40 protein-coding genes and 6 pseudogenes (1 of these 46 cut by a window edge) are annotated in these 57,671 nt (G+C 62.2%); 10 read left to right on the top strand and 36 right to left on the bottom strand.

Features of this window, described 5'->3' with window-relative positions; all coding sequences use genetic code 11:
* The 18 genes and pseudogenes from glmS to CUJ91_RS33655 all read right to left on the bottom strand — a co-directional run.
* Positions 1-1,355, bottom strand: partial view of a glutamine--fructose-6-phosphate transaminase (isomerizing) gene (gene glmS, locus CUJ91_RS33745; protein ID WP_114158459.1) — the 5' portion only. 463 nt of this gene lie to the left of the window's left edge; only the first 1,355 of its 1,818 coding nucleotides appear in the window; the start codon lies at positions 1,353-1,355; its stop codon lies beyond the left edge, outside the window.
* Between the two features lie 66 nt (positions 1,356-1,421).
* Positions 1,422-2,444: a UDP-glucose 4-epimerase GalE gene (galE, locus tag CUJ91_RS33740; protein ID WP_114158458.1), complete on the bottom strand. Its 1,023-nt coding sequence runs from the start codon at positions 2,442-2,444 to the stop codon at positions 1,422-1,424.
* 47 nt (positions 2,445-2,491) lie between these two features.
* Complete coding sequence (locus tag CUJ91_RS33735) at positions 2,492-3,391, bottom strand: endo alpha-1,4 polygalactosaminidase (RefSeq protein WP_341868943.1); 900 nt, start codon at positions 3,389-3,391, stop codon at positions 2,492-2,494.
* A 40-nt stretch (positions 3,392-3,431) separates the two neighbouring features.
* Complete coding sequence (pelG, locus tag CUJ91_RS33730; RefSeq protein WP_114158457.1) at positions 3,432-4,805, bottom strand: exopolysaccharide Pel transporter PelG; 1,374 nt, start codon at positions 4,803-4,805, stop codon at positions 3,432-3,434.
* On the bottom strand, positions 4,805-6,436 hold the full coding sequence (gene pelF, locus CUJ91_RS33725) for a GT4 family glycosyltransferase PelF (RefSeq protein WP_114158456.1): 1,632 nt from the start codon (positions 6,434-6,436) through the stop codon (positions 4,805-4,807). Before pelF ends, pelG begins: the two co-directional genes overlap by 1 nt.
* Positions 6,433-7,479, bottom strand: a complete 1,047-nt coding sequence (locus CUJ91_RS33720; RefSeq protein WP_114158455.1) for a hypothetical protein — start codon at positions 7,477-7,479, stop codon at positions 6,433-6,435. Before CUJ91_RS33720 ends, pelF begins: the two co-directional genes overlap by 4 nt.
* A 4-nt stretch (positions 7,480-7,483) precedes the next feature.
* Positions 7,484-8,899 carry a PelD GGDEF domain-containing protein gene (locus tag CUJ91_RS33715; protein WP_114158454.1) on the bottom strand — a complete coding sequence of 472 codons (1,416 nt, stop codon included), beginning with the start codon at positions 8,897-8,899 and terminating at the stop codon, positions 7,484-7,486.
* 64 nt (positions 8,900-8,963) lie between these two features.
* On the bottom strand, positions 8,964-9,515 hold the full coding sequence (locus CUJ91_RS33710; RefSeq protein ID WP_114158453.1) for a penicillin-binding protein activator LpoB: 552 nt from the start codon (positions 9,513-9,515) through the stop codon (positions 8,964-8,966).
* A 73-nt stretch (positions 9,516-9,588) separates the two neighbouring features.
* The gene (locus tag CUJ91_RS33705) at positions 9,589-13,563 is read right to left on the bottom strand and encodes a tetratricopeptide repeat protein (RefSeq protein WP_114158452.1); all 3,975 of its coding nucleotides are present in this window, start codon (positions 13,561-13,563) and stop codon (positions 9,589-9,591) included.
* Positions 13,553-16,441 carry a bifunctional glycoside hydrolase/polysaccharide deacetylase family protein gene (locus CUJ91_RS33700; protein ID WP_114158451.1) on the bottom strand — a complete coding sequence of 963 codons (2,889 nt, stop codon included), beginning with the start codon at positions 16,439-16,441 and terminating at the stop codon, positions 13,553-13,555. The genes CUJ91_RS33705 and CUJ91_RS33700 overlap by 11 nt, the downstream gene beginning before the upstream one ends.
* Positions 16,442-17,268: 827 nt before the next feature.
* A pseudogene (locus CUJ91_RS35060) lies at positions 17,269-17,400 on the bottom strand (muconolactone Delta-isomerase family protein); the annotation flags it as partial.
* Between the two features lie 151 nt (positions 17,401-17,551).
* Complete coding sequence (locus tag CUJ91_RS33690; RefSeq protein ID WP_114158450.1) at positions 17,552-18,586, bottom strand: response regulator; 1,035 nt, start codon at positions 18,584-18,586, stop codon at positions 17,552-17,554.
* Positions 18,587-18,769: 183 nt separating this feature from the next.
* Positions 18,770-19,174, bottom strand: a complete 405-nt coding sequence (locus CUJ91_RS33685; RefSeq protein ID WP_114158449.1) for a response regulator — start codon at positions 19,172-19,174, stop codon at positions 18,770-18,772.
* Between the two features lie 7 nt (positions 19,175-19,181).
* Positions 19,182-20,519, bottom strand: coding sequence for a sensor histidine kinase (locus CUJ91_RS33680; protein WP_114158448.1), 1,338 nt, complete (start codon positions 20,517-20,519; stop codon positions 19,182-19,184).
* 1 nt (position 20,520) lies between these two features.
* Positions 20,521-21,927, bottom strand: a complete 1,407-nt coding sequence (locus tag CUJ91_RS33675; protein ID WP_114158447.1) for a class I SAM-dependent methyltransferase — start codon at positions 21,925-21,927, stop codon at positions 20,521-20,523.
* Between the two features lie 1,032 nt (positions 21,928-22,959).
* A complete protein-coding gene (locus tag CUJ91_RS33665; RefSeq protein ID WP_244231121.1) occupies positions 22,960-23,982 on the bottom strand; it encodes an SAM-dependent methyltransferase in 1,023 nt (340 codons plus the stop codon).
* 26 nt (positions 23,983-24,008) lie between these two features.
* Positions 24,009-25,820 carry a chloride channel protein gene (locus CUJ91_RS33660; RefSeq protein WP_114158445.1) on the bottom strand — a complete coding sequence of 604 codons (1,812 nt, stop codon included), beginning with the start codon at positions 25,818-25,820 and terminating at the stop codon, positions 24,009-24,011.
* A gap of 649 nt (positions 25,821-26,469) precedes the next feature.
* Positions 26,470-26,940 carry a ribonuclease gene (locus CUJ91_RS33655; RefSeq protein WP_114158444.1) on the bottom strand — a complete coding sequence of 157 codons (471 nt, stop codon included), beginning with the start codon at positions 26,938-26,940 and terminating at the stop codon, positions 26,470-26,472.
* 380 nt (positions 26,941-27,320) lie between these two features.
* Between CUJ91_RS33655 and CUJ91_RS35335 the strand changes: the two are divergent.
* Positions 27,321-27,505 (top strand): annotated as a pseudogene (locus CUJ91_RS35335) (glycosyltransferase); the annotation flags it as partial.
* Here CUJ91_RS35335 and CUJ91_RS33650 read toward each other — a convergent pair.
* Positions 27,438-27,663 (bottom strand): annotated as a pseudogene (locus CUJ91_RS33650) (fumarylacetoacetate hydrolase family protein); the annotation flags it as partial. The pseudogenes CUJ91_RS35335 and CUJ91_RS33650 overlap by 68 nt on opposite strands.
* Positions 27,664-28,004: 341 nt before the next feature.
* Between CUJ91_RS33650 and CUJ91_RS33645 the strand changes: the two are divergent.
* Positions 28,005-28,202, top strand: a complete 198-nt coding sequence (locus CUJ91_RS33645) for a hypothetical protein (RefSeq protein WP_114158443.1) — start codon at positions 28,005-28,007, stop codon at positions 28,200-28,202.
* Positions 28,203-28,634: 432 nt separating this feature from the next.
* Here CUJ91_RS33645 and CUJ91_RS33640 read toward each other — a convergent pair.
* Positions 28,635-28,778 (bottom strand): annotated as a pseudogene (locus tag CUJ91_RS33640) (IS3 family transposase); the annotation flags it as partial.
* Between the two features lie 438 nt (positions 28,779-29,216).
* On the opposite strand from CUJ91_RS33640, the pseudogene CUJ91_RS33630 reads away from it, so the two are divergent.
* Positions 29,217-30,317 (top strand): annotated as a pseudogene (locus tag CUJ91_RS33630) (IS5 family transposase).
* 395 nt (positions 30,318-30,712) lie between these two features.
* Here CUJ91_RS33630 and CUJ91_RS33625 read toward each other — a convergent pair.
* Both CUJ91_RS33625 and CUJ91_RS33620 read right to left on the bottom strand, forming a co-directional pair.
* Positions 30,713-32,146 carry an aldehyde dehydrogenase family protein gene (locus CUJ91_RS33625; protein WP_114158523.1) on the bottom strand — a complete coding sequence of 478 codons (1,434 nt, stop codon included), beginning with the start codon at positions 32,144-32,146 and terminating at the stop codon, positions 30,713-30,715.
* Positions 32,147-32,370: 224 nt separating this feature from the next.
* Entirely contained in the window at positions 32,371-33,555 is a 1,185-nt protein-coding gene (locus CUJ91_RS33620) for a helix-turn-helix transcriptional regulator (RefSeq protein ID WP_114158442.1), read from the bottom strand.
* A 261-nt stretch (positions 33,556-33,816) separates the two neighbouring features.
* Here CUJ91_RS33620 and CUJ91_RS33615 point away from each other — a divergent pair, with 261 nt between their 5' ends.
* Positions 33,817-35,157, top strand: a complete 1,341-nt coding sequence (locus CUJ91_RS33615; RefSeq protein WP_114158441.1) for a UbiD family decarboxylase — start codon at positions 33,817-33,819, stop codon at positions 35,155-35,157.
* Entirely contained in the window at positions 35,157-35,756 is a 600-nt protein-coding gene (locus tag CUJ91_RS33610; protein WP_114158440.1) for a UbiX family flavin prenyltransferase, read from the top strand. The genes CUJ91_RS33615 and CUJ91_RS33610 overlap by 1 nt, the downstream gene beginning before the upstream one ends.
* Before the next feature lie 130 nt (positions 35,757-35,886).
* Here CUJ91_RS33610 and CUJ91_RS33605 read toward each other — a convergent pair whose 3' ends face one another.
* The 6 genes from CUJ91_RS33605 to CUJ91_RS33580 all read right to left on the bottom strand — a co-directional run bounded on the left by CUJ91_RS33605 (position 35,887) and on the right by CUJ91_RS33580 (position 43,295).
* A complete protein-coding gene (locus CUJ91_RS33605; protein ID WP_114158439.1) occupies positions 35,887-36,798 on the bottom strand; it encodes an ABC transporter permease in 912 nt (303 codons plus the stop codon).
* Complete coding sequence (locus CUJ91_RS33600; RefSeq protein ID WP_114158438.1) at positions 36,795-37,577, bottom strand: ABC transporter ATP-binding protein; 783 nt, start codon at positions 37,575-37,577, stop codon at positions 36,795-36,797. The genes CUJ91_RS33605 and CUJ91_RS33600 overlap by 4 nt, the downstream gene beginning before the upstream one ends.
* A 50-nt stretch (positions 37,578-37,627) precedes the next feature.
* Entirely contained in the window at positions 37,628-38,644 is a 1,017-nt protein-coding gene (locus CUJ91_RS33595) for an ABC transporter substrate-binding protein (RefSeq protein ID WP_244231119.1), read from the bottom strand.
* A gap of 112 nt (positions 38,645-38,756) precedes the next feature.
* Positions 38,757-40,190, bottom strand: a complete 1,434-nt coding sequence (locus CUJ91_RS33590; protein ID WP_279635445.1) for a flavin monoamine oxidase family protein — start codon at positions 40,188-40,190, stop codon at positions 38,757-38,759.
* 27 nt (positions 40,191-40,217) lie between these two features.
* Entirely contained in the window at positions 40,218-41,987 is a 1,770-nt protein-coding gene (locus tag CUJ91_RS33585) for a thiamine pyrophosphate-dependent enzyme (protein ID WP_114158436.1), read from the bottom strand.
* A gap of 150 nt (positions 41,988-42,137) precedes the next feature.
* A complete protein-coding gene (locus CUJ91_RS33580) occupies positions 42,138-43,295 on the bottom strand; it encodes a porin (protein ID WP_114158435.1) in 1,158 nt (385 codons plus the stop codon).
* Positions 43,296-43,607: 312 nt separating this feature from the next.
* Here CUJ91_RS33580 and CUJ91_RS33575 point away from each other — a divergent pair, with 312 nt between their 5' ends.
* The 4 genes and pseudogenes from CUJ91_RS33575 to CUJ91_RS33555 all read left to right on the top strand — a co-directional run bounded on the left by CUJ91_RS33575 (position 43,608) and on the right by CUJ91_RS33555 (position 47,532).
* Positions 43,608-44,663 carry an ABC transporter substrate-binding protein gene (locus tag CUJ91_RS33575; RefSeq protein WP_244231117.1) on the top strand — a complete coding sequence of 352 codons (1,056 nt, stop codon included), beginning with the start codon at positions 43,608-43,610 and terminating at the stop codon, positions 44,661-44,663.
* 1 nt (position 44,664) lies between these two features.
* A complete protein-coding gene (locus CUJ91_RS33570) occupies positions 44,665-45,441 on the top strand; it encodes an aspartate/glutamate racemase family protein (RefSeq protein ID WP_114158434.1) in 777 nt (258 codons plus the stop codon).
* Positions 45,442-45,454: 13 nt separating this feature from the next.
* A complete protein-coding gene (locus tag CUJ91_RS33565; protein ID WP_114158433.1) occupies positions 45,455-46,135 on the top strand; it encodes a cyclase family protein in 681 nt (226 codons plus the stop codon).
* A gap of 404 nt (positions 46,136-46,539) precedes the next feature.
* Positions 46,540-47,532: pseudogene (locus CUJ91_RS33555) on the top strand (YncE family protein).
* 266 nt (positions 47,533-47,798) lie between these two features.
* On the opposite strand, the gene CUJ91_RS33550 reads toward CUJ91_RS33555, so the two are convergent.
* Positions 47,799-49,487 (bottom strand): alkaline phosphatase family protein, encoded by a 1,689-nt coding sequence (locus tag CUJ91_RS33550; RefSeq protein WP_114158431.1) that lies wholly within the window; start codon positions 49,485-49,487, stop codon positions 47,799-47,801.
* 413 nt (positions 49,488-49,900) lie between these two features.
* Between CUJ91_RS33550 and CUJ91_RS33545 the strand changes: the two genes are divergently transcribed.
* Complete coding sequence (locus tag CUJ91_RS33545) at positions 49,901-50,503, top strand: phosphatase PAP2 family protein (RefSeq protein ID WP_006047392.1); 603 nt, start codon at positions 49,901-49,903, stop codon at positions 50,501-50,503.
* Between the two features lie 331 nt (positions 50,504-50,834).
* On the opposite strand, the gene CUJ91_RS33540 is transcribed toward CUJ91_RS33545, so the two are convergent.
* The 7 genes from CUJ91_RS33540 to CUJ91_RS33515 all read right to left on the bottom strand — a co-directional run bounded on the left by CUJ91_RS33540 (position 50,835) and on the right by CUJ91_RS33515 (position 57,378).
* Positions 50,835-51,578, bottom strand: a complete 744-nt coding sequence (locus CUJ91_RS33540; protein ID WP_114158430.1) for a YoaK family protein — start codon at positions 51,576-51,578, stop codon at positions 50,835-50,837.
* 207 nt (positions 51,579-51,785) lie between these two features.
* A complete protein-coding gene (locus CUJ91_RS33535; protein WP_006047394.1) occupies positions 51,786-52,100 on the bottom strand; it encodes an EthD family reductase in 315 nt (104 codons plus the stop codon).
* A 158-nt stretch (positions 52,101-52,258) separates the two neighbouring features.
* Entirely contained in the window at positions 52,259-52,750 is a 492-nt protein-coding gene (locus CUJ91_RS33530) for a (2Fe-2S)-binding protein (protein WP_006047395.1), read from the bottom strand.
* Positions 52,747-53,409, bottom strand: coding sequence for an FAD binding domain-containing protein (locus CUJ91_RS33525; protein WP_279635444.1), 663 nt, complete (start codon positions 53,407-53,409; stop codon positions 52,747-52,749). Before CUJ91_RS33525 ends, CUJ91_RS33530 begins: the two co-directional genes overlap by 4 nt.
* Entirely contained in the window at positions 53,385-53,606 is a 222-nt protein-coding gene (locus CUJ91_RS35175; protein WP_279635443.1) for an FAD binding domain-containing protein, read from the bottom strand. The genes CUJ91_RS33525 and CUJ91_RS35175 overlap by 25 nt, the downstream gene beginning before the upstream one ends.
* Positions 53,603-55,990 (bottom strand): xanthine dehydrogenase family protein molybdopterin-binding subunit, encoded by a 2,388-nt coding sequence (locus CUJ91_RS33520; protein ID WP_114158429.1) that lies wholly within the window; start codon positions 55,988-55,990, stop codon positions 53,603-53,605. The genes CUJ91_RS35175 and CUJ91_RS33520 overlap by 4 nt, the downstream gene beginning before the upstream one ends.
* 50 nt (positions 55,991-56,040) lie before the next feature.
* Positions 56,041-57,378, bottom strand: a complete 1,338-nt coding sequence (locus tag CUJ91_RS33515; protein ID WP_114158428.1) for an MFS transporter — start codon at positions 57,376-57,378, stop codon at positions 56,041-56,043.
* Positions 57,379-57,671 lie beyond the last annotated feature (293 nt).

Raw genomic sequence — 57,671 nt, 5'->3', positions numbered from 1 at the left:
ATAATTTGCGGCTCCAGCGCAAGAACCGCGTTCAACGCCGCCGGCAAATGACGCAGCTCGCGCAAGTAGCCGGCCTGTCGGGTTGCATCCAGTACCCCACGAACCGCCCCCAAAGTGACGGCGAGGATAAACAGCCCGACCAGTTGCGTGGTAAATGCCTTGGTCGACGCAACGCCAATTTCGCGGCCTGCATGCGTATGAAACGAGAGTGAGGTCAACCGCACCATCGCACTCGTCGCGACGTTGCAGATCGACAGCGTGTGCTGATGCCCCTGCGCCTGCGCGTGCTTGAGCGCGGCGAGCGTGTCGGCAGTTTCGCCGGACTGCGAGATTACAACCACCAGGGCCCTTGGATTTGGCACGGAGTCGCGGTAGCGGTACTCACTTGCAATTTCCACTTGCGTAGGAATCTTTGCGACGGATTCGAGCCAATACCTGGCTGTCAGCCCTGAGTAGTAGCTCGTGCCGCAAGCCAGTATCAGCACGCTGTCGATTTCCGCAAACACCGCGGCAGCGTCTTCGCCGAAAAGGGAAGCATCGAGCGTTTCGCCGTGTGGCACCGTATCGCCAATCGCCTGCGGCTGCTCGAAGATTTCCTTGTGCATGAAGTGTCGATACGGCCCAAGTTCGGCGCCGCCTCCGTACGCGGCCACGGTGCGTATCTCACGCTGCACGTCTGCGCCGTCGCGGCCGACGACCCGCACCCGCTCAAGTGTCAACTCGCACACGTCGCCCTCTTCCAGGAAAATGAAGCGCTCCGTTTCTCCGGTCAACGCGAGCGCGTCGGATGCAAGGAAATTCTCGCCCTCTCCCAAGCCGACGACCAGTGGCGAACCTTGCCGCGCACCCACCACTGAATCTGGATGGTCCTTGTGTTCAACCGCGATCGCATACGCGCCGTCCAGTTGTCCCACAGCTTCACGGACTGCCGCGAAGAGGTCGCCGCGATAGAGGCTATGCACGAGGTGCGCGACCACTTCCGTGTCGGTTTGTGAGACGAAAACATAGCCCTTATCACGCAGCATCTCGCGCAGTGACTCATAGTTTTCGATGATGCCGTTGTGCACCAGTGCTAACTCGTCCCTGGAAAAGATTGGATGCGCGTTGTCCGTCACCGGCGCGCCGTGCGTGGCCCACCGTGTATGCGCGATGCCGGTACGCCCCTCGACGTGTGTATCGCGGACCTGCGCATCGAGATCGGAGACGCGCGCCGTGCTACGCGCCCGGCGCAAACCCGCGGGAGTCAGCAGGGCGACGCCGCACGAATCGTAGCCCCGATATTCCAGGCGACGCAGTCCTTCCAAAAGAACGGGGACGATGTTACGTTGCGCAACCGCGCCGACTATGCCGCACATAATTTTGCTTTCCTGATAGATAATGTGTCCGTAGAGGCCAGCGTGCCTTCAGGTTCGGACTGTCTGTCACGCGTAACCAGTCGGATTGCCCGACTGCCAGCGCCAGTGATCTGCGCACATGCGTTCAATGTCGTATTGGGCGCGCCAGCCGAGAAGCCTGTCAGCCGCGGCAGGATTCGCAAAGCAGCACGCGACGTCGCCAGGACGGCGCCCCACGATTTCATAAGGGACCCGCTTGCCCGATGCCTTTTCGAATGCACGCACAACATCAAGCACGCCGTAACCTCGTCCAGTACCGAGATTCACGACGAAGCCCGTATCACGCCGCGCGAGCGCGTCAAGCGCAGCGAGATGTCCGCGCGCGAGATCGACCACGTGAATGTAGTCACGCACACCGGTGCCGTCCGGCGTGTCATAGTCGCCGCCGAATACGCGCAGTTTGTCCAGCTTTCCGATCGCCACCTGGGCTACGTACGGCATCAGATTGTTGGGAATACCGCCCGGGTCTTCGCCGATCAAACCGCTTTCGTGCGCACCGACCGGATTAAAGTAACGCAACGTGGCAATGCGCCACGACGGATCGGATGCTTCCAGGTCGCGCAGCACCTGCTCGGCGATCAGCTTGGTCTGGCCATAGGGGTTGGTTGCCGACAGGGGAAACGATTCGTCGATCGGCGACGTCTTCGGCACGCCGTAGACCGTCGCGGACGAACTAAACACCAACTGTTTTACACTGCGCTCGCGCATGACCGAGAGCAGCGCGAGCAGACTGCCGATGTTGTTGTCGTAGTACTCGATCGGCCTTGTGACCGATTCCCCCACCGCCTTCAACGCGGCAAAGTGAATCGCTCCTGTAATGGGATGCGAGTCGAAAACGCGTCGCAACGCGCGCTCATCGCGCGAATCGGCTTCGTAGAACATCACGCGCCTGCCGGTGATCTGATCGACGCGCGTTAGCGACGCGCGGTTACTGTTGACCAGATTGTCGACCACGACGACGTCGTAGCCGCAATTCAACAACTCGACGCAGGTGTGCGAGCCAATAAAACCGGCACCGCCGGTGACCAGGATTGTGCCTCTTATCGTCATTCGTCAATCCTTTTTCCTGTTTGTCCAGTGTAAGTCGTGGGACTCGCTCAATGTTGGCGTGCCGACCCGAGGCCCACGCCCGCAAGCGCGCCATCGGTGACGTACGGCACGATCCCGGCCTGGCCGATGCGTGAAGCGGTGCCGGTTCGACAGGCTTCGTCGGCGGGATCGCAATAGTCGATTGCGAGCACCGGCAGTCTGTACCTGTCGCGGATCAACGCCGCCTGCTTGAGCAGCCAGTCACGGTCGCTTTGCGGCACTTCGACATAACGCTGCTTGCCCGCGTCCCAACCGCGATACAAGGATTCGAAGGCGACCATGTAGGCGAGCTCATGAACCTGCGGCAGCACTTCGAAACCCCGGTTGAAGATCAGCCTGGCTTTCGGATAACGGGCCTTGATCGCGCGTATGACCCGGACGAGCCCCGCTTCCTGGGCCGCACGCGCCTCGGGCGTTCTGGCAATGAGTTGATAGGAATCGAGTGTGTCGAGGAAAAAGCCCCGGTAGCCCTTTTTCCACAGCGGCGTGATGACTTCATCCACGAAAAACGCGGGCCATTCGGTCACCGTCTGATCGATCACCTGCGAAGCCCATGCCTCGTTGACGCCGCGCATCCAGGCGGGCGGCATCTGGCTGTAATAGGCGCGCTCGGCATTGACCTCGCCAACGCTGACATAGGCGAACCAGGCGGCATGCTGCTTCGCGTGCGCCCGCGGATTGAACTGCGCATCGGCATCCAGCACCACCACGTCGAACGAGGCCAGATCTTTGACCGGTGGATTCACCCCATAGTAGAGCGCAACCGAAGGGCCTCGGGGCCCTTCGGCCGCTCCGTGCGCATGGCAGACCGAGGCCATCGCGCCCAGCGTCACCATGCGCGCAAATCTGCCGATGAGACGCAGCAGCGCGCGAAGCGCAACACGCCAGTCCTGAACCTGCCCGATCAAACCCGAGTGCTCTTTCATCTTGCTGGTGCTCACCCGCGACTCATCCTCGCAGCATGTAGGTTTCGTATTCGAGCGAATTGAATTTTCGGTCGAGCGTGATAACGGAGATCACCACCACGACCAGCAGCGCCAGCGCGAATCCGTAGCCATAAAAATCCGGGCCGAGTTTAAGTGTGATGGCGGTGAACAGACCGTTGAGCACGACGAAGCCAGCCGTGAGCTTGAGCACGGAGCGTCGCCCGTCCAGATAGAAAAACACGTTCAGCAAACCTAGCAGCAGCACTTGCAGGCTGGCCGAGATTACGTCCACGATCAGAAGCGGCATATACAAGGTCGAGATGCCCAGCGCTTCGAGCACGAGATGCCCGAAGGCGAGAATCATCAGCAGCACGACCGCCTGGATCTTCACGATCTCGTACAGCCCTGCCCGGACGCTGCTGACCATCATGTCGCGCATGTCGTTGATGTGGCGCAGGGTGGCGCCGCTGCGCACCGCATCGTAGAAACGGTCATAGTATTCGACGAAGTCCGCCTCGATACGTACGAGAAAGGTCGCCATGCCGGGCATCACGCATACGTATGCAATGAACACGGGAATGTCGTAGATCACCGACGCATGCAGCGGTCCGATCACCTGCGCGCCCGTCTCTGGCGCATACCAGAACATGAACTTGTCGATCCACACACCCAGGTTGAACAGCAATCCCACCAGCGCGAGGCTCGGATACGCAAAGCGTTTTTCCAGCACCTCGAACGAAATAACGCGCGCGCTGCGGTAGTTGCGGTAGATAAGCCCGGACAGACCGGCGAGCAGCACGACATGCCCCGCGACGAAACCGCCGAGCAGACCAGACAATCCATGACGGTTGAGCATGAGTGCGAACGCCACCGTGCAACCGTAGCCGAGCGCAAATACATACAGGATTTGCCGGTACTGCTTCACGCTCGACAGGAAAATCACCGCGATCCAGATATTGCTGACAACGACGAGGCCCGCCACCATCAGAAGCCGGTAGATCAGCGGCTCGCCGCGAAACCCGAACGTGACCGCGATCACGCCGAGCAGGCCGGCAACCGACGTGGATACCAGGACGACGCCGTTATAGTTGGAAAGCACGAGGTCGTCGCGCTTTTCGAACAGACGGTCTGAAATAAAGCGCGTGAACGATAGTTGCAAAGGCCCGGTCAGGATCAGGCTGCATGCGATCAGATACGTCACCGAGACCTGGAACTGCACGATCGCATACCTGGGTATCACAAACGCCAGGCTCAAAAGACCAATGATCAGGATACCGAATATCGACAGGATAAGCGGCCCCGAGCTGATGAGCCCGGCATACGCATACGCGCGCGCAACGCCGGTCAGCGTCTGGTGTTTCAGTATCTTGCGAAGCTCGAAACCGATGCCCGCCATCAGTTCACTCCTTGCGATTGAGCCGGCGTACCGGCAACGGCGCCATGGTGCACCGGACAGCCGCCGCGGGCCGCGGCCTGGCCGTCGGCATCGCCAGTCCGGGCGGGCGCCGCCGTCAGGCGCTGGTACAGCACGCGGTACTGTTCAATCATCTGTTTCTTCGTATAGAAGCGGCGCACGCGTGCAATGCCGGCTTGCTGCGCGGCTAGCCAGCGCGGCTCGTCGCCCAGCAGTTCGAGCACGGCCTGCGCGAACGCGGCCGGATTGGCGATCGGCACCACACTGCCCGCGGAGCCCAGCGCGGCGTCTTCGTCGGCGCAGCCTTCGATCAGCTGGCGGCATGAGCCGACGTCGGTCGTGATCGCGGGTACGCCCGCTGCGAAGCCTTCGAGTACGACGAGCGGCAATGCCTCGCTGATCGAACTCAGCGCTATCAGATCCACTTGCGGCAAGATCTCATCGACGCGCCGGAAGCCGAGGAACTTCACGTTTTTCGCAAGCCCGAGGCTTTGCACGAGTGCATGACATTCCAGTGCGTACGACGGGTCTTCCTCCTCCGGACCGACAATCCAGCCCTCGATGTCCGGCATGCTTCGCGACGCGATGAACAGCGCCCGGATGAAAGTCTTGATGTCCTTGATCGGCACCACGCGGCCAATCAGCGCGACCACGTTGCGCGCACGCACGGCGCGCTTTTCGATGAGCGGCGCGAACGCATCGACGTCGACGCCGTTCGGAATGTTGCGCGTGCGCGATGCCTGGGCGCCGTCGGCGATCTGCCGCTGGCGATTGGTCTCGTACAGCGCGACGATGTCGTCGGCGGCGTCGTACGCGAGCTTGCCCAGCGCTTCAAAGAAGCGCACCCACAGCTCGCGGAAATAGCTGATCCGGGAAATGTCGCGCTCGAACGCACCGCGGTTGTCGCGAATCCACTGGCTTTGCAGCAGATCGATCTTGCGTTCCTTGGTATAGATGCCGTGTTCGGACACGAGCAGCGGCCGCCCCGTCCGGTAGTGGGCGAGCGCGCCGAGAAAGCCCGCATAGCCGGTGGACACTGTGTGATAGACCCTCGCCGGCGGCAACTGCTGCGCCACGCGCGCCAGTTGCCACAGCGGCTTGTGCATGATCCGCACGGTCCAGAAGTAATCAGTAAACGACGGGTCCGTGCAATACCGGTTGTACTGGTCGACTATGAATTCCCACGCGGCCCGGCTCGAGAGGAACTGCTCCTCATTGAGCGGTGCGTCGTCACCGATCAGTTGCACCATGTCTGCCATCAGGTCGCCGGGGTCGACCGCGCCGCCATTTCGCCAGGCGTCGTGCAATGCGGCGGAACGCGCGAAGGCCTGCTCGTCGCCCGCAATGGCATGCGCCGACTGAGCATCGGCGGGCGACACCTCGTACAGATAATGCGCTTCGAAATGCACGACGTTATCGGGCAACGCATAGGCGGCGCTCTCGTAGTCCTCTTTTCGGCTCCCGACGAACACAATCGCGAATCGCAGTTCGGGAAACGAGCGGATCATCTGATTGACCCAGCTGGATACGCCACCGCGCACATAGGGGAACGTGCCTTCTAACATCAGGCAGACATCGGCGTCGGCAGCGCGGCGCAGCAGTGAAGGTTTCATGTTGACCAGTAACGCGCGACAGGTTTGAGCATGGGCAGCGTCGCGGCATTGCCGAGCGACGCCAACAGTTCGGACACGCGCGCAAAATCGCCGCGCAGGAATTCGACTTCGGCAAGCCATGGCACGAGCCGCTCGCGCGGGAAACCGAGCGCCTGGGCGCGCGCCATGTGCGCGGCGGCTTCGTCGGCTGCGCCGTTTGCGAGCGACAGGCGGCCCCGGATCATCCACAGCGCAGCGTCGCCGTCGTCGATTTCCAGCGCCGCGCGTGCATGGCGGTCGGCCTGTTCCAGCGTGTGCCGGTAGACCGCGCCCTGCACCAGGTTCTGATAGATCAACTCGGAATACAGCTCGGCAAGCTGACGATTGATCGCCTGCCGCTGCCCATCCGAGTCCGCCGTTTCGAGACTTTGCTCGCTTTGCAGGATGCGCTGGGTCACTTCGTTTTCCGCCTGATCCAGCGCGCCATAAGCAATGAGGCGCACATCTTCCACCGGATCGGCGAGCAGTTCGCGCAGCAGCGTGCCGGTCGTGCGCGTGGGCATCGTTTGAATCGCGACGAGTGCGGACAGTCGATCCGACGCATTAACCTTCGTATTCACGATGCGCGCCTGCAAACGTGCGCCGCCGCCATGCGATACACGTGACATCAGATAAGTGACGAACTCGGGCGCCGGGACGTCGTCCATTTCGTCGCCGCCATTCGCACGCGGCGACCACGCGGCCCACAGACAGCTCGCGAGCACGACGAGCGCGCCGAAGAGCGGCACGAACGTGCATGCCAGCCACAACAGCAGCAAACTCCAGCCGCGCGGCTCACGATAGTGCAACGGCAGAAGCGCGCGGCACAACAACGCCTGCAAGGCCGCGCCGACCAGATTAATGGCGACGACCGGCAACAGCGGATCGAAACCTGTCTGTGTCCCCGCGATGCGCCAGATCAGCCCGTACTGCGCGATCCCCACGAGCAGGAGGCCGACAGCGGCGGCCGCTGCTGCGAGAGCACGATGCGTGGACAAAGGGCGGCGGGTGGTCTTTACGGACATGGCGTCAGACCTCGATGCCGCTGCGCACGAGAAGGCGCTTGAGCGCCGGGCCGGGGTCGCCGCCAAGATGCAGCGTATGCACGCCGATGCGCGCGCCTTCCAGATCGAGATTGAACTGCGCGCGCAGGCTGCTTTCGATCCGCGCGAGATAACCGTCCACGCCTGTGGCATCCGTCACGGGCATCAGGTTGATCAGCACCGACTGTCCCACTGACTTGACCGGCCACATCAGATCTAGCGCGCGGCGGCGGCGCATCACGTGTTCGAAGAACGAATCGCCTTCATCGTCGTGCGGGAATACCAGCGCGACCAGCGACGATGTAACGCCTGCCGCGCGTTCGAGGCGCGTGAGGCGGCTGACGTCGAGCGCGAATTCGTATGGACAGTCCGGCACCGAACGCAGGATTTTTTGCACCTGCTCAGAATGCTCGACGCCGTCCGCGTAATAGCCGAGCAATACGAGCAGCAGTTGCAGATTGTCGAAATTCAGCGACAGGAACGGCATCCGCCTGATCGCCAGCACGGCGAGTAGCCGGCCATCCGCAGAAATCACCGGCGCGCACACCAGCAAAGCCGAGCTGGTGACGGGCTGCCCGTCGCTCTTCAGATGGGCGAGCGCGCGTGTGTCGAGCGCCCGTGCCACGAGTTCGTCCTGCGGATCCAGATCGAACGCGTCGCCGACGCGAGCAAGCGCTTGCCCTGCAATCTTGCCGCCGTGCACCGGATAGAGCCCGGCCACTTCGATCTGACATGCCTGCGCGACGAATTCGAGCAGCGCATGCGCGCCTGGCATGCCTGCCTGGTTGCTTTGATCCGGCGCGGCCGGCGCCTGATCCAGGCCGTGCACGACCGACAGACGGCGCAGTTCCGTAATCGAATCGCGCAGCGTCGTGGGTCTCGACAGCAGATCCTTCTCGAGCCGCTCGTGCGACAGGCGCATCAGGTAATGACTATTGGTGATGGCGACGAGCCGGTCATTCAGATAGTCGTTCAACGTGTTCGCGCGTTGCGCGCGGTTGCCCCACGTATCGCCGAAATGCCCCGCGACGATCGTTTGCAACAGGCCGCCGGTGAAAAACAGCGTCGGCCAGGCTTCGGCGCTGCCGTGCATCAGTACCTGCCATGCGCCGATCAGCATCGCACAAGCCAGCAGGCCGAGCAGCGTGCCATAGCGCAGCGCGACGATCAGCGGCGCGAACCACAGCCACGGAAAACCCGCGTGCAGCAGAAACGGATCGTTGCGGTCGAATGTCCAGCACAGCACGCCGATGACCGCGACGAAGGCGATCGTCTCGACAACGGAAAACGGCCGCGTCACCGCGGGCGCAACGAAGCGCCGCAGCACGCCCAGATTTCCGAACGGATTCGAGTGACGCGGCTTCGCCGCACTGGTGGCGGATTGCGCGGTGACGGTATTCACAGCCGACTCCTCATGATGTGTCGGGATACAGATGACAGCATGCGTGCGCCAGGCGGCGCGACCATCAACCGCGTACGCGCAGCGGCGACAACAGGCTGCCGATCAGCGACGATGCAACGCTCGACAGGCTCGAACGCGTCCAGCCGCTTTTCGACCCCGTGGCGCTCCACACGACCTGGCCCGACGCGACGTCGATCAACTCGAACGTGACGCCCGCCACCGGCTCGCCGTCCACGCCGACCTTGTAGCGCCACTCTTCCACTGCGCCGGTCAGCACGTATTTCACGTGCTGCTCGCGGGCCCATGCGAGCTTTTTCTCGCCCAGATCGCGCTGCGCGGTATCGAACATCGCGTTCGCGGAAGGATCGACCGGCGCGATCCGCACGTCGGTCAGACCGTTGGCCCGCAGCGTATTCGCCGCGATCGCCGCGGCGCTGCTGCCGGCCGCGGGCGTCTCGGTGAAGTTCGCCATCGACACGATCGCCACCGGGTCCTTAGCGGCAAGCGCCGGCGATCCGCTTTGACGGATCGAACCGCAGGCGCCCAGCATCAGCGCCGACACCGCGACCAGCGCGGACCATTTGACGAGGCCGAACCCTCTATTCATGCTGTTCATCGAACCACTCCTCAGTAAGGTTGTTTTTGTCGCGGGCGCGCTGGCCCGCAGTGTCGGTAGAACGGATCAGTCATCAGTAGTACCAGCTGTAGCGCGCGCCCAGTACCGTGACCGGCGTGCCGATTTTCGACACGCGCTGGTGTTGCAGAAACACGGCGAGATGGTCGTTGCCCAACACCGTGCCTGCAATGCCCGCGCTGAATTGCGGCCCCCAGCCCTGAATCGAATCGTGCAGCAGACCGACGTCGAAGAAAGGACGCCAGCGGTGCGTGTACTGTTCGAGCAGATCGTTGCCCGCGCCGAAAAAGAAGCCGTATTGCGTGTAGGTGTCCGGCATGAAGTCGCGCGGAGTCGCCGGTTGCAATGCCACGGGCAACAGCCGCGAGATCAGCGGGTCGGCCTGGCCGCTCGCGCCGTAGCCGCCGTGCGTAATCAGCGCGCGCAGCGTGTAGTCCGGATATTGCGTGCGGATCCGGTAACTGACCTCACCCGTCGACAGCACTCCGCTGCCCAGATACGTGCGGGCCTGGCTATAGAAGCGATCCGCTTCCACGCTGCCCGAGAACGTTATGTGCTGCGTCATGCGATAGGTGAAGTCGCCGATCACGTTGTCCTTCATCCCGCCCACCAGCAGCGATTGCGTTTCGTCCGCGACCTGATTGCGGCCGGCGCGCAGACCGAGCGTGAGGGGCGAATTGCGGCCCAGTTCGCCTGCCAGATCGAGCGTGTAAAACGAGCTGGATGCAATGCGCCGGCCACCCGTAACCGTGAACGACGTATCACGCGTGCGCCGCTCGCCATAGATGTTGAGCCAGCGGTCAACCGAGGGCACGTTGACCAGTTGCGTGATGTCGGTCGAATGCTGGAAATGCTGGACCGCCGTCGCGCCGACGAGATATCGCTCGGCGATCTTGCGGCTGCCGGCAAGCGTCGTCTCCACATAGTCGAGCGGATGTTCGACGTAGTTGGTGACGCTCGCGTCTATCGATTGCGGCCAGTCGAGCGCCGTCTCGGTCACGCGGGTATGCAGTTCGGTATCTTCCGGCGCGCCGCCAAGCGCGTCGAATGCCAGCTCTTGGGCGCGATCCGGCTTGTCCACGGCAATCGTTGCATCGATACGGTCGTAGACGGGCAGGCGCGAACGCTCCTCGTCGAGCAGGCGCGTCATCTCGGGCACGTCGTTTTCGGCGAGGGCGATTGTCAGACGCGCGTCGGCGGGCCGCGACAAGCGCTCGGCGTATTGCTGCGCGAGCCAGCGCTTCGCGAGCGGATTGCTTTCGTGCGACAGTGCCCACGCAATCGCCACGTCTTTTGCGACCGCGCCCCGCACGCGTGCGTTTTGCGGCAAATCCGCGCCCTGCATCGGCGCGCCGCCAGGCAGGCCCTTCACCGCGCCGATCAGCGTGCGCCGCGTTTGTGCCGTGTCGGCGGGCGTCGCATGATTCGACATCAGCCCGTCGAGCAGCGCAGCCGACGTGTCGCCCGTTGCGAACTCGGTGGACAACGTGACGCGCCGGCCACGCAGATCGGCCACTGTTTCTGCGTCCTGCAACGTGCGCCCGCGCATCGACGCGCGTTGGGCATTGCGCGGCGTCGCGAGCTTGGCCTGTTCGTCCTGAAGTTGCAGCCACACTTTCTTGCGGATCGTCCACGCCAGTCCCGCATGGCCCGACTGTTCCTGCGCGTCGGCATAGGTAAGCAGCCACAGTGGATCGCGTGACATCACGCCGGTTTGACGGCGCAGATACTCAAGCGCCGCGACGGGACGATTCAGGCGCATTTCGGCTGCGGCGAACGGTCCCCACAACGCGGAACTCTGAGCGGCGCTGCCGCGCCAGCGCTTGAGCGCCGCCCGCAGATCCGCGTCGCTGCCGTAGTCGACCAGCGTCCATAGATATGCCGCGCTCACGTCGGAGCCCGCGCCCGGAAGATCGACCGCCCGCTTCAGATCGGCGAGTGCGTTTTGCGGCTGCCCCACGAGCCGGTAGTATTCGGCGCGCACGCCGAGCAGCGCGGGCGACGACTCCGCTGTCACACGCTCCTGCGGCGTGAGGCCGTCCAGCAGTGTGGCGATACGGTCCAGCGCCTGTGCGTCCAGGTAGTAGTAGATCGCGTCGCGCAAGGCGCGCGCCGTGTGCTCGCGCCGAAAACGCAATTCAGCAACGCGGCCCGCGTCGATCGGATAGGGATCGTAGAAGTCCGTCATTTCGCCCAGATCTTCCGACGTCGCGGTGCCGTTCGCGAGCAGATGGCGATACGCTTCGTTGGCGTCGTCATCGCGTTGCAGCAACCGCGCCAGTTCCGCATAGTTGCGCCAGAAGATTTCGTCACCGGCTTTTGCGCCCGCGCGTGCCGACTTCAACGCGGCCAGCGAGGCGCGATAGTCGCCTTGCCGATACAGAACGCTCGCGGTGCGCAGAGCAGCCGTCGCGTCGTCCGGATGGCGCGCCTGGACTGCCCGGTAGATGGCGAGCGCCTGGTCGTCGTGGCCGGCGCGTTCGGCAAGCGTGCCGATGCGCTGATCGATCGCGTCGCCGTTTGTGCCGCGCGGCAGCGAGCGGAGGAACGACAGACCGTCGTCAGGGCGGCCAAGCCGCTCGTAGGTGGCAATCACGCTGTCCACCAGCTTCATGTCGCCGGGTGTGGCGTGGGCCTGATGAACCAGCGCGACCAGATACGCTTCGTCGTCGTTGAGCATGGGTGCGATTCGCAGCACGTTCTGCCAGCCGACGGGGTCGTTCGACACCTGCGCATATTCGACCCAGGACTTGAGCGCGAGCGCCGGGTCCCGGTTCCATTCGGCCACCTGGGCGAGCCGCTTGACCCACAGCGCTGAGCGCGGGTCGCGCTGCACCTCTTGCGCGGCAATCTTCTGTGCGTTCGGCAAGTCGCCTGATTCGACGAATGCCTGGAACACGGTGTCCGCTATGCCCCCGCCACCAGCCGACCTTGCGGATGAAAGCGCTGCGGCTGACGGCGGTGCCGCTGCCGGTGTGCTTGCGGCTTTCGTCGCAGTTGCAGCCGATGCAGCCGATGCGGCCGAGACCCGGACGACCCGCACCGCGCCCTGCCCTTCGACGCCGCCGCCTGCCGCGCGCCGGCTCGCGCGCAGGAAACCGCTATTCACCGCGACGGGGCCGTCCATGTACGCGTAGCTTGCGGTGTGAGCAGGCAGCGCTTGCGGCGACTCGTCGTGCGGTGCTATCGACGCATAGCGCGCCAACATTTTCGCGTAACGGTCTACCGCCGCCGGCCGGTTCGCTGCGCGCGCAACGCTCAGCAATACGACGAGCGTACCCGGATCGTCGACGAGCTTGCCTGCGTGCGCGTCCGCCGCGGCGAGCGCATCGTCGAGCAGATTGCCCGCTTGCAACGCGCGTATGCCGGCCACGAAACAATGGCGTTGCTCATCGACCGTATGCGCTGCCGCCTGCTGACGGAACCATGCGTCCGCAGCCGCGCGATAATCGCCGACCTGAAGCGCATAGCGCGTGATTTGCGTGTCCCATTTCGTGCGTCCCTCGGGATCGTTCGCCGAGAGGCGTGCATAGAGTTGCATCGCAAGGTCGGGCAGGCCGGCGGCAGCCGAGCGCTGCGCAAGCCATTCGACGTCCTTCGGCGCCCATTGCAGGTGCCCCGCCGCTTTCAGCTTGGCGCGGAAGCCGGCCAGTTCGACCGCGCGGTGCGGGTCGTCCTCGGTAGTCGCAAAGGTGCGCTGTTCCGCCGTCGAAAGACGCAGCATCGTAGCGCTGCGCCGCATGTCGTCGGTGCCAAGCCCGTCCATGCGCGCGGCGATCCGCTCGGTATCGGCGGGGCGGCCAAGATACGAATATTGCGCGCCGAGCAGCGCGAGGAATTCCTCGTTGTCGGGCCGCACTCGCGACCATGCTTCCAGGTAGGCGACGCTCAGTTCGTTGGGCGCGCCTACCGAGGCGACGCGCTGACGCAAGCCGCCGCGCGGCGACACGCCGTACAGCGCGAGTAGAACGACGCCCGCCAGCAGATAGACGAGCCAGGCCGGTGCGATACGAAGACGTTTAGCGCTCACAGGAAATCTCGACGGGCTGATAGTTCACCTGCAGACTTGCGGCCGCCGGCGTATCGAAGCGCACCGTATCCTCTTCGCGGCGCATGGCGACCCGGCGTCCGGCCACGCTGACGCTGCAACTCTGCGCACCGGCCAGGCGGACGAACGGCTGGTAATAGCCGCCGAATTCGAACGACATGCCGTTCGGCTCGCGCTTGAAGTTGCGCACGAAACCATTAGCTTCGGCGATGTAGGGCCATGCACCGGACTTCGGAACCGCTTCGCGGCCAGCCGATGGGTTGAACGACACAAGTGCGGCGCCGTCCGCGATGTGAATGTAGATGCCGTCCGGTCCCGCCGAGTACCCCGTGACGCCGGTGGAGGCGCGCAGATCCGGCGTGCTCGTCGAGGGCCAATGCAGCTCGCGCACTTCGCCGTTGCCGCGCACGATCCAGTCGTCGCCCGCGCGGTTGCCCGCACCGGCACGCGCATCGGTGTCGCCATGCACGGCGCGCGCGACGGCGAATGAACGCCAGTCGAGCACCTTTTCCGTGTAGTCGGTCATCTGCACCGGCAGCACGGGCTGTTTGAGCACCGCCGTGAATATCTGGTCCAGCGCGCGCAGCGAAGCGATTTTCGTGCCGCTATACATGTGGTAGTACAGATCGATCGGCTTGAAGCGCAACGGCTTGTCCGTCATGTCGAAGGTTTCGAGCACGCGCGTGAAGCCGTAGAACGGGCCAAGCCAGTCGTTCGTATAGACGTTTTCGTCCTGATTCGGCGCGTAGACCTGGTAGGCGCCCGGCCCCTTATCCACGCCGATGGGCGCGATGTTGGTCCAGCTGCTCGCGCTCTTCGTAATGACGGTATCGCCGCCGTTCACGTTGGCGACGCCCGCCGCGTACACCTGGCGAATCACGATTGCGGGCGGCTTGCAGTTGCCCGGCCATTGCAGGATGGTCGTCTTCTTGCCGGGTGGGGCGAGGCGCGTGTTGATGTAATCGATCGAGCCGGTCACCTCGCGATCGATGTCGAACGTGTAGTTCGGAATGTTCAGGGAAAATGCTGTATCGCCGCCGCCGCGGTCTACCCGCTGGCCGGTCGTGGCATCCACACTGCCCCAGTCGAACGGATGCGAATAGGTATGCGTGCCGATCGCGACGTAAGGCAGCGCGAACATCTTGCGCGCGATCTCCTCCAGACGCGGCGAAATCTTGGGGTAGAGGCCCGTGGGGCCGACTTCCCCCTCGATGACGGAGAGCGTCATGGGCACTTTGTAGCGCGTGAAAATCTGCTGATAAAGCGCGTCGCCCGAGTAGTCGGCGCCGGGGAATTCAGCGCGCGACGCAAAACCGTCGCCGTCCACGTGCGACATGAAAAGTCGCCGTCCGTTTTCCGTCGTCACACTCGGCGACGGCATCTGCGTGAGACGCAATGCGGCGGTGAGAAACGAAATGGGCTGAATCGCCCAGCGTTCCTGGTCGATGCCGTTGAGCGACACGACCGTGTATGGGCTCATCGCGAAGCCGCCCCATGGGGTGATCGCGACCGGATCGACGGTAGCATCCCCGCTTTTTACCCGCAGCAGTGGCCGGCTCGCGGCACCGACGCGCACGCCGGTCAGATCCCGCGGACCCAGCTTCGGATCGACTTCGAAGCCGATCATCGGATCGCGCGAGACCACATCCACCGTGTCGGTGAATGGACCTGACACCGCTTGCAGGTCGAGCGCGGGTCCTTCGTCGGCGGCCGCATCGAAACCGAACTGGCCGAGAAACGCAACGGGCACGTGGGAGGCGATGCGAGCATCCACCCAGTTGCGCCACGCCGCGCTATCCTGCGTGCCGGTGCCCTGCAGCCACGCAACGACGCCGGCGTAACGGTCCGGCGTGATGCCATCGGGCAGCGGGTCCTTTACGTTCGCGTACTCGACGTCGTAGCCGAGATAGTTCAGCGGCGTCGCCAGATCGCGCACGCCGGGCGTTTCGTCGAGCAACAGGTCATCGCCCGTGTCCTGCACGATTAGCACCTTGCGCGGCAGAACCTCAATTGCGCCGATACCCACCGTGTTGCGGCTGATGTTGGTCACGTATGGCGTCACGCCCGTCGCCACCACCTGCGCGGCCGTCTTGCGCGCACATGCACGGTCGTCCGCGGCGCAGTATTCGACCGACAGCACAGGCACGCCCGTCTGCTGCATGAACGCCTGAGCGGCGACAGTGCGCGCGGCGCTATCGTTCGCCGAGACAACGGTGTCTTCGTCGCGGTTGGCGCTCACGCCGCGAATGAGCGAAGCACCGACGACCGCATACAGCGCTTTGGCATGCGGCGCGGCGAGCTTCAGCGCGTCGGCGCCGCCAGCGATTAGAAGCGCGTCTGGATGCGCGGCGTGGATTGCGTCGACGGAGGCAATGGCATCTGGTGTGTCCAGCAGAAAGCCGCGATAACCGCGCTGCCACAGCGGCTCAATTTGGCTCGTGAGGAATACATTGGGCGAACTGGTCGCGGGATCGGGGTGGGTGCGCGCGAGCCATGCCGTGTGGCGCAGTGAGTGTGCGGCTGGATTGAAACCGTGCGCGGGGTCGACGACGACCGCGTCGAAGGCTTGCAGAAGATCGACCGGCACATTGGCGCCGTCGAAAAAAGCGACATTAACCGACGGTGCAGGGCTCGTTTTGGCTTGGATCCGTGCTGTCGCGGCCGGGTCTTGCATAGCCTGCTGAGCGTTTCCCGTGACGCAGATCGTGGCTAGAGCCGCCAGGAGAGCACACGTCGAAGCGCGCATCGCGAGGCGCGGATGAGCTCGTCCGCGCGCTTTCCGCTGGCCGTTCGACAGACTTTGCGGGACGTCGCAAAGCGGCGATCGTGCCTCGATTATCGTTTTGAACCCCGATGTCATGTTTTGTTTTTCGCTTTGTTGGTCTTCTGTTGACCCGCGTCGAAGGCAGTCCTTTTTGTGTTTTACCCACCGCCCGATGCGATACAGCGCCCTTTTAACGATTTCAAGGCCGCTTTTGATGCTGCGTGACTCCGCTCGCCGTTTCGTTGAATCTACTTAATCGTCAGCGTCACCCAGGCTGCGCATTCTAGTCGCACTTTTTTGCGAGCGCACGTGTATTTTTCGGCCCCAAACTTCGCTTCAGATTGTCAAAGATTGACTGAAATGCCGATAACCAAGGACGAATGGCATGTAAACACGTTCGCGCAAACGTTTCATCTGCCCTGAAGGCTTTATGTAATGCGTTATCGCGTTTGAAAGTAATTAACAGTTCACGCGGTTTCGGCACGAATCTGTTGAAAACACGCAACGTAAGCTGACTGGATGAAAAGCATGGAGGTCTCCCGCAGAAAAATACGCAAAGCGCAAATTAACCGCACCCGCGATCGTTCAGCGATTCTGCCGGGGGTGGTCACGCTATGCGGTAGCGCGTTCATTGACTTGTTCGGAAGCGCCTCACACCATCGCGTATTGCATCGTGCGATAGGCGCGGAGCGCACTCATGGGCACAGCGGATTTTCGGATTTTTCGAACCACCGATTTACCGTCTACGGAAAAGCGAGAAAAATGGCTATTTGGTGATTTTATTTTCACTTATCCGAACTTTTCAATCAGGCTACGAATGCCAACTCGCCGTTGCAGAGCCGTGGGCGGGAATCCGCGGATTAATGCGTAAAAAGGCCACTTGCACGGAAATCTCTTGAACGTGCAAGCAGTCATTGAAGCGCTCATTGGATAGATGACGGATGACGCGCGACCGCTATCAGCTCCATCACCGTGTACGGAAAGCGAGGCAGTTCGAATACCGTGATGTCCAGTTCGCCGTTCAATTCAACGTCGAAAATGCTGCAGTTCGCAAATTCACCGACGACTCAATGCAGCTCAGCTAGGACAATGTTTCCGCGGCGCCCGGTAAGACGAAGCTCGAGATAGGCAACATCATCCGCGAGCGCCACGCTTGTTTCTGCGCCCAGGCTGCATATGAGCAGTGGGGCGCCCACGACGCCGCTCTCAGCCGAGGCTCGCCTCGTTCGCTCGGTCGAAGATGGACTCCGAGAACCGCTCGATCCAGACCGCCAGGCGATCAGCTGCAAAACCTGCAGCACGTGTACTGGACCGGCAGACGATGGTGTCACCGTCACGCACGAACTGGAGAGCGCCGCCGGCTTCGTCCAGCCACAAAAGGCAGGCAAGCCAGGAGGCATGCGTAGCCGATACACCCTCACCCACCGGCCGGGTCAGGAACTCGCTCAACGTGGCCGGCGAAGTCCAGATCAGCGCGTCGCCACGATCTTGTACTACTTCGTCAAGAACATCAGCAAGGATACGCACCGCATTAGCAGATCCGCGCCCCGCCGTCTGCGTACGCAGCTCCGTCAGGCGCGCGCCGACCGCATGCCCGAAACTGCCGCTACATTCGCTCTCCGCCTGCACCACGTCGGCGTAGTCCATACGCTGCCAGTCCGGCTCCGCATTGCGCGTACCAGCGAGTTGCGTACCCTCGAGATAAGTCTCCACCGGCTGGAAACGGCCCGGGCCGATCAGGCTCGCGCACAGCGCGTGCACCGTGCCGATGCGTGTCGCCACGGTCTGCGTCTGCATTACGCCCAGCTTTTCGCGCACGAGTTGGTCGCGTTCCTTGCGCAATCCGGACAACTCCAGTGCCTGCTTCATTTCCATGCGAAGTGCGCTAATGTCCCAAGGCTTCTTGATATAGCGGTGTATGTGCCCCTGGTTGACGGCCTCGACGGTCTGATCCAATTCCGAATACGCCGTGGTCAGAATCCGGACTATGTGCGGATAGCGCTCGCGCGCATAGCGCAGAAGTTCGTTGCCGCTATCGCCCGGCATCCGCTGATCGGACACGAGCACGGCCAGGCTGGCGGCGTGGGCGTCGAGCATCGCCTTGCCGTCTTCCACCGAGGCGCCCGTCACCACTGGCGCAATCGCGCCAATCGCGCGCTCGAAGTATTTGAGCGCGGTCGCTTCGTCATCAACGAACAGAATCGCCGGGGGCGGTGTCTGGGTGGCAATCAAGTCGGTCATCGGTAACTCCTTTGCATTCGATCCCTGAAAATTTTCGGACGTCAGCCTCACTGTCCTGCCGGCACCGGACGAGACCCACGCGATCCTGCAGTCACCGGAACGACTGCACGACGCGGTCGCCCAAAGCCTGCTGAGGCCGCCACCGCCCCCCTTCCCGATAACCCGCTTTAACACAAGGCAGCATCAGGTCCGGCGCAATGCCGCAGCCGTTATGGCCGATGCCAGCACCTCGCGGACAATGGCCACGCCTAGCGGCTTCTCCAGGATCCGGAACACGTCCTCAGAAGTGATCGCTTCCAGCAGTGCGTGGTTTTCCGCGTAGGCCGTCACTAGTATCCGCACAATATGCGGATACTCCTCGGACACCTGGCGCATCAGGTCGTCGCCGCGCCGGTCAGGCATGCGGAAGTCGGTCACGAGGACCGCCACCCGTGCACCTTCACGCCGCAGGATCGACATCGCGTCGTCGGCTCCGCTCGCCAGCAGCACGTCATAGTCGCTGCCGGCCGCGCGCGCAAAGTACTTGCGGGCCAACTCCTCATCATCGACATAGACGACACTCGGCCGCGCTTGCTGTGTATCTTTCATCTCGACATCACTTGGCGCGCGGCAGGTCGAAGTTGAACGCGGTCCACTCGCCCAACTGGCTTTCTGCGAACAGTGTGCCGCCATGCCGTTCTACCACCGCATAGCTAATGGACAGGCCGAGGCCGAGCCCCTGGCCGACTTCCCGGGTCGTAAAGAATGGCTCGAACACTCGCGCCAGATTGTCCGGTGCGATCCCCGGGCCGTTATCGCGTACTTTCACGTGAAGCCGGTCGTTCTGCCATTGGGCCGTGACGGTGACCTGCGGCGAAACGGTGCCCGCCTTGTGCATCGCCAGCGCGGCATTTGAAAACAGGTTGATAAGCACGCCGATGATCGCGGCTTCATCGCCCAGCACGAGCGTGTCGCCGGGCAGCTCGGACTTGACGCTCAGGCCGCGCAGCTCGTGTGCACTCAGGCGGACCGACGAATCCAGCGCTTTCTCGAACAGATAAGGCACGTCGTCTGCCGCTGCGCCGGGTTTGCGGTAGGCAAAGGTTTTCAGGTCCGACACGATATGCTGTATGCGATGCATGCCCTGCTTCACATCGGTCAGGCATTCCATCAGCGAGGGGGTCTGTTTGGCCTGCGGTTCCTCGATAGCAAGTTCTATGGCCATCAGGCAGAAGTTCACCGGGTTGTTGACCTCGTGGAGCAGCCCCGCGGACAACGTACCGATCGCCGCCATCTTCTCCTGCTGGAGCAACTGTCCCTTGATCTGCGACAGGCTTTCATTCGTGCGAGCTAGCTGGTCGTTCTTCTGCGCCAACTCGTCCTTTAGACGGAAAAGCTGGAAACGGCCCTTCTCGTTAAAGTACGTGTAAATGGAACTGGCCACCGCACAGAAGAAGACTAGAATCGACTGGAACAGAAACTTGCTCTGGTCGTGTATGCCGTCAGGATGGACGACGCAGGCAATGTAGTAAAGCCCGACCGTGGCAAGCCCGAACGCCAGCGTCTGCCAGTAGCCCGCAGGGAACAGGATTCCGACCGCGAAGATCGTCAACGTCAGTCCGGCATAGAACAGCGACTGCTCGCCCTGCGTGACATAGATCATCCAGGAGATCATCGCCTGCGGCAACAGCAGCCAGATGAAGGTGATGGTCTGCACATGGCGTTTGCCGGTTTTCGTGTAGAACGAGAGTAGCGCCAATCCGATGGCTACGCTCGTCAGCAGCCGGATGATGGCGAAGCGTTTTTGCTCTCCCGGATACACGACGTAGTCCAGCGCAACGCCCATCAGCACCAGCACGATTACGGTCAGGCCGCCGGCCTTGCTGCATAGCAGCCGGTAGTCGCGCAATTCTTCACGATAGTTCGAACGCAACCCCGCGATGGATGTTGTCATCTCAGGCGACTTGTTGCTGGCCGATGACCGTTTCGGCAAACACATTAACCCCGGTGGAGTCCGTGTACAGGCGCGGCTCGCCACAATTTTCCGGCATAACAGCGGCCATCTGGGCCTCGTTACGATAGATCAGGTACCACTCCAGCACGTGCTCCATGCTCAAACGCTCCGGGTTGTCGGCGTGGACATTCGTGACCAGCAGGCGGCCGCCCGGTCGGATTCGGTTAGCGAAATGCTGGTTCAGCCGCGCGCAGACCTTGTCGGACAGGTAATCGAACAGCCCGGCGCAATAGACTGCGTCGAACTCGCGGATGTCCGATGCGTGCACATCTATCCGGCGCTTCAGCAGATGGTGAACCGAGTCGTGCGTGTAGCTGATCGACATTGGCCGGGACAGTTTCTGCGCGATGGACGCAAGGCGCTCGCGCGTCCAGTCCAGCGTCTCCTGGCTGAAGTCGAGCAGTTCGAAGCTCAGCCACTCAGGTTCGTCGAATTCATGCATGAAGCGCTGAATCTCTTGAGCCGGACCGCAGCCCACGTTTAGCACGCGAAACGGCCGGCCGGCAGCTCGCGCTTCATTGGCGAGCCGGGTCAGGTAGTCCACCAGGAGATCGACGCGATTCCGGTGCGCGCGCGCGACGGCCGTCTGCAGGAACGCCGCGTTGACGATCTGGAAGTACGTGCTCGGACCCTGGCGCGGATCGTCGAGCATCTGGTTGACCATCTGGTAGTCGCCCGCATAGCCCAGAGGCTTTGTAAACGTGCGGAACACAAAGGGCGAGCGCAACAGCAGCGGATGCAGCGCGGCCTGCGCAAACGCACGGTGTGCCGGCGCCTGCTCTTCATCGACCAACCGCGCCTCGCCTTCAAATTCGTCGAAGTAGAGCTTGGTCCGCTGCATGAGAGGCGTGGCCAGTTCGAGGAAGAAGTCCTCGCGCAGGGTATTGCCTTCTTTTGGCATGGTGTCGGCCAGGTCCGCCTGCTCGACCCACCGCGACATGTCCGAAAGAAACGCCCGGATCTGGTTAACCGCGATCTGATAGTCCCGGCGGATCTGAAAACGCCCGGCCCAGTCCTGTGCGAATCGTCGGGCTTCTTCCCCTACCGCGGCCGGTTCCAGCGTGCCGCTACTCAGTTCACGCCACTCCGCGATCAGCGTCACCGACACAATGGCGGTCAGGCCGGTATTGACCATGCTGATGACGACCGCCTTGCCCGAATAGGCGGGTTCCACGCCCATCTTCACCGACAGGTCGGTCAGCACCTCGCTGACCTGGACTATCGAGTACGGGTTATAGATTTCCATCACGAGCGAATTTCGCTGGAGATTGATGATGGTGCCCCGCACTAGCTCGCCCTGCGAGTTGCGGAAGCTCACTACCGGATCGATTTGCGTTTTTGAGTACACAGTATTGCCGATAGGTGAGGACCGCAACAATTCGGTTTGGAATCTGCTGCTGCACCCTGGCAAGTAAGTCGGGCGCTCTAGCGTCGGTCGTGTCCGCGATAAGGGCAATGAGGCGCCGCAATGCGGGACCTCCGCGATTGCAGCATTCTACTGATAAAAGACGCTGCGGTCTCACCCACTTCAGCGGCACAACCGTGCCAGGCGACCGGAGCATCGAGCATCGAAACCAGCGCAGATGGTGCCACCCATCAATTCGGTGATGAGCCGTGCGTTTGTATGACTGCGGCGGCACGCAAGCCGCGCAAGGTGGTTCGCGAGGAACTGTTCGCTTGGCGGCTCGCGATTCGTCGGCAACTGGAACATCTTGATCGACGGGTTCTGGCAACGGAACTCCCGAATGGGTTGGCCCAGAAGACACAGGTGCCGACGTTGCGGGAACACATTGTGGCCAGCCAGACTATGCGGCGGAGAGCGTCCGCACTGGTCGCGAGGAAAGACTTGTACCGCCCCGCCTCCTCGCTCTCCTAAGAATCTTTAAACCAACCACCGGACTTCGCCCGACGATGGATTGCAGGCGAGTCCGCCTACTCCTGATGGGATCGGCAGCCCACTTGTTTATAGACGGTGTTCGAATTTGTGGGCCAGCAGTCCGCGCCAGACAGTTAGTTGCGTTGCAGGCGACACACAGCACTGAAAGGTGAGCAATTTCGCGGATACGGCCGGACTGCGCCTTAATTGTTAAGCTCGTGTTGGGCCAATGCGGTCAAGCGGTCAGACACTCGCGAGTGAGCGGCTCGGACGTCCGCTTCAGCATGTACAGGTGAATAATTCATCGGCCAACCGTTCCTCGTAAGCGGGGGAAGTATTCGGCAAACGACAGATCGAGAGCATCGCCGCGAACCGTTTCTGACGACGCGCTGCGTGCTTGCGCGCCTGGTCGGCTACGGCAACGGTTATTCGGGGATGTACAAGTCACAGGTTGTAAAACGCAGTTCAAGGGGGGCGGCTGAACGCTGGGACGCCAGACGTCGATCAATCCGCCGGGCCGGGCCACGGTAGCGCATTGGCGCGCGTGCCTACCTTACGGCCGACTATCTCGTAGATGGCTACATGATCATGCTCGAATGCAACGGCCCAGCTGCTCAGGTAGTCGCACCAGGTCTGAAAGCTGCGGTCATCGACTTGTTGTCGCAGCGCCATCGACTTCATCCTGAAGTTCTGCTCCCACAAACGCAGTGTCCTCACGCAGTGCCGGCGCAGGTTCTGAATGTCTGACACCTCGAGTCCCCCTCCCCGCATCGCAGTCAACGCATAGCCAAGGTCGGGCAGTTCGTCGCCCGGAAACACATATCCGCCCGAAAACCCGCCACCGTCCAGGCCGAACTCGCTGCTCGCTGGTCCCGCCGCCATGATTCCATGACTGACCAGCACGCCATCCGTAGCGAGATGCTCCTGCAAGACGGAGAAGTACTCCCAAAGATCGCCGCGACTGTCGAACTCGAACATGCCCAGGCTCGTGATCCGGTCGAACCAGCCCTCGACATCGGGATAAGCCTGCAAACGGATCTCGACGCGGTCGGCCACGCCTGCTGCCTTGATGCACTCGTTGGCCCAATCGAACTGATTCTTCGACTGCGTAATGCCGACGCAACGTGCGCCGAACTTCTCGGCGGCCCGAATCACCAACGCGCCCCACCCGCAATCGACATCGAGCAGCCTTTGCCCCGGTTTGAGCCCGATTTTCGTGAGGACGTGGTCGAGTTTTTTCAGTTGCGCGGTTGCGAGGTCCTCATCGCCGTTCTCGAAATAGGCGCACGAATACACCATGCGCGGATCCAGCAACATTGGGTAGTATTCCTGCGGCATGTTGCGCCGGCGCCTGTCCCGCTCCAGCAGCGCTCTCGCCGCAACGGACTTCAGGACTTCGGACAGTTTTCGGTGTGGGAACCTTTCGGCATCGTATGGCTGTCTTTCCTTTGTCCCGGTGCACTCGGACTTGCTCATCCGCGTACGAACCTCGCTGAGCCACCGGCCTATTTTTCCGTCCTGAGACATCTGTCTCTCCGTTGCCCTATTGTTTGTCAGCGCTCCAGGTCGGCGTGCTTGTCCGGCACATCGTTCCGCTTGTTGGTCGGCGCTAGGCGTGTGCTCCGCCGGATCCACACCTGGCGGAATTGTTCATGTTCATGCTCTTCGGCGAACACCGACATCGATGGCTTGAGCAGGTCGTGCCGCGATACGATGCCGAGCAGGCGATACGTTTTCTCATCTTCAGTCACGGGAACACGGTCGAGTCCGGTTATGGCAAGGCGAGCGGCCACGCTTCTGCAGGTCTCACCTGGTAGAGCGATGTGGGGCGGCGTTTTCCCGAGGAATGTTCCAAGCGGAGCACCGGCTTTCTCCGGAGGAATCTGGTCGAGTAGCGTCCGGTCTGCCATGCCCACCAGGATTCCGGAGTCGACAACCGGATAGGCACGATACTTCTGCCCGGCCCCGAAATAGTCTCGGAGCACCTCGGCGACCGTCGTTTTCGCGTCGATTGTCACGATGGCGCGGGTCATGACCTCCTCGACATAATGTCTTTCGAGTGGATCGATGCTGTACTCGCGATAGATGTGGTAGCCGCGACGAGCAATCTTTTCGGTCAGAATCGAGCGACGCATGAAAAGGACCGTGAAACCATAGGCGACTGCGGCGGCCGCCAGCAGCGGCAGTAACGCATTAGCATCGCCCGTCAGTTCGAATGCAAAAACGGATGCCATCACGGGCGCGCGCATCATGCCGCCGAGCGCGGCGGCCATGAAGATGAGCGGCCAGACCGCCGGCTCGCCCCCGGGCATGTACGGGGCGGCGACGGCGCCCACGCCTGCGCCCATCATTAGCAACGGAGCCAGTACGCCACCGGATGTGCCAGAGGCCAACGCAATTACCCAGATGATGGCCTTGACCAGAACGATTGCAATCACGACCTTGACAGCAAGGTGGTTTTGCAGCAGATCTGCGATGACGTCGTATCCGACACCGAGCGTGCGTGGCTGAAAATAGCCGCCGATACCAACTGCGATTGCACCCAATGCCGGCCACCACATCCAGTGGATCGGCAACTTGCCGAACATATCCTCTACCTTGTAGAGTCCCGTGGACAATCCCCAGGACAACGCACCGGTAATCACGCCTGCGACGGCTGACGACACGATACCCATCGGACCGAGCGGCAAGGTATGCAGCGCGAACAGAGGTCCGCTGCCGAAAAACAGCGGCCGGGTGAAACCCGCCACAGCACACGCGATGGCGACTGGCAGCAGGCTGCGAGGCCGCAGTTCGAACAGCAGCAGCTCGATGGCGAGCAGCACAGCCGCGACTGGTGTGCCAAACACCGCGGTCATGCCGGCCACCGCGCCCGCCACAAGAAGCGCCTTTCTTTCGGCGCTAGACAGATGGAAGTATTGAGCAATGAGCGAACCGATCGCTCCGCCCGTCATGATAATCGGCCCTTCGGCACCAAAGGGGCCGCCGCTGCCGATTGCGATCGCCGAGGCGAGCGGCTTCAGGATCGCCACTTTCGGCGACATCTTGCTCTTGCCGAACAGAATTGCTTCGATAGCTTCGGGTATGCCGTGGCCCCGGATCTGCTCGGAACCGTACCGCGCAATCAATCCCACAAGCAGGCCGCCAATTACGGGAATCGCAATGACGATTAGCCCAAGCGCGTTCTCCGACGGCGAACGGTTCGCCGTGGATAACGTCTGATAGAAAAACAGGTTCGCGAAAAAGCGGATCAGGTGCAGCAGAAAATAGGCGGCGACAGTGCTCAACGCGCCGCCGACCGCCGCAATGGCACTGATACGCAGAAGCCGGACATCTGTTGCGAAATCGCCCTTGTGCTCGCCCATGACTCCCCTTGCTTGACACCCAATGATCGATAGCGCGTGGGCTCTATATATATCACAACGTGATATAGATCGCATAGCAATTGCGATTCCGTCCTTGGTCTCGTCGTCGGCTTGACCTGCCAGGGCGGACGCAAGTCCTGGGCGTGAGCATGCGATTGTGAGTGCAGTGTTCTGGTTGATTGTGGACGTCGCCGCCTGTTCGCACGGATCGACAATTGCGCTTAGGCAGTCGCCAAAGCTCAGATTTCTAGTCACATACCGAGCCGCAATGTAACGACCCGTATCCCAGGGACGCCATGTTCCCAGGCGAATTGAATGGCCGCTCGCCGTGCGGATTTGATGTCTGAACATCAGATCGCACATCTTTATTGCGTCCTACGGCAGTGTGACGAGGGCCCGCCGCCGCCCGTCGCGGATGCCGACGAATGGCTGATCGGAAGCGGTGAAAAGGCATAGCAACGGCAATGGACGCACGTCGTCTCTGACCGATCACCTGCTGGCGATTTTGGCCGCCTGGATGGCCGTTGTACCTTGAAGGCTGCCGGCGAGGCAGAGCTTATCCGAGCGACGGGAATGAGTCGGTTATGGCCGATTGCATCTCGTGAGGGCCGCCAGCTTCTGCCGACACATATTGCAGTTATTCCGGTTGCTAACCTGCAATGCGTTTAAAACTGGCGTAGTAGTCATCGGTGTAATAGCATTCGCCGGTCTGCCTGCGTGGTCCACCACATACGATCCGGCGCTGCCCCCGATCCGTCGAGCCAGGCGTGCGAACGGTGTATGTGTGGTAGTAGCCGCGCGGATGCTTAGGCAGCAATAGCGCACTGTTACGGAACAAGACGCCGTCGTCGCCAAAAGGGAAAGGGCCGCCCGCTTTGATCAGCCGCAAGGTTTCGGCTGCTTCCCCCGGCAACTGTGTCTTGTTGATGGCGCCCAGCGCGCCCGTCTTTTGCACGCCTGATGAGGTGGGTGTATCGCTCGCGTCCTGCGCGGGCCGAACCGGCGCTTGGCTCGCGGACGCCCCCGATGGCTCAGTGACGCTTCGCGATTCCTCCTTGTCGCATCCGCAGAGGATCGCGCTCAAGACGACGATGCAGGAGAATGGCCACCCTCTCATCACGAAATGGTTCTCCCCTCGTTGACCGGAATTCCACGACCAGGACCAATTCAAAGTTATCGCAAATGGCCTAGCGAATCAACGTTCGGCTGCAAATATTGGCGGTTGGTGCACGATAGACAGGCCGAAGTGCCGATTTCGGCGTCCACGACTGCATACGGCTTCGAGCGGTCGTGATCGACGACTCGCGGTAGGTTCGAGAACAGGTGAACTGCCCCCCGATGCAGGCCGATCAACGGAGGGCTCACATCGCGAGATCGAGGTCGGACAGCACTCGGCCAGGAGCCGCCGGTCGAGGTCGCAATCCAGTTTGCTCAGCCAAAGTTTTTTTGCCCTCGCTCAATGGCTGGTTTCAGGCGAGCGAATTGCCGGTGGCATCGCCCGCGTGCGATGCAGTATGGGTCAGCTATAAAGGCATTACGGCTGAGGGGAGTGCTCGTGCAGGCATACGGCTTTCCGCAAGCCGGTGATCGCAACGGAAGACGGCTTGATCGGCTCGTTCAGCAGGCGCTGCGAATTAGGACCGACTCTGAGCAACCTGAGTTCGGCGTCGATCGGTCGCCCGCTTTGAGAAAGAGAGGCGACTTATGACCGAGACTCACGCCGGGAGGGGGTCCCGGTAATGATGACGTCGCCAGCCATTACGGGCATGAAGCGGCTGAGATACGCCACGATATGCCCGACGTTGAAGATCCTCGTGCGTGTGTTGCAGGTTTGACGACGTGTCATGCATTCGTTCTCCGTCGTCGCCGGAAGTGTAGCAATACGTTTCGAGAAAATGTCATGACGGAAACAGAAAATCGGCTTCCACGCGACGCCGCTCCTTTCGCGGGCGAGATCAGCGACCTCGCCGTCAATGCGATGCAAGGGCGTTGACGTTACCATCCAAGTAATTAGGACATCTATGTGACTTTACATAAGTAAAGTTATCAACAGGACTGACTGTAGCAGCTTTATAGAAATGTCGCCTCCCGCCACAGCGGTCGTCCGGACGCCGCAACAAGCCCGGCGACGGTGTCGATCCCGAGTATCGTTTCCGTTAGGACATCCCGTTAAGGAGAAAGCTGATGGAACCCACGACCATTGCCATCGACCTGGCCAAGTGTTGGAGTTCAGAATTGGCGGGAGTGGACGAGATCTGGGGGAGCCAGCTCTGGTCTAAACTGCAGCAGTTGACCTACCGGGGAGACAGCCATGGAATTGCACTGGAAAATACTTCTCCAACGACAGGGAACGGACCAGCCGGTCCCGGTTTGTTCGGTTAAGCGCCCAGTGAATGGTGCTACCCCAGCGGATTTCGGGTTGTCCCTGGCCGAAGCTCGTCAACTACTGGCTACGCTGCAACAACTCGTGACACAAGACCAGATTAATGCCTACGATAAGCTTCGTCGGAACTGTCGAGAATGCGGCCGATATCGGCGCATCAAAGATTGGCGTCCCCGCACCTTTTCGACGGCACTTGGCAGAGTGCAGGTTAAAGTGCCGCGAGTCGTATCCTGCCTGTGCACGCCTGAGCCATACGATGACAACGGCGACTCTATCAGCCTGCGGTTTTCAGAGTGTTCCATTGAGCCCCTTCTGCCGACGCGGCGCACCCCCGAGTTAGCATATCCGCACTTCAGATCGCCCGAGGCGGTTCGACTTAAAACGAACACTCCCCCACTTTTCGTCCACTCCCAGAATTAACGGACACCAACAGCAACCGCTGAAACTGTTGCTCCCGGCTCCAACGTTTCCTGCACGATGGCCACTTTCTCCTGGACCGAACGTCGACGACGACGCTCCGGCTCGGTCAGAACTTCAATGCTTTCCACGATTTGCCTAGGCTTGAAACTAGTCACAAGATTCCCTCTTATTTTAAGGGGTGTCTCGTGTCCTGAGAATCAAGGGGCTACTCCAGCCAGCAAACAATTACGCGTGTGCGAACTGCAATCGGCGTGCGGAAGCGAGTTGACTTCGCTTCGCAACGCCATAGGGTCGCTTATGCCGGTTTAGCTAGATTGGCATAACGCTTCTATCGGAGTTCGCATGCCCTATCAATCGGAATTTCCCACTTCGAGCCCCACCACTTCCGCGCGTGCGAGATCAAAACCCCAATCGCATGCTCGGCCACGATCTGAAAGGTATTCCGCTCAATCAGATCCGTCTATTGGTTGAAGACATGGCTATGAGGTTAGTCTTTCCCACTAACAGGCCGGTGAAATACCTCCTGTAGCGGTCATCCGGGAAGAAGGCGTAAACGTTGAACTGATGTCCTCAATGAGAGCGAGATGGAACGGATGCGTGGGCCAGATGGTTTTACCGAGTCAATGTTCACGGTGTTGAAGCTGGACGATTTCGTGCCGAAGGACCATCCGTTGCGTCCGACTCGCAGCTGGTTCAATGATGCGCTCAAGCGCATGGACGACGTTTTCGCGCGGATGTACGAAGCTGACGCGAAAGGAGGTCGGCCGAGCATCGCACCGGAGAAGCTGGTGCGGGATCTTCTGCTACTGGTACTTTACTCAATTCGTAGCGAGCGCATGCTGGTGGAACAGATTTCCTACAACATGCTGTTCCGCTGGTTCGTCGGCCTGCCAATGGACGGAACTGTGTGGGACCACTCGACGTTCAGCAAGAACCGAGACCGGTTGCTCGAACACGACGTACTGGTGTTGCTCTTCAACGAGACAGTCGAGACCGCGCGCGAGCGCGGATATCTTTCTGGCAAGCACTTTAGCGTCGACGGCACGTTGATTCAGGCATGGGCCGGGCACAAGAGCTTTGTGCCCAAGACAAGTCCAGACGAAGACGACACGCCTCCCGACGAACCGCCTGCGCCGAATGACAACTGGCACGGACGGAAGCGCAGTAACGAGACGCACCAATCCACGACGGACGAGCAGGCGCGCCTGTTTCGCAAGAGCAAAGGAACCGGAGCGATGCTCTGTTATATGGGCCATGTGCTGACCGACAACCGCCACGGTCTGGTGGTCAACGCGCAGGCGACGCTGGCGACGGGCACCGCCGAGCGCGACGCGGCCGGGCAGATGCTTGTTGATGCCGCGAGTGTTGCGCCGCTCGGCATCACGGTCGGCGCGGACAAGAACTACGACACCGCCGGCTTCGTAGCCAGTTGTCGCGCGAATCGTGTCACGCCGCATGTGGCGCAAAACGATGGACGTCCAGGAGGTTCAGCAATTGACGAGCGAACTACGCGCTGGCCGGGTTACGCGGTCAGCCAGCAAAAACGTAAGCGCATTGAGCAGGTGTTCTGATGGGGCAAGACAGTCGGACGAATTCGACAAGCGATGTATCGAGGACTTGAACGTGTAGACCAGCTCTTCGTACTGACTCAGGTCGGCTACAACCTGACGCGTATGCGCACACTTGCCGGTTGAGGGGCAGGAACCAATGGATAACACCGATATGATGAACCCACGAGCAACGTCAAACGCCCGCAAACCTGTTCCGCGTTTCAAAAGTGCGAACCCAGCATTCGTCGTAATACACCTGAGTACATCAACGACAGATATTTCAACGGCCTGCTAATGAGCAAGCCCGCAGGTCCTGGAGTGCGTTCAATGGGCGGTGTTACCTTTGACCCGGAAGCCCCCAAGCATTGCTAACAACAAATCCGCGAACCCGATAGGACGCCGCAGGCGGCCCCTTCCGCCGTCCACTGAGCCACGTCCTGCAATTCAAGACGAAGCGCCGCTACGAACCGCTTCCAAGATACAGGCAGAACTACAAAACGGGCCGCACAACATGCGGCCCATCCCTAAAGCAAAAGCAGTCAACCCGCGCTGCTCGACTCTGCCAGCTTGTCGAGCGATTGCACGGCACCCTCGTTCGCGAGCAGCGCGCGCTTGCGAACGTAACGCATGATGCTGGTCGCGCCATAACGCGAACCGCCCATGCCCGACTTCTTGAACGCGGTCTTCTCGCCGTCGAACATCATCACGCGCGGCAGTTCCGTATCGTTGATGCTGACGCCGCCTGCTTCCATCTTCGTCGCGAAATCGCCGGCCGTGTGCGTGTCCGGGCCGAACACCGCGCCGCTCAGGCCGAAAATCGTATCGTTCGCGAGACGTTCCGCTTCCGTTTCGTCGCCGAAGCGCATCACCGGAACGATTGGGCCGAACGTCTCTTCGGTCATCAGGCTCATCGAATGATCGACGTCGGTGACGATCGTCGGATCGACCCACACCGCGCCGTCCACCCGCTCGCTCGTGCCTCCCAACAGGATCTTCGCGCCCTTCTCGACCGCGTCCCGCAACTGGCTGTCGATCGTCGCAGCCTGCTTTTCGAAAATCATCGGACCGTAATGGCCGCCGTCGCCCTCGCTAAAGCTGCGGCGCAACGTCGCGGCCTGACGGCTTAGTTCCGCGACCAGTTCGTCGTACAGCGAATCGTGCGCATAAACACGTTCGATCGCGTAGCACACCTGCCCTGAGTTGTAGAGCGCGCTGCGCAGAATGCACGTCGCCGCGCGCTCGATGTCGGAACCTTCGAGCACGACGGCGGCGTCTTTGCCGCCCAATTCGAGAAACACCGGAATGAATGCTTGTGCGGCAGCCGCGGCGATCTTCTGACCGGTCGGCACGCTGCCCGTGAAGACAACCGCATCTGACTTCGCGACGATCGCCGCGCCCGTTCCCGCGTCACCTGTTACGAGATTGACGATGCCTCGCAACGCGGGCACGGCTTCGATCGATTTGCGCAGCGGCTCGACGAAACGCGGCGTCACTTCGCTCGGCTTGATCACCACCGCGGCGCCCGCCACCAGCGCGGGAATCGCGTCGATGAAGGACAGCACCAGCGGGAAATTCCACGGACTGATCACGCCGACCACCGGATACGGCACATAGGTGATCTTGAACACCACGTCGGGATGCGCATCCAGTTTTCGGAACGGTGTCGCGAGTACTTCGGGTGCGGCGTCGCAGAAGCCGTGAATGAAATGAATCACGGCGCCGAGTTCTTCTTCGGAAATGCGATGGCGTGCGGTATCGACTGACAGTGCCGCGACGATCGCCGCGCTGTGCGTCTCCAACTGGTTCGCCCACTCGAGCAGCGCGGCGGTGCGATACGAGAGCCCGTTCGCGGCCCATGCTTTCTGTGCTTCGCGCGCTTGCGCGACGGTGTTGCCGATGCCATCGGCGTCGATCGCTTCGATCTGATAGTCGTGCTCTCCCGTACGGGGATTGCGCACTGCAATGGACGTCATCGTGTTTCCTTTTCCGTGTGTGTCGCCCGCTCGATGCGGGAAGAAGCGTGCGTCGAACGCGATGCCGTATTCGGCGATGTACATTCGACGTTGCAACGATGCTAACAACGGAAAATTGAGCGTGAAACGCGCGAGGACACAATGCTGCCGATTTCCTATATCAAAGTGCGATACCCCAATCATCGACGCTGCTCGAGCGTCAATAGCCGCGCACGGCGCGCGCTTTACGCCGCGTCGTCAGGCTGCGCATCTTCGGGCTGCGACGTACCACGCGGTTCGCTTTGATCGTGCGCCGCGCGGTTCGGATGCAACGGACGATCGGGCGCGGCGTCGCTCACACCGACCGATGACTTGCCGACGTTGATGGGACTCGCGAGACGCCGGGCATCCTTCGGAGCGAAACCGAAAAAGTCCCTGAATGCCGATGTAAAACTCGTCTGATGCTGATACCCGGCCGACAACGCCACCTGGCCGACCGGCAAACGTTCCTCGACCAGCAGCCGCAACGCGTGATTCATCCGGCAGCGCAGGCCGTATTCGAAAATCGTCATCCCATATAGAAACTTGAAGCCGCGCTTGAGCTTCGACGCATTGGTGCCGACCGCGCGCGCAAGCTCGGGAATCGTCGGCGTGAGCCGCAAGTCCGCGACGATCATTTCCCGCGCACTCTCGATCAACCTCAGATCGCGAGCCGACAACGTCTCGCCCGGCTGATCGACGCTCCGGCGCGCGAGCCACATCTCGATGCAGGCGCACAGTATCTCGGTGCACTTGCCTTCGAGGTACAGCATCTGGCGCGCTCCCCGGTACGGCGACGCAAGCAGTTGCTCGGCGATCTGCAACGCTTCGACGCTGAACGGCATCTGCCGGTTATAGATCTGGTCGTGCGCAATGCCCGCAAGTTCGGTGCGGATCCGGTCGGCTTCGCCGCCGAGCGAGCGCAGCAAGCGGTCGAAATAACGCTGGGTCACGTACATGCCGACCGACTGCCATGGTCCGGGACCGCACGTTACCTGATAGCGCACGTCCCTGCCCTGTGTGCACACGAGCAGATTCGGCGCGTTGACGTGCAGATGGCCAGTGTCGGAAAAATCGACGCTCGCGGGCCCCGACAGCGAAAAGTGGAACTCGATGAATGCCTCCGGCAACACGCTTTCCGAGCGGCTATGCGCGTAGTTGCAATCGGAGACGACGATAAAGATTTCATCGCGAATGCTGGCCATTCGCCACGCGCCTTCTTCCGCATCGCCAGGCACGGGCACGGTCGCGCCATAGAGTCCGAACTCGGGCACGCTCACGCAATCCGGGCGTGTGCGCAGCTGATCGAACGCTTCGGTAAGACGAGCCTGCGGGCCCGCGAGCGTCGTGCGAAAAAGGCCGCGCGACGCGGGCTGAGCTGATCGGTCCATGCGCTTCTCCGTGCGACTACGCGAGGCCCGATTATCGCCCGGTCAAAAAAGGCATTTCAGCTAGCGCAAGTTCGTATCGACAAAAACCGTTTTGCCTAGAACGGTGTCCCGATCGCTGCACGCGCGCGCAAATCGGCTGGTTATAAGTAGGTTCCTGTCCCGGCGTCCAGGCGTGCCACATCAGTAGTGCGCATGCAAGGGCACAACACCGGGTCACGGCAGTTCCCGAATGAAATGCTTTCGCATGAGAGACCTTGCACGATGAGACACTACCTATCCCGGCTGCGCGCGCGTGGCGAACTTCTTACCGTCACGCGCGAAGTGGACCCTCGCCACGAAGTCGCGGCCGTCGCGCGCCGGCTTCAGCTGGAGACCAACAAGCCCGTGCTGTTCGAAAACGTGCGCGGCAGCCGCATGCCCGTGCTGCTCAATCTCTACAGCGATCATCAGCGCCTGCGTGAGATCATCCGCTGCGCGCCGGATGAAACGTTCTGCGCGCGGCTCGATCGCGAGATCAATCTGTCGTCGTCGCTCGACGAAACTGTCGAACCCGCGCCGCTGCCATCCGACTGGGTCACGGGCAAACTCTCCGACCTGCCTATCCTCACGTATCACGAACGCGACGGCGCACCGTACATCACCGCGGGCGTGTTCCTCGCGAAAGATCCCGACACGGGCCGCGCGAATCTGTCGTTTCATCGCTCGATGCTGGTCTCCGACGACGAACTGCGCATCCGTCTGGGCAGCAGCCACGATCTCGCGCAGTTCCAGGCACGCGCCGAAGCACGAGGCGAAGCACTTGAAGCCGCGATCATCCTCGGCGCCGCGCCGGAAATCTTCATGAGCGCGTGCGTGTCGCTGCCGCCCGACGGCGACGAACTGAAACTCGCGGCCGCGATGCGCGGCGGCCCGATCGCGATGCGCCGCGCGCTGACGATCGATCTCGACGTGCCGGTGTCGGCGGAGATCGTCATCGAAGGACGCATTCTGCCGAACGTGCGGCGTTCCGAAGGCCCGTTCGGCGAGTTCATGGGCTACTACGTCGAAGTCGGCGACAACCACGTGTTCGAAGTCACGCATGTCGGCTGGCGCGAAGGCGCGGTGTTTCAGGGCCTCATTTGCGGCTCGCACGAAGACCTGCGGCCGCTCGAAGCGGCCACGGCCGCGCGCATCTATCGCACGGTATCGAGCCAAGTGCGCGGCGTGCTCGACGTCAGTTGCCAGCCGACCGTGATGAACACGGTCATCAAGATCGACAAGCAATACGACGGTCACGCGCAACACGCGCTGCTCGCGGCGCTCGGCTCACACCTCGACTACAACAAGCTCGTGATCGTCGTCGACAAGGACATCGACATCTACAACCTCGACGAAGTGATCTGGGCGTTCCTCACGCGCGGGCGCGCCGACACCCGCACGATGGTGATCGAAAACGTGCCGGGCTTCTATCGCGATCCGCACAAGGATCACTGGGGCCGTCTCGCGATCGACGCGACCAAACCGTGGGGCCGCGAAGCCGAGTTCGAGCGCAAGTCGATTCCGGGCGTGGACACGCTGGTTCTTGGCGACTACCTGCCGCAGTTCAACCGGATCGCGACGTGATGAGCCGCGACGTGGATGTCCCGCGTCCGCGCATCGTGGTCGCGATCACCGGCGCGACGGGCGCGATCTACGGCGTGCGTCTGCTCGCAATGTTGCGCGAGTGCGGCGCGCAAACGCATGTGATCGTCTCGCGCGCGGGCTGGCTGACGCTGCACGACGAGATGGCGCTCGATCGCGCCGCGCTGCGCGATCTGGCGGATGTCTATCACGACCAGAACGAAGTCGGCGCGAGCATCGCGAGCGGCTCGTTCCGGCACGACGGCATGGTGGTCGCGCCGTGTTCGATGAAGACATTGGCGGCAATCGCGCACGGTCTCGACGACAACCTGATCTCGCGCGCCGCCGACGTCACGCTGAAGGAACGCCGCAAGCTTGTGCTGCTCGCGCGAGAAACCCCGCTGACGCTCGCGCATTTGCGCAACATGATCTACGTGACGGAGATGGGCGCGATCGTGATGCCGCCGCTGCCCGCGTTCTATGCGAAGCCTGACAGCATCGAGGCGATGGTGGACTACACGGTGCAGCGCATCGTCGACCAGCTCGGCCTGAATGGCGAGGATGCGTACCCGCGCTGGCAAGGATTGCGCGCGGCGGATTGATCCCTTCACGGAGTACCGCAGGCAGATGCAAAGATGTCCACCCGGAGAAGGTGGACTTTTTTTGCTTCGTCATCTGCAAATGCAAAAAACGCCGGCCTTGGGCCGGCGTCGTTATTCACGTAGAAGCGGCTCAGCTCGTCGCCAGCACCGTCTTCTTCGCCCGTGTTCCGCGCTTCTTTCGGCGCGCCATCGCCAGCAGCGTGAGCAGCACGAACATCGCCGTCACCAGCTTCAGATCGGAAGGCTGGAAGCCGATTGCAAGCACGACCGAGATCAGTTGGAAATAGATGATCGAGCCCAACACCGGCGCGATCACCTGCTGCGCCATCGAGCGATTGCCGATCACCGCCTCGCCGAGCAGCAGCGCCGCCAGGCCGTTGACCAGCACGCCGAAGCCCATGTTGACGTCGGCAAAGCCCTGATTCTGCGCGAGCATCGCGCCGCCGAGCGCGGCGAACAGGTTGGCGAGGCCGAGACCCACCAGCGTGTACACCTTGACGTTGATGCCCTGCGCCTTCGCCATCGACGGCGACGAACCGATTGCGCGCATCGCGAGACCGTGCTGCGTACCGAGGAACCACAACACCACGCCGGCGATCACCACGTCGATCACAGCGAGCAACAGGATGCGCGGCATATAACCGCCGCTGTCGCCGGGCAGCCACGAGAAGATGCTGGGGAACGCGAACAGCGCGGAGTTGGGCTGCCCCATCACGCGAATGTTGACCGAATACAGCATCGACAGCACGAGAATGCCGCACAGCAGCGTGTTGATCTTCACGCGTTCGTGGATATAACCGGTGACGAAGCCCGCGACGAAACCCGCCAACGCGCCGCCCAACAGCGCCGCAACAGGATTGAGGCCGACCATCAGCAACTTCGCGCAGACGCACGCGCCGAACGGAAACGCGCCTTCGCCCGTCATGTCCGAAAAGTTGAGGATACGAAAAGGAATCATGATGGCAATGGCGATCAACGCGTACGTGAGCCCTTGCATCATCCCGACCGGTACGAGACCGACGAAACCACTGATCACATTCATGCGTTCACCGTCTTTGCCATTACAGGCTCTTCATTGAAAGTCGCCATCAGCTTGTCCATTGTCATCGCGCGTTTCGCGTCGCCCGTCAGATCACCGACGATGCGGCCATCGCGCATCATCACAAGCCGGTTGCCGTAGTCGAGCGCATGCTGCATGTTGTGCGTGACCATCAGCGTCGTCAGATTCTCTTCGCGCACCACCTGTTCGGTGACCCGCATCACGATCGCTGCGGTACGCGGATCGAGCGCTGCCGTGTGCTCGTCGAGCAGCAGCAGTTCGGGGCGCTGCAGCACCGACATCAGCAGCGACAACGCCTGGCGCTGTCCGCCCGAAAGCAGCGAGGCCTTCGCCTTCATGCGCTTTTCGAGGCCGAGATCGAACGACGCGAGACGATCGCGGAACGACTCAGCCTGCGCGCGCGTCATGCCGAGGCCGAAGCCGCGCTTGCGGCCGCGCAGGTTCGCGACGGCGAGGTTTTCTTCGAGGCTCAACGCCGCCGCAGTGCCGATCGACGGGTCCTGAAACACGCGGGCGATGTGCTGCGCGCGCTTGTGCGTCGGCAGCGCGGTGACGTCGCTGCCGTTGACGGCGATCACGCCGCTATCCGGCGACACTTCACCGGCCAGCATGTTGAGGAACGTGGACTTGCCCGCGCCGTTGCCCCCTACCACGACGGCGAAGTCGCCCGCCGCAAGCTTCAGCGAAACATCGGTAAGCGCGATGCGTTCGTCGACGGTGCCGGCATGAAAGGTCTTGCAGACCTTCTCGACCGACAGCATGGGGATGTACTTTTCTCGCATTGTCGTGACCTTCCCGGCGCCGCGGCGATTTAGTTGATGAAGCATTGGCAGTCCTCGAAGCGCTTCGGGATCGTGAGCCCCAGCTTCTGAAACTGGCTGCGGCTCAACGACGTCACGTAATCGGATGGAGCGGGCAGCATGACCGCCTGCGCGCTGGTCGGCTGGCCCTCGAGCACGCGCACCGCGACTCTCGCCGCATTGGCGCCGACCGATTCGAGCGACACCGCATACGACGCGGTCGCCATGCCCTTCTTGATCGCCTCGGTCTCCGAACTCAACACCGGCACGCGCAACCTCAGCATGCTCGCGGCAACGGCGGGAATCGCAGACTGCACGAGGTTCGAGCCGGTGATGTAGACGAAGCCCACGCCCTTGAGCATCTCGGCGCGCTGCGTGATGTCGTTCACGCTATCCACGCTGACCGGGCGAAATTCGAGACCCGCGCGTTTCGCCGCATCGGCGAGCGCTTTGGTCGTGACCACGTCGTTCGCTTCGCCGGGGTTGTACAGCGTGCCGAACGAGGTGACGCCGGGGAACAGCTGCTTCGCGAAGGCCAGCACCGCATCGAAATTCTGCAGGTCCGACGAACCCGCGAAGCGGTCGCCGCCATGCTTCCAGTCGGGCACGAGCCCGGCCGCGACAGGATCGGTCACTTCGGTGAAGATCAGCGGCGTCTTCGGATTCGTGACAGCCGCCTTCGCCACCTGCGACACCGAGGTCGTCACGGTCAGAATCATCGCGGGACGCTTCGACATGATCTGCGCGAACATTTGCGGCATCAGCGCTTGCGTGAAATTGGCGTCGCTGTACACGTAATCGACGTTCTTGCCGTCGACGTAGCCCTCTTTCGCCATTTCGTCCTTGAAGCCCTGAATGGTTTTCGCGAGCGACGGATGCGGTCCGAGATTGGCGATGCCGATCGTGGTCACGGCGGGTGTTTGCGCGAACACGCCGGCGCTCGCGCTGATCGCACCGGCGGCAACGCCCATGACGAGCGCCGAGCGCCATTGTTTGCATGCACGCAGAGCGGGAAGAATTGCCTTCATTGAACGTCCTTCTTTGGCTGAATTAGCATGATGACTTTTTAGCACCTAGCCCGATCCAGAAACTATTTGACCCAGCGCAACTGCCGTTTGGCTAAAATTTGCGCCGGTTTGACTAACTTCCTAGCCGTCGCAGCACGATCCGCGCGGCGCGCTCGCCACTGGCGGACGCACCGGTCAGCAAGGCCTGCGCGGTCCAATCCCCGCAATAGACGACCGGCCGGTCGATCGCCCGCTCCGGGGCCTCCTGCCACTGCCAGAACGCCTTCAGACGCGCGCCGTAACCCGGCGAGAAGACCGGCAGCTTGCGCGGAATCCATTGATTCACCACCGCGCTCACGTTCGCGTCGAAATTCGGGACGCGGGCGCGCAGCTCGTTTCGGATCAACGCGTCGAGGTCTTCGGTCAGGCCGCGCTCCTGCGCTTCAAGCACGGCCTCGGGCGTCAACTGGCAATAGATCTGCGCGTCGGGGCGGCCCTGCGCGGGCGCCGCTGGCAGCTGCTGATAGGTGGCGATGCGGCTCGCCGCGCCGCGCATCGCGAATTCCATCAGCGACGGCAGCGCCGCCTTGAAGCCGTAGTGCACGACGCCGAGCGCGTTGTAGCGCACCGCGTCGAGCATCGCGCGCTCGTCGGGCAGCGGCATTTGCACGAGCCGGCTCGCGAGCGATCCTTCGACCGCGCACACCACGTGGTCGAAGCGCAGCACGTCGCCGTTGTCGAGCACGACGAGCGCCTGACGGGCCGCGTCGAACGCGTCGCCGCCGGAGCCGCTCTGCGACGGATCGAAGCGCTGGATCGCTTCGACCCGCGTGCCGGTGCGTACCGTCAGCCGCTGAGCGAGCGCGCGGCAGACCGCGCCCATCCCGCCCTTGAGCGTGTACACGGTGTCCTCGCCGATCAGATGCGGGACGGTGCTCAGATAGAACAGCGCCGACAGCGTGTCCGCGTTGAAACTGCGGGTCGCGCGAAACACCGGTTCGACCATGCTGGCCAGCACATTCGGGCCGATCCGGCTGCGCGTGTAGTCGGCGAGCGTCAGGTCGTCGTAGCGGGCGTCGACATCGAGCGCGCTGATCGCCCAGTCGGGATCGACTTTCGATTTCAGCGCGCGCATCTGCAACGCGTGGCCTATCATCGAGACGCGCTCGCGCAGCGCGAGGCCTGGCGTTCCGAGCGAGCGCACGGTCGGCATCAGTTCGATCGTGTGCGCGCCCGACGGCGACACGCACTGCGCGCTCAAGCCGCGCAACGGCACCAGCGCGTCGCGAATCGACAGGTCGTCGACGATGCGGTTGAACGCCTTGCCGAACGGATAAACGAGGCGCGCGCCGCTATTGAACGCGATATCGCCGACACGCCGCTCGCCCATGCGTCCGCCGACCACTTTGGCGGCCTCGAAGACGACCACCCGCAGCCCCGCCTGCTGCAGCCGGAACGCGGCAGTCAGGCCCGCGATTCCCGCGCCGACGACGGCCACGCTGCGGCCCGAGGCCGGCGACGCGCCGCGCGCCGGTTCCTTCATTACGGTATTCAAGTTGCTGTTCACCCGGTTGTTTCGCTTCGTTGTTTCGCTTCAGGAGGCAAGCGGCTTGCCGACACTCGACGGCACACGCAATTCGATCACCCGCACGCCCTGCCTTTGCAGCGCCTCGTTAAAGGCGGGCGCGAAGTCCGCGGTCGCCTCAACGGTCACGCCCCAGGCGCCGAATGCGCGCGCCCATGCCGCGAAGTCGATCGCCCCGAGCGCGGTGCCGGTGGCGCGGCCGAAGAGCCGCCGCTGCGCGCCCTCGATCGCGCCATACGAGCGGTTGTTGACGACGATCAGCAGCACCGGCGCATCGAGCCGCACGGCCGTTTCGATTTCCTCGGCGTGCATCATCAGGCAGCCGTCGCCGGCAATCGCGACGATTTGACGCGTGCCGGGCAGCACCAGCGAAGCGCCGATCGCGGCGGCCAACCCGTACCCCATCGCGCCGCTCTTAGGCCCGAGTTGCGTGCCGGGGCGGCGATGCTTCAGATAGCGTTGCGGCCACATCGCGTATGCGCCGGCACCGGACGTGACGAGCGCATCGGGGGCGAGCGTCGCATCGAGCGTCGCGTAGACCGCGCGCAGATCGAGCGGGCCTTCGCAATGCCCGCTGTCGATAAAGCGCAACCGCTCGAGCCGGGCGTCGCGCCGCCACGCGGCACGCACGTCGCGCACGGCCGGCGCGATCCACGCATCCGCGTGCGACGGTTCGCATGCCTGTGCCCACGCTTGCACGAAGCCGTTCGGCTCGGCCTGCAACGCGAGTTGCGCGCGGTACACGGTATTGAGTTCGTCCGCGTCCGGATGCAGATGCACGAGACGCGGCGCGTCCGGCTCGCCGCATCGAGCGGGATCGAGCAGCGTGAAACCTTTGAACGATCCCGCGCCGACCGTGTTCAGCTCGCCCAGCCGCCCGTTCAACACGATCAGCAGGTCGGCGTTGTCGATCCGCCTCGCCAGCGTCGGATCGACGCCGAGACCGATCTCGCCGATGAAGCCGTCGTCGTCGTGATCGACGAGGTCGCGGCGGCGGTATGTGGTGGCGAGCGGAATGGCGTGTCGCCGCGCGAGTTCGGTCAGCATGCGCAAGGCCTCGGGTTGCCAGCCGGTGCCGCCCGCGAGCAACACGGGACGCTCGGCCGTCGCGATCCATTCGCGCAGCGTGGCAAGGTCGGACGCACCGACAGCGGGACGCGGCAATACCGGCAGAGCGGGCAAAGCGGAAGTGCCGGAAACGGCGCGCGCAGCATCGAGGCGACCGGTCGCGACGTTCTCCGGCATCACCAGCACGACCGGGCCGCGCCGGCCCGACATCGCGACGTGCCACGCGCGCGTCAGCATTTCGCCGACCCGGTGCGGCGCGTCGATCACGCCGACCCACTTCGTCAACGGGCCGAACACACGTTGAAAGTCGTCGGCGTTCAGCATCGCTTCGCGGCCCGACGACTCGTCGCCTGCCTGACCGACGATCATGATCAGCGGCGCGCTATCCGTGTAAGCGGTGTGCACCGCCAGCGTCGTATTCAATGCGCCCGGTGCGCGCGCGGCGAGGCAGATGCCGGGTTGTTCGGCGAGCTGGCCGATCGCCTGGGCCGCATACGCCATTCCGGCCTCATGGCGAAAGCTCGCGAGCCGGATCGACGGCGCGCGCACCGCGAGCGCATCGACCAGCTCGAGAATCCCCTCGCCCGGAATGAACGTGACGGCGGGCACCCGCCAGTGCGCCAGCATGTCGGCGACGAGTTCGGCCCCGCTTGTGGCGCTGCCTGGTACGCTGCTTTGGGGGCTGTTGCTGGCCCTGCTCTGCGCCGACATGGAGCCCTCATCAGGCGCGCTTGAGACGGCGTGTGAAATCACTGTTGCTCCAGAAATGAAGAGGCCGCCGCATGACGCGTCCTGCGTCGCAATCATGCGTATGGCCCCAGTTAGCGAGCCGCACGCGCTGACGCGCACGGCCCCCGCACATTAGAACCGATGATAAATACCTGCGGTAATTGCGAGCTGGCGTTTCGATGTCGACGCGCCGCCCGTGCCACTCGCGTATTCGATATTGGCGTGCTGCGCGTCGCCTGCCGCCAGCTGGAAAATGCCATCGACGAATAGCGCGGTGCGCTTGGACAGGAAGTAGTTGTTGATCAGCGAGAACTGGTGGTATTGCGGCTTGAAGTCCGTCGGCTGCACGTTGCCGAGCGTGTACACGTAATCGAAGCCAAGCATGTACGCGGGCGTGAAGTAGTGGCTCGCGTTGGCTTCGATGTTCGTGTAGCTCGCACGACCATGCTCCAGACCGAGCTGCGCGACGCCGAGATCGTCATAGCGGCTGTGCGTGACCACCGCGCTCAGCGTCGTCGTGCTGCTGAGCGCGTAAGATCCGCCCGCGCCGTAAATCTCCATGCTCGACGGCGCGATCGCATACGAGAGCGTCGGCGATTGCGGCGAGATGGAGGCGAAATACGCGGTGTTCCACAAGCCTTCGCTTGCCGCCGCGGCCGGATGATTCATCCGCATGTAAGCGGCCGAAAGCTTCAGCGGACCCTGCGAGTAATTCACTCCGAAGCCGAGCGCGCTCTGATTGCCGAAGCTGCCCGCGACGCCGCCGAAGCTGTACATCGCGCCGAACTTCAATCCGCGATAGTCCGGCGATACGTACTTGACCGCGTTATTGGTGCGGAACTGGTAGTTGAAATTGTTGTTGTCGCCGATGGTCGCCGTGTAACCGTTCCACATCAACGGCGACGAATACTGCGCGAGCCAGTCCTGTGTCAGGTCATACTGCCGCCCGAACGTCAGCATCCCCCAGTTGTCGCTCGCCAGGCCCACGTACGACTGGCGGCCAAACAGGCGGCTGCCCTGCTGCATCGCGCCCGTGCTCGGGTTCATCCCGCCTTCGAGCACGAACACTGTCTTCAGGCCCGCGCCGAGATCCTCGACGCCGCGAAGACCCCAGCGGCTCGGACCATTAGCGGTGCCGATGGACGCGCCCTTGAGCGAGTTGTTCGAATAGATCAGGCCCTCCATCAGCACGCCATACAGCGTGACGCTGGAGCCCGAGCTTGGGGCGCTCTGCGCGTGAGAGAGCGTCGCGGCGGAAAGCAGTAGTGCGGTCGAGCAGAGTTTTTTCATCTTCAAGGTCCAGTGTATTCGTCGTAAGAGCGCGTCAGCGTGCGTGCGGTTCGAGGCACGGACGAAGACTAAAAAGCAACCGGACGCACGACAATCGACCAAAATTAGTTAGAACCGATTTCCTTCATCTGAGAATCGCTTCACTACGCTCGCCGGGCAAAGCGTTGCGTTTGGGCCGCGAACGCGGTTTTAGGGGCGAAATGACCAATGCGCCGGATTTGATAGGCGATCGGAATTGTTTATTTTGTCGGGGCTGCCCGGCGGTCCGGGCTTCAGCACAATGCGCTCGTCGCTTCTCACTGGGCCGCCCCGATGAAACTGATTTCTCTGAGTTCTCCGCAACTTCCGCGTCGCCGCACGGCTATGCGCGCCGGCGCTGGATTGCTGACGTTCGCCGCAAGCCTCTATCCCTTCGCCGATGTCTTTGCCGAGGTCCCGGCCAATGTCGCGGCTCAAACACCTGCGCCGGTCGTGATCGGAATCGCCAACTTCGGACCTCATCCGGCTTTGTCGCGCACGATTGCCGGCTTCAAGCAGCAGCTTGCGAAAGACGGTTATGTCGAAGGGAAAAATGTCCGGTACGCATACAGCGACGCCAATTTCACACCGAGCCTGATTCCGCAGACGCTCGCGCAGATCGCCGCGCAGCATCCCGCTGTGATTCTCACCGTGACGACACCGGTCGCGCAGGCCGCGGTGCGCAACGTCGCCGACCCGAGCGTGAAGCTGGTCTTCTCGCAGGTGACCGATCCTGTGAAGGGTGGACTCGTGCCGGACTGGCAGCATGGCAGCAGCCGGATCACGGGCACGTCCAGCGCGACCAACTATGAAACGGTGCTCAAGTTCGCGAAGCAGGTCTTTCCGAACGCGAAAAAGTTCGGCGTGCTCTACAACGCGGGCGAGGTCAACGACGTCGTCGCGATCGCCGACCTGAAAGCTGCCGCCGAAAAAGCAGGCCTGACGATGATCGCCAATTCGGTCGATTCGACGATCGACGTGCCGCAGCGGGCGAGCAGCATGCAAGGGATCGACTTCTTCTATGCTATCGGCTCGAATCTCGTGCAGTCGGCGCTGCCGGCCGTCGCGTCGATAACGGACCGTATGCATGTGCCGATCCTGAGCGCAGAACACGAATTGATCAGGAAGGGCGACATCATCGCGGTCGCCTACGCGCCTTCGTATGAATCGCAGGGCGCGCACGCGGCGCAACTCGCGTTGAAGATGCTGGACGGCGCGAAGCCATCTGACCTTCCGACGTATCGCGCGATACAGGCCGATTACGTCGCGCTGATCAATCGCCGGAAGCTCAAGGAACTCGGCCTCCCCTTGCCGGCCTCGCTGCAACAATGCGACTGCTTCGTCAATTGACATGAGGACGCCGGACAACCTCAACGGTACATGCACCTATGTGCCGCGTCTGCCGCGCGATCGCCGCAGGACATTGCATGGCGTGAGCGTCGGCATCCTCACGCTCGAAACCGGCTTCGAGCGGCTGCCGGGCGACGTTGCGCATGGCGACACGTGGCCGTTCGCGGTGCAGTTCGCGGTACTGGACGGCGTGACGGGTCCGCAGGTCATGGCGGCAACGGCGGGCGACGCCGAAACCGCTGCGCCGCTGCTGGAGCGCTTCGTCGATACGGCGGCGAGGCTCGCCGCGCTCGGCGTCGACGGCATCGTGACGAGTTGCGGCTTCCTCGTGTCGTTCCAGCAAGCGCTCGCCGCGCGCTGCCCGGTTCCGGTCGCGACGTCGAGCCTCCTGCAAATCCCATCGGTCACCGCGCTGCTGCCGCAAGGCCAGCGCGTCGGCGTGCTGACCGCGCGCGAAAGCGCGTTGACGCCCGCGCATTTGCGCGCGGCTCACGCCCCCGCCGACTTGCCGGTCGCGGGTCTCGCCGAGGACAGCCGCTTCCTGCAAAACAATCTGAGCAACGCGCCACAGGTGAGTTTCGACGAACAGGCGCACGACCTGCTCGCCTGCGCCGAACGCCTGCTCGCGCGGCATCCGGAGGTTGGCGCACTCGTCAGCGAGTGCAGCAACTTCGCGCCGTACTCGTCGCTCGTCGCCGAACGTTTCGGCCTGCAGGTGTTCGACATCGTGTCGATGACCGAATGGTTCCGCTCCGGGCTGCGCCCGCGCCGTTACTGACACGTCGCTGAATATGACCACCACTACGAAGCCCGTGCTCGCGCATCGGGGCACGCTCATCGACATCAGCCCCGCGATCCGCGCCGACATGCCGGTGTGGCCCGGCGACACGCAATACACCGAAGAGACCGTCTGGACGATGGCGGACGGCAGCCCCGTCAACGTCGGCCGCCTGACGATGTCCGCGCATACCGGCGCGCATGTAGATGCGCCCGTTCACTACCATCCGGACGGCGCGCCGATCGGCGAAGTGCCGCTCGACGTTTATCTGGGTCCATGCCAGGTCGTGCATGCACGCGTGCACGGCCGCGCGGTGCTGCCCACCGATCTGCCGACACTCGCGGAGCGTCCGCCGCCGCGCGTGCTGATCCGTACTTACGACAGCGCGCCGGTCGATCGCTGGGATCACGCGTTCGCATCGGTCGCGGCGGAAACGATCGACATGCTCGCCGCGCGCGGCGTCAGGCTGATCGGCATCGACACGCCATCGCTCGATCACGAGCGTTCCAAAACGATGGACGCGCATCGCCCACGATTGCTCCGGTTGCTTCCGGCTGGAGCATTTGCCGGGTGGGACTTACACCCACTGGAAAGCGCCACCTTTTCACGGCGCACACCCCGTGCGGTCACTTACATCTCGCACTTGTTGAGCCAACGATGTGCTCCTGAAGAATGGTTAAACGGTGCTGCCTAGACTGAGTGCAACGAGCAGAAATATCAGGACGGGAAGAACCAGAAGCGCTCCGACGACACCTAGCACCAAAGTCCGGAGCTTCATACGCCATCGAATGACTGGCGCGAGCGCGACCGCCGCGAGAACGGTCAAAAGTAATACCCCTCTAGCGAGTTGAGTTTGCCAAGAGTCCATCCGAACCATCAAAGTTTATTCGTTTATTCGCCTACTGCGGATTGTTGACGATTCAGGCTCTAACGTCGAGCGTCCGCTCGTGGCCGAATGCGTAAGATCAGCCCTCTACCCACCATTCGCCTTCTTCGACACCACTGAATTTTCAACGCGTAGGGATACCGCCAGAAAGCGATGATGTGATCATTGCAACTGCACGTGCCGAGTCGCTGGCTAGATGCGCGGGAAACGGTATTCCTCGAAAAATTGACCTGTTCCCATCGGTAGTGGGAGCAGCTCCACTCACGGCCGACCTACCGTTGACCCACGTCGCCGACATCCCGCTGCCAGGTCGCGCCACCCGGCTCGATTACGAAAGCTACGATCCTGATCGACATCTGCTGTTCATCGCGCACCTGGGCGACAGCGAAGTAATCGTTTTCGACACGCAACACTCACGCGTTGTCGCCCGAATTGGCAACATCGCCGCCGTTCATGGCGTCCTGGTAGTACGTGAACAGTCGCGCGTGTACGCGTCCGCGACCGGCACGAACGAAGTTGTTGCCATCGACGAGACCACCCTGAGAATCACTGCACGTATGCCGGGAGGCGTCTATCCGGACGGAATGGCCTATGCACCGGACACCCCGAAACTCTAGGTATCGGACGAGACAGGCGGGACTGAAACCGTAATCGATACCCAGTCCAATCGCCGCATCAAGGCGATCCCGTTGGGCGGCGAAGTCGGCAACACCCAGTATGACCCAGTGTCCCGTCATATCTTCGTCAATGTCCAGTCACGAGGACAACTCGTCGAGATCGATCCAACGACCCACGCAATCGTCGCGCGGATCGATCTGCCGGGCGCACGAGGCAACCACGGCCTTTATATCGTTTCGCAGCCACACCTCGCGTTCGTCGCGTGCGAAGGCAACGACAGACTGCTGACGCTGAATCTGCTCACCAGGCAGGTCATCCAGTCATTCGACGTTGGCGCCGATCCCGACGTGATTGCATTCGATCCCGGTGCGGGCACGCTTTATATCGCCGGCGAGGCAGGCATCGTGTCGATGTTTGCCGTGGGGTCTTCAACTGTGTCGAAAATCGGCGAAGGCCGCATCGGACCCAATGCGCATGTGGTTGCTGTCGATCCATCAACGCATCGTGCCTATTTCCCGCTAAAGAACGTCGACGGACGTCCGGTGCTGCGCGTCATGGCGCCCCGGTCGACACTGCCGTCTCCGTGAAACGATACCCGCCCCGATGAGTTATAGATTTGAACGTAAGAAGTCCACGACCTCATGGTCGATCTGGCGATGAGCCTCCGCGCGATCAACCCCGGGCGCATCCTGACAGATCAGAGCCGCATTGGCCGCGACCGAGGCCGGAATGAACGGACCCGCACTGCTGCGAGACCAATCGCCAACGGCGCGCCGGCGATTGCCTGTGGTTGGGGACCGTTACTGTTCCCGGCGGCTGCGGACGCCGCGCGCGGCGTCCGCAGCAGAACCGTCTAGAACCTTCGCGCGTCGAAACCCGGCAACGGCTGCGTGCCCTCCATTACCACTGCATTGAGCAGCTTCGGATCGAGCCCGAGCAAGCGCAGAATCGTCGGCGCGACCTGGGTTGTCTGCACGCGCTCACTGACCTCCCGGCCTGCACCCGGCGCGCCAGGCATATAGACGACAAGGCCCAGGTGGCTGTCATCCGGCGCGTTGCCTCCGTGCTCCTCGTCCTTCTTCGTGCTCGTCGTGTAGATGACCCCGGGGTTCGGCTGAACGATGATGTCCGGGGTTCGACCACCCGCTGGATCGCCAAAGCGCGCGGCGAGCGGACGGCCGTACAGAATATATGCCTGCGGGCCGTCCGCGCAAATCCCTGGCGCATTGCAACTCAGGTTGTCCTTGAGCGTCTTGACGGCGGCGGCGAGCTGACTCTGATCGCGCAGCCACACGAGCCCGACGTCGTCGGTCTGTATGAAACCCGTACCCGTGAGTCCTGTCCCGTCGTTGAGGTTGCCGCTTTTGGTGTTCGCCTGTCCAATGTTGCCGTCCGGATCGAAATAGTTGCTCGATTCAAGGAGCTTCGACAGCGTGTCGCCGTTTTTCACGAGCTTCGAGTGATCCGTGGGCGACTGCCCGTGCTTGGATGTGACGATGATCGCGGTGGACTGATAGAGGCCGCGCTGCTTCAATTCGGCCACCATTCGACCGAGGGATGCGTCGATGTACGCGATGGCCGCCGCAACTTGCGGGCCGGGCGTGAAGCTCGCGTCCAGATAGCCACCACCCTTCGCCACCGGCGCCTTCTGTGCGACGCTTAGCGTTTGGAAGTTCGTGCCGAGCACGGCAGGCACACTGGCCGCTGCATCGCCCTTCGATGTCTTTCCGTCGATCTGATTGATGATTGCCGCGACGTGGAAATCGTCGAATTTCTCGGTATGGCTATAGACGTCCGTGTAGTCGGTGCCGGTCGCGGGGTCGATCGAATTGATCTCGGTTCGCATGAGATCGTCGACGCCACGCCCAGACGGGCCGTTCAGCCAGTCATAGCCCCATGCATGCTTGTCCGCCCAGGCCGTGCGCGCGCCAGGAAGGTTCTGTTTGACGACTTCGAAGACCGTGTTGGTCTTCACATAATCGTGCGGATAGACGGGCTTGCACGCGCCACCGATCTTTGCGTGAGGGATAGCCTGTGGATTGAATCGGCCACCGCCATCGAGATGCGTCAGTGCGCCGCCATTCTCGGCGTCGATGCCGGTGGTTTCGTCGAATACGACGTTCCAGCCTTGCGGACCGCTGCACGTCGAATCCGAAGGCGCGTATAGCGTTCTGTCGTATGACACGTCGTAGAAAAGCCCCGCGCTCTTAGGCGACCCGCCGGTAACGAGTGCGGCGAGCCCCGGGAAAGAGTCCGACAAACCCGGCGTATGAGCGTCCGTAAAAGTGGTGCCGGCCTTTGCAAGAAGTGCAATGTTGGGACATGAATTAGAAGCGATGCATCGCGCTACGTCTTGTTCGTGCAAACCGTCGAAACTGATGAGAAGCACATGTTCGACCTCATTGTGCCTGCGGTGATCGCCGTCTTGCCCGCGATGATGGTCCTCGGCGGGAGATGCATTCGCTGCGCAAGTTACTGCCAGCGTCAGGGCTACAGTGGAGAACACGTTTTGCAACGGCCATTGCGGTCTTCTTCCGTTCATGTCTCGTCCTTATTGATGGGTAACAGAACAACCTGCCGGACCATCAATGTGCAACGTGTTTGCGTCGAGTCCGTGAACGTTGACTTACAACTAGCTGTATTTTGCCCGGTTGCGCAAGAATTAATTGCGTGCGAGCGTTAGGTTTGCTTAAGGTTTTCTTAAGGATGTCCCTGATCGACCGTTGGCGACCTGTCGATACCGTGTTCGACGCAGTTGGTTCAGTACCAAAATTCCAAACGACTCGAGATCGCGCTTTTCCCGTAGGAGGCCGAATCATAAACTCGTTTAATGTGATGAAGCACGCGGCCGGACACCGAGGGCTCGCCGGACCACGAAACTGTACCGGTGGAGCCCTATGCTTCCCATAAGATTTGGCGGCTAACATCGACTAATTTTCACTGCGATCTAGACCGATGAATGCACTGGAAGCGCTGAACCGCGCACTCTTTCTGTCGATCAACGCGACACCGGCGACGCCCGTCTGGCTTATCGACGTAGCCCGCTTTATCGCCGATGACGTGATCTATCTCGTGCCGCTTTTTCTCGCCGCGTTGTGGCTCTCGGGCGGCGAACGTCGACGCGCCGCCGCAGTGCGAGTGTGTTGCGCGGTTCTGCTGGCGCTCGGCATCAATCAGCTGATCGGTCTTGGGTGGATGCATCCGCGGCCCTTCATGATCGGCTTGGGCCATACCTTTATCGAGCACGCGCCAGATTCATCGTTTCCGAGCGACCACGTGACCGTGTTGGCAAGCGGGACCCTGACCTTGCTGCTCGCCGGCGAGCGCCGCTACGGTTTGTCGATGTTGCTCGCGGGTCTTGCCGTGGCATGGGCGCGCGTATTTGTCGGAGTGCATTTTCCGTTGGATATGGCAGGCGCCGTCGCCGTTGCGTGCATAGCCTATGCGCTGGTCGCTCCGCTATGGAAGATGTCTGGCGCTGCACTGACTCGCGGTCTCATAGCTGTGTATAGGAAGCTGCTGGCATGGCCTATCGGGCGCGGCTGGCTTTCGTCGTGATGGCGTGGCGGCGGATTGGTCGATTGGCGAAGTCCGCATGAAAGCACGGAAGTTGGCGTGAAAAGTCTGCAAGCTCATTCCAGCTTCCTGGCAAGAGCGCCCACCTCCAACAGCTGGGCGAAGTCCCTGTAAATCTCCTGCAGCTCCCTCCACCTGGATTCTCTGCCGCCGCTGATTCACATCCGATCGGACTTCGCATAGTAATTATGTCCGCTGACAACCGAGGCGATAGGCGCTCTCCGACCTGATTCGTCGATCAATTACCGCTGATGTGCGTCCGCTTCGCGTGCGAATGCAGAAACCTGTCAAGCGATGCAGCCTCGCGTTTCGCCTAACCTCGATAACCACGCACATCGTCGACGATGGGGACAACGGCGAGAGTAACAAGGACGATCGCAAGGGGAACGGTCGACGCAAATCCCAGGTGTCTAAAGCCTACTGCGCCAGTAAGTCCACCTACCAGGAACGACAGTAACAGCGATCCGAGAAGCTTTAGTTTCTGTCGATCTCCGCAGACCAGGTTGCCGGGCATTGCCCCGACATTCCAATAGAACAGCTTACCAAGCTCGATGCCAATATCGGTCACGAGACCAGTAACGTGTGTCGTCCGGATTTCCGCCTTTGAAACCTTTGTGATCATAGCGTTCTGCAGTCCCATCACGTAGCAGAGAAGGCAGACGGTAGCCGGCACGAAGAGCACGTGGTGCGATTTGAGATTCGAGCCGAGGACACCGAAGATCAGAAGCAGCGACGCCTCGAGCATCAACGGCATCGCGTATTGGCTCTGCAAGCGCCTGCGTCGTCCCCAGTTGATCAGGATCGCTGACGTGGCCGCGCCGACCAGAAAGGACAACAAGGAACTCAATCCCGCCACAGCCACATCAATGTCGCCAAGCGCGACGTTATCGGCAAGCGACGAAACAATTCCGGACATGTGTGAGGTGTACTGACCCACAGCGAGGAATCCGCCAGCGTTGGCTGCTCCAGCGACGAACGCGAGCGATCGCCCGAGGCGACGATTCGCGACGTCGCTGCGCTCGGGCGCCGCGAAACCGCGAAGATAATTGATGGGCATGCGGATCAGTTCGGTTTCGGGGGGCGGTTCACAAAGGTTGCACACGATTGAGCTTGTCGATCCTAACATGAGACGACGCTGCTTCAGCCTGCGTTTCAGACGAACCGTGTCAGCCAACGCGCGTGTCGGGCGTCGCCTGGACTGCCCGATGAACCATCCGAGGAAAGAAGTGAGCGCTGCGTCCGAGTTCGCTTCGCAGGTGCCTCCTTATAGCGCTGTCGCACGCACGCGGCGCGGTGCAATATCCGTGAAGCGTGTCACGTCGGCCATCACGGCGGGCGCTTCAGGCGACGTAAAAGCCGCATCGACCGATGCTTCGTCACGAAACCTGCATTCGCAGATCGCAAGCGTTCCGGCCTGCTGCTCGGCGGGGAAAAAGGCCGCGACCTCGACAAGGCCGTAGCGCGACCAGTGATGCATCACAAGGGGCAAATGACGGTCGACGTAATACGCGCGATCGAAGCGCGCACCGGCCTTGCCTTCGTAGGTGACATAGATCGTGACGGTGGCATCTCTCGACATGCTGTTCTCCAGTGACTAAGGCGTGAAAGGCGGCGTCGATCGGATGCATCGCACCGGTGATGTCGCGGGCGCCGAAACCAGATTCAGGCGGGTCTCGCGGCTTCACCGTTTATCGCGGCGGACCGATCGGTACAGTGATGTAGACCGCGAGAACGCTGCTAGCCTGGGTCGTCGGCCGGCGCGCGCATACTCTCGCCATGCGCCGCACGATGGATCGCATTGACGATGCTCTCGTAGCCGGTGCACCGGCACAGATTGCCGCTGATCGCGTGACGTATCTCTTCGTGACTCGGCGACGAGTTGTGCCTCAGGAGGTCCGCCGCCGCGATCAGCATGCCGCTCGTGCAGAATCCGCATTGGAACCCGTTCTCCGCAATGAACGCCTCCTGCAGCGCCTCGATTCCGCTGAGGCCTTCGATCGTCCGCACGTCGTTTCCAGATATCGACGCCGCAAGCACAAGACAGGACTTCCTTACCTCGCCGTCGATCAAGACCGTGCACGCGCCGCAATCGCCGGTCAGGCATCCGATGCGCGTGCCTTTCGCATCGAGTGCATCGCGGATGAGTTCGACGAGCAACAGTCGCGAGTCCACTCGTTCAGACCGCGGCTCGCCATTGAGCGTGAGCCGCACCTCGATCGTTCCTTTCATGTCTTCGTTCCCGTGAGCAGGACGCGTAAATGCCGTTTCACGACGCCAGGCACAACGGCGCGCCGATAGTCCGCGTCCGCGAGTTCATCGCTCCAGCCTTCGCCGACAAGATCTTGCGCACTCGTTGCCGCATGCTCGATAAACGCATCGGGCGCGAGCAAAACCTGTTCGTCGATCGCGAAGCGGCGATACGCCGGCCGTCGGCCGGCCGCGCCGACTGCAAGCCGCACACTGATCTGCTCGCCCCGATGCAGGGAGCACGCAACGGTCACGATGGGCCACGAACTCGCACTCGCCTTGTACTTCTGATACTCACAGGCGACGAGCGTCGTGTCGCGCGGCACGCGTACGCCAATGAGAAACTCGTCTGCGCGGCGCGCGGTGCGAAAGGCGTCGATAAAAAACTCTCGCGCAGCGACATGACGCACGCCCTGTGACGAGCGCAATTCGAACTCTGCCTCGAGCGCCGCGAGACATCCCGGTGCGTCGGACGAAGGATTCGCGTAGCTTGCTGCCCCACCGAGCGTGCCCTGATTGACGATCGATGCACCGCCCGTGACCTGCGCGGCCATCGCCGCAAGCAGCGGCGCCTGGCGTGCCACGAGCGGTGAAGCGAGCAATTGCGCATAGGTCGTCATCGCGCCGATGTGCAGATGCATATCGTCGAGCGCGATTCATCCAGACGGAGCGCACCGAGACTGATGACATGTCCGGGACACACGAGATTCGCCGACATCGACGGCACCAGCATCGTGCCGCCGCCGAGCACCGAGGCATCCTCGCGAAAGGCGGCTAGCAAGGCAGCCGCTTCGTCGAGGTCCCTCGGTTGGTGAAAATCGAAGTAATGGCCGATCACGCGCGTCGCTCCTCGAGGGACGCCATCACGCGCGCCGGCGTCGCCGGCACGTGCGTCAGGCGCGCGTCGTCACCGAGTGCATTCGCCACGGCATTGGTCACCGCTGAGAGCGCACCGCCTAGCCCCGATTCGCCCGCGCCCTTCATGCCGAGCGGATGAAACGGATTCAGCGTCACGCGATGTCCGACGCGAATGGGCGGAAGATCGTTAGCTCGAGGCAATAGATAACTCTTGAAGCGATCGGTGATCATGCGATGATGTTCATCGAACTTAATCAGTTCCCACAGCGCGACGCCGATGCCCATCACGACCGCCCCTCTAAGTTGCGCTTCGACGAGCGCCGGATTGACCATTGCGCCGCAGTCGTGCACCACGGCATAGTCGAGCAGCCTGCTATTGCCAGTCGCCGTGTCGAGTTCGAGCGCCGCGGCATGCACGGAATATGAGAACGTCGGGTATGTGGCGATACGGCCTTGCGCATCCGGCTCCACGCGCACATTCTGCGGCGCGAAGCTGCGCGTCACTTCGAGCGGCAGCGTCACGCCGGCTGCCACGGTGAATGGCCGTAGATGCGCCCCGAGCGCGAGTTCGGCCACTGCGATCCTCGTGCCGTTCGACTCGCGCCACGCATGACCGTCGCGCAGTGAAATGTCTTCGGGCGCACCGCCGAGCAGGTTGGCGGCGCACTGACAGAGCCGTGCGCGCAACTCCTGCGCGGCGAGATACGCGGCGGTCCCGCCGTACATCAGCGCACGGCTGCTCGCGTTGCCGGTGCCGAGCGGCGTCACGTCTGTGTCCCCCTCGATCACGCTGACCTGGTCCGCGCGCAGGCCGAGTTCACCGGCGACCATCTGCGCAATGCCGGTATCGCTGCCGCTGCCCGGAGACGTCACGCCCGTCAGCACCTGCACGTCGCCCGACGGCATCATGCGAACGGTGGATGTCTCGTATCCATTGGGAAAGTTACCGGGCCGCGCCCCGCCTTCCGGCGTTAGTTCGAACGCAATGCCAATACCGATGCGACGCTCGCTGGTACGCGCTGCGCTTGCGCGCTCCTGCCATTGCTCGTAATCGAACATCGTCAGCAACTGCTCAAGGCCGCCCGGATAGTCGCCGCTATCCACGTTCAGCCCGGACGGCAGCAAACGCGGCAAGGCGTCCCGTGCGACCAGATTGCGACGCCGCAATTCGACTGCATCCATGCCAGTTTGCCGGGCCAGCCGATCGATTGCATGTTCCAGCACGAGGTTGCCGATCTCTTTGCCGTAACCGCGTATGGCTTGCCAGGGCGGTCGATTGGTGATCGCGAGAGAGCACTCGACGTCGCAGTGCTCAATCGTATAGACGGTCGGAAACACGGCCGGCGTGACGAGCGCCATCGCCCAGCTATGACCGGCGCCGATGATGCCGACATCCACCATGATGCGGTCACGCCAGCCGATGAGCCTGCCTTGCTCATCCGCCGCGATCTCATAGCTGTGATGCTGCGAACGCGCACCGGCGAGCAGTGTTTCGCGCCGTTCCTCGACCCAGGCGACCGGGCGTTTCGTGATCCGGCTGAACAGCGCGACCAGCACTTCTTCGGGATGCCCAGCCATCTTCAGCCCGAACGTACCGCCGATGCGCGGCGCGATCACGCGGACCTGCGACTCCTTCACACGCAAGGCCGCTGCAATCAGCCAGCGGCTCGTATGAGGGTTCTGGAACGTGCCGGTCAACGTGTAGCGTTCGCCGTGCCCGTCCCACTGGGCGACGTAGCACAGCGTTTCCATTGGTGCACTGGTCGACGGGCCGACCGTCAGTTCCCCTCGTGCGATGTGCGCCGCGCGCTCGAATGCAGCATCGGCGTCCCCCGAACGAATGCGGTCGCGCACGAACAGGTTCGTATCCCAGCCGGGCTGAACCACCGGCGCACCTTCGCGCAGGGCGTCGCGCGCGTTCGCGGTTGCCGGTTGCACTTCGTATTCGACGCGAATCTTCGCGAGCGCGGCTTGCGCGTCGTGCACCGACGTCGCCACGAGCGCCGCGACCGGTTGGCCGAAGTACGTCGCGTGCTCGAGTGCAAGGCAACGACTTTGTAAAGGCCCGCGTGCGCCTTGTGCGGGAAGATCCATGGCCGGCGGCATTGCATCGCTCATGCGCGCTGCGTCTTCTCCCGTGAGGCCCGCGACGACACCCGGCATGGCGAGCGCACCCGAGAGGTCGATCGAGACGATCGTCGCACACGCGTGAGCGCTGCGCAGGATGGCTAGATGGAGCGCGCCTGCGGGAATGAGATCGGCACTGTAATCGACGCGCCCCGAAACGAAGCGCGCTGCGTCCAGACGCGCCACGTTCTCCCCGAGCAGGCTGCCCGGCGACGCGTCCTTGAAAGTCTGTTCCATGTTTGTCGCGCGACGGCCCGATTGCCCGGACCTCGCCGTTCGTTGGTTGCTCATCGGCTCGCCTGGCGTCCCACGCGCACGCAGAGCATCGCGCATGCGCCGAGCGCCAGCAGTGTCGTCATCAGAAAAAGTCCGCTGTTGAGTGTGCCGCTCAGCGTCTTGAGCCAGCCCATCGCGAACGGACTGGCGAAACCGCCGAGCAGACCAAGGCTGTTGACGAATGCGATCGCCGGAGCAGCGGCGGGCGACCCGGCGAAATAGTCGGACGCGAGCGACCACAACAGCGGAATCGTGACGAACACCGTGGTCGATGCGATCGTCAGGAGCACGATGGTCGCAGTCAGATCATGCGCCAGAAGCGGCAGCAGTGAAAGTGCGGTCGCGCCCGCCAGGGCCGCCAGTGCGCCGTGCCAGCGACGTTCGAGAAGCCTGTCCGAGTTGCGGCAGATCAGCACCATGCCGATCGTGGCGATGCCGTACGGAATGGCCGAGAGCCAGCCAATGCGCTCCACGCTCGTCGCGCCTGCGCTCTTCAGTACCGTCGGCACCCAGAAGCTCAGCGCATAAGTGCCGCAAATAAAGGTGAAATAGGCGAAGCTGATCACGTACACCTTCGGGTCGGCGATGACCTGCCGCAACTGCGCGGCGTGTTCCGCGTCGGCTTCACGGCCGTCGTCGCGCAGTGCGTGGCGCAAGGTGTCGCGCTCCGGTTCGGTGAGCCATTTCGCTCGCTCGATGTCGTCCGAAAGGGTGAACCAGGTCACGATGCCAAGCAGCACCGCCGGCGCCGCTTCCACGATATAGAGCCACTGCCAGCCCGCCAGACCCGCAACGCCCGCGAGCCGCGACATCGCCCAACCAGACACCGGGCCGCCGATCATCCCCGCGATCGGAAATCCGGTCATGAAGAGACCGAGAATCTGCCCGCGACGGTTGCGCGGGAACCATTGACTCAGGAAGTAGACGACGCCGGGAAAAAAGCCCGCCTCGAACACGCCGAGCAGAAAGCGCAGTACGTAGAACGCGGTCGGGCTCGATACGGTCGCCATTGCGCAGCCGGTGAGACCCCATAGGACCATGATGCGCGTGATGGTCTTACGTGCGCCGATGCGTTGCAGAAGCAGATTGCTCGGCACTTCGAACAGAAAGTAGCCGATGAAAAATATTCCCGCGCCTAGTCCGTACACGGCATCGCTGAAGCCGAGCGCGTCCTGCATCTGCAGCTTCGCGAAGCCGACGTTGATGCGGTCCAGATACGCGATCACATAGCAGACGATCAGAAGCGGCACGAGCCGCATCGCGACCTTGAGGTAAAGCGCGCGCTGCGCGTCTTCCCGGGCCGTTACCTGAGCGGGGGCGTGTACATCGAGAGCGATTTTGCGCGACATGATGACCCTCTCAATGAAGTGGAATGGAACGGCACGTGAATGACGGAAAGCGTTTCATGAGGCTGTCTCCTTGAGCCTGTCGGCGCGCAGATGGTCCGGCGGCGTCTGCTCTTTTTTGGGGGCGCGCCCGAAGGCGGCGGAACGTTCGCGCCGAAAACTGATCGATCGAACAGTCAGCACAGTAGCCGACGAGCCAACTTCCGGTCAACCCGAAACATGGTCGACTTCGCCGGGGACTTTCCCTTGTTGACTGATCGATCAGTCAGGCGTAGTATCGGCAGCTGAACACCTCG

The sequence above is a fragment of the Paraburkholderia graminis genome (assembly GCF_003330785.1).
Lineage (GTDB): Bacteria > Pseudomonadota > Gammaproteobacteria > Burkholderiales > Burkholderiaceae > Paraburkholderia > Paraburkholderia graminis.
This window is presented reverse-complemented; position numbering and strand designations above follow the sequence as displayed.

Excerpts from the sequence above, each read along its gene's own strand:
- CUJ91_RS33615 (WP_114158441.1), top strand. The coding sequence starts at position 33,817 with ATGAGACACTACCTATCCCGGCTGCGCGCGCGTGGCGAACTTCTTACC.
- CUJ91_RS33540 (WP_114158430.1), bottom strand. The coding sequence starts at position 51,578 with ATGCCCATCAATTATCTTCGCGGTTTCGCGGCGCCCGAGCGCAGCGAC.
- CUJ91_RS33660 (WP_114158445.1), bottom strand. The coding sequence starts at position 25,820 with ATGGGCGAGCACAAGGGCGATTTCGCAACAGATGTCCGGCTTCTGCGT.
- CUJ91_RS33535 (WP_006047394.1), bottom strand. The coding sequence starts at position 52,100 with ATGTCGAGAGATGCCACCGTCACGATCTATGTCACCTACGAAGGCAAG.
- CUJ91_RS33545 (WP_006047392.1), top strand. The coding sequence starts at position 49,901 with ATGAATGCACTGGAAGCGCTGAACCGCGCACTCTTTCTGTCGATCAAC.
- CUJ91_RS33690 (WP_114158450.1), bottom strand. The coding sequence starts at position 18,586 with ATGACCGACTTGATTGCCACCCAGACACCGCCCCCGGCGATTCTGTTC.
- CUJ91_RS33680 (WP_114158448.1), bottom strand. The coding sequence starts at position 20,519 with ATGACAACATCCATCGCGGGGTTGCGTTCGAACTATCGTGAAGAATTG.
- CUJ91_RS33525 (WP_279635444.1), bottom strand. The coding sequence starts at position 53,409 with ATGCATCTGCACATCGGCGCGATGACGACCTATGCGCAATTGCTCGCT.
- CUJ91_RS33620 (WP_114158442.1), bottom strand. The coding sequence starts at position 33,555 with ATGGACCGATCAGCTCAGCCCGCGTCGCGCGGCCTTTTTCGCACGACG.
- CUJ91_RS33665 (WP_244231121.1), bottom strand. The coding sequence starts at position 23,982 with ATGTCTCAGGACGGAAAAATAGGCCGGTGGCTCAGCGAGGTTCGTACG.
- CUJ91_RS33610 (WP_114158440.1), top strand. The coding sequence starts at position 35,157 with ATGAGCCGCGACGTGGATGTCCCGCGTCCGCGCATCGTGGTCGCGATC.
- CUJ91_RS33570 (WP_114158434.1), top strand. The coding sequence starts at position 44,665 with ATGAGGACGCCGGACAACCTCAACGGTACATGCACCTATGTGCCGCGT.
- pelG (WP_114158457.1), bottom strand. The coding sequence starts at position 4,805 with ATGGCGGGCATCGGTTTCGAGCTTCGCAAGATACTGAAACACCAGACG.
- CUJ91_RS33645 (WP_114158443.1), top strand. The coding sequence starts at position 28,005 with ATGGAACCCACGACCATTGCCATCGACCTGGCCAAGTGTTGGAGTTCA.
- CUJ91_RS33605 (WP_114158439.1), bottom strand. The coding sequence starts at position 36,798 with ATGAATGTGATCAGTGGTTTCGTCGGTCTCGTACCGGTCGGGATGATG.
- CUJ91_RS33530 (WP_006047395.1), bottom strand. The coding sequence starts at position 52,750 with ATGAAAGGAACGATCGAGGTGCGGCTCACGCTCAATGGCGAGCCGCGG.
- CUJ91_RS33685 (WP_114158449.1), bottom strand. The coding sequence starts at position 19,174 with ATGAAAGATACACAGCAAGCGCGGCCGAGTGTCGTCTATGTCGATGAT.
- galE (WP_114158458.1), bottom strand. The coding sequence starts at position 2,444 with ATGACGATAAGAGGCACAATCCTGGTCACCGGCGGTGCCGGTTTTATT.
- CUJ91_RS33515 (WP_114158428.1), bottom strand. The coding sequence starts at position 57,378 with ATGTCGCGCAAAATCGCTCTCGATGTACACGCCCCCGCTCAGGTAACG.
- CUJ91_RS33710 (WP_114158453.1), bottom strand. The coding sequence starts at position 9,515 with ATGAACAGCATGAATAGAGGGTTCGGCCTCGTCAAATGGTCCGCGCTG.
- CUJ91_RS33580 (WP_114158435.1), bottom strand. The coding sequence starts at position 43,295 with ATGAAAAAACTCTGCTCGACCGCACTACTGCTTTCCGCCGCGACGCTC.
- CUJ91_RS33600 (WP_114158438.1), bottom strand. The coding sequence starts at position 37,577 with ATGCTGTCGGTCGAGAAGGTCTGCAAGACCTTTCATGCCGGCACCGTC.
- CUJ91_RS33550 (WP_114158431.1), bottom strand. The coding sequence starts at position 49,487 with ATGAACGGAAGAAGACCGCAATGGCCGTTGCAAAACGTGTTCTCCACT.
- CUJ91_RS33625 (WP_114158523.1), bottom strand. The coding sequence starts at position 32,146 with ATGACGTCCATTGCAGTGCGCAATCCCCGTACGGGAGAGCACGACTAT.
- CUJ91_RS33520 (WP_114158429.1), bottom strand. The coding sequence starts at position 55,990 with ATGGAACAGACTTTCAAGGACGCGTCGCCGGGCAGCCTGCTCGGGGAG.
- CUJ91_RS33575 (WP_244231117.1), top strand. The coding sequence starts at position 43,608 with ATGAAACTGATTTCTCTGAGTTCTCCGCAACTTCCGCGTCGCCGCACG.
- CUJ91_RS33585 (WP_114158436.1), bottom strand. The coding sequence starts at position 41,987 with ATGTCGGCGCAGAGCAGGGCCAGCAACAGCCCCCAAAGCAGCGTACCA.
- CUJ91_RS33565 (WP_114158433.1), top strand. The coding sequence starts at position 45,455 with ATGACCACCACTACGAAGCCCGTGCTCGCGCATCGGGGCACGCTCATC.
- CUJ91_RS33700 (WP_114158451.1), bottom strand. The coding sequence starts at position 16,441 with ATGACATCGGGGTTCAAAACGATAATCGAGGCACGATCGCCGCTTTGC.
- CUJ91_RS33720 (WP_114158455.1), bottom strand. The coding sequence starts at position 7,479 with ATGTCCGTAAAGACCACCCGCCGCCCTTTGTCCACGCATCGTGCTCTC.
- pelF (WP_114158456.1), bottom strand. The coding sequence starts at position 6,436 with ATGAAACCTTCACTGCTGCGCCGCGCTGCCGACGCCGATGTCTGCCTG.
- CUJ91_RS33595 (WP_244231119.1), bottom strand. The coding sequence starts at position 38,644 with ATGAAGGCAATTCTTCCCGCTCTGCGTGCATGCAAACAATGGCGCTCG.